The sequence below is a fragment of the Geodermatophilus sp. SYSU D00697 genome (assembly GCF_054050175.1).
Map to the genome: position 1 here is coordinate 56,233 of NZ_JBJGYV010000006.1, position 56,304 is coordinate 112,536.

56 protein-coding genes, 1 tRNA gene, 1 other RNA gene and 1 pseudogene (1 of these 59 only partly in view) are annotated in these 56,304 nt (G+C 74.7%); 30 read left to right on the forward strand and 29 right to left on the reverse strand.

Annotated features, from left to right (window positions below):
- Positions 1-466: 466 nt before the first annotated feature.
- From ACI79C_RS07530 to ACI79C_RS07555, 6 genes are all read left to right on the forward strand, one after another.
- Positions 467-1,546 (forward strand): sigma-70 family RNA polymerase sigma factor, encoded by a 1,080-nt coding sequence (locus ACI79C_RS07530; RefSeq protein WP_456945012.1) that lies wholly within the window; start codon positions 467-469, stop codon positions 1,544-1,546.
- Positions 1,543-2,442, forward strand: a complete 900-nt coding sequence (locus ACI79C_RS07535) for an STAS domain-containing protein (protein WP_456945013.1) — start codon at positions 1,543-1,545, stop codon at positions 2,440-2,442. The genes ACI79C_RS07530 and ACI79C_RS07535 overlap by 4 nt, the downstream gene beginning before the upstream one ends.
- Positions 2,439-2,825, forward strand: coding sequence for an STAS domain-containing protein (locus ACI79C_RS07540; RefSeq protein ID WP_456945014.1), 387 nt, complete (start codon positions 2,439-2,441; stop codon positions 2,823-2,825). Before ACI79C_RS07535 ends, ACI79C_RS07540 begins: the two co-directional genes overlap by 4 nt.
- Complete coding sequence (locus ACI79C_RS07545) at positions 2,822-3,103, forward strand: phosphatase RsbU N-terminal domain-containing protein (protein ID WP_456945015.1); 282 nt, start codon at positions 2,822-2,824, stop codon at positions 3,101-3,103. The genes ACI79C_RS07540 and ACI79C_RS07545 overlap by 4 nt, the downstream gene beginning before the upstream one ends.
- A 236-nt stretch (positions 3,104-3,339) precedes the next feature.
- Entirely contained in the window at positions 3,340-3,540 is a 201-nt protein-coding gene (locus ACI79C_RS07550) for a hypothetical protein (RefSeq protein ID WP_456945016.1), read from the forward strand.
- Positions 3,537-3,665 carry a hypothetical protein gene (locus ACI79C_RS07555; protein ID WP_456945017.1) on the forward strand — a complete coding sequence of 43 codons (129 nt, stop codon included), beginning with the start codon at positions 3,537-3,539 and terminating at the stop codon, positions 3,663-3,665. The genes ACI79C_RS07550 and ACI79C_RS07555 overlap by 4 nt, the downstream gene beginning before the upstream one ends.
- A gap of 7 nt (positions 3,666-3,672) precedes the next feature.
- On the opposite strand, the gene ACI79C_RS07560 is transcribed toward ACI79C_RS07555, so the two are convergent.
- A complete protein-coding gene (locus ACI79C_RS07560; RefSeq protein WP_456945018.1) occupies positions 3,673-4,185 on the reverse strand; it encodes a DinB family protein in 513 nt (170 codons plus the stop codon).
- 80 nt (positions 4,186-4,265) lie between these two features.
- Between ACI79C_RS07560 and ACI79C_RS07565 the strand changes: the two genes are divergently transcribed.
- Positions 4,266-5,234 (forward strand): zinc-binding dehydrogenase, encoded by a 969-nt coding sequence (locus ACI79C_RS07565; protein WP_456945019.1) that lies wholly within the window; start codon positions 4,266-4,268, stop codon positions 5,232-5,234.
- Between the two features lie 45 nt (positions 5,235-5,279).
- A complete protein-coding gene (locus ACI79C_RS07570; RefSeq protein ID WP_456945020.1) occupies positions 5,280-5,498 on the forward strand; it encodes a hypothetical protein in 219 nt (72 codons plus the stop codon).
- Positions 5,499-5,531: 33 nt separating this feature from the next.
- Here the strand turns inward: ACI79C_RS07570 and ACI79C_RS07575 are convergent, their stop codons facing one another.
- Positions 5,532-6,224, reverse strand: a complete 693-nt coding sequence (locus tag ACI79C_RS07575) for a response regulator (protein WP_456945021.1) — start codon at positions 6,222-6,224, stop codon at positions 5,532-5,534.
- A gap of 205 nt (positions 6,225-6,429) precedes the next feature.
- Positions 6,430-7,887: a protein adenylyltransferase SelO gene (locus ACI79C_RS07580; RefSeq protein ID WP_456945022.1), complete on the reverse strand. Its 1,458-nt coding sequence runs from the start codon at positions 7,885-7,887 to the stop codon at positions 6,430-6,432.
- Positions 7,888-8,152: 265 nt separating this feature from the next.
- Between ACI79C_RS07580 and ACI79C_RS07585 the strand changes: the two genes are divergently transcribed.
- Positions 8,153-8,629 carry a DoxX family protein gene (locus ACI79C_RS07585; protein ID WP_456945023.1) on the forward strand — a complete coding sequence of 159 codons (477 nt, stop codon included), beginning with the start codon at positions 8,153-8,155 and terminating at the stop codon, positions 8,627-8,629.
- 9 nt (positions 8,630-8,638) lie between these two features.
- Here the strand turns inward: ACI79C_RS07585 and ACI79C_RS07590 are convergent, their stop codons facing one another.
- Positions 8,639-10,426 (reverse strand): GmrSD restriction endonuclease domain-containing protein, encoded by a 1,788-nt coding sequence (locus tag ACI79C_RS07590; protein ID WP_456945024.1) that lies wholly within the window; start codon positions 10,424-10,426, stop codon positions 8,639-8,641.
- A 384-nt stretch (positions 10,427-10,810) separates the two neighbouring features.
- On the opposite strand from ACI79C_RS07590, the gene ACI79C_RS07595 reads away from it, so the two are divergent.
- The 3 genes from ACI79C_RS07595 to ACI79C_RS07605 all read left to right on the forward strand — a co-directional run bounded on the left by ACI79C_RS07595 (position 10,811) and on the right by ACI79C_RS07605 (position 12,884).
- Positions 10,811-11,221 (forward strand): YciI family protein, encoded by a 411-nt coding sequence (locus tag ACI79C_RS07595; RefSeq protein WP_456945025.1) that lies wholly within the window; start codon positions 10,811-10,813, stop codon positions 11,219-11,221.
- A gap of 6 nt (positions 11,222-11,227) precedes the next feature.
- Positions 11,228-12,451, forward strand: a complete 1,224-nt coding sequence (locus tag ACI79C_RS07600; protein WP_456945026.1) for an RNA polymerase sigma factor — start codon at positions 11,228-11,230, stop codon at positions 12,449-12,451.
- Positions 12,452-12,713: 262 nt separating this feature from the next.
- A complete protein-coding gene (locus tag ACI79C_RS07605) occupies positions 12,714-12,884 on the forward strand; it encodes a VOC family protein (RefSeq protein ID WP_456945155.1) in 171 nt (56 codons plus the stop codon).
- Between the two features lie 117 nt (positions 12,885-13,001).
- On the opposite strand, the gene ACI79C_RS07610 is transcribed toward ACI79C_RS07605, so the two are convergent.
- The gene (locus ACI79C_RS07610) at positions 13,002-13,568 is read right to left on the reverse strand and encodes a dihydrofolate reductase family protein (RefSeq protein ID WP_456945027.1); all 567 of its coding nucleotides are present in this window, start codon (positions 13,566-13,568) and stop codon (positions 13,002-13,004) included.
- 509 nt (positions 13,569-14,077) lie between these two features.
- Between ACI79C_RS07610 and ACI79C_RS07615 the strand changes: the two genes are divergently transcribed.
- The gene (locus ACI79C_RS07615; protein WP_456945028.1) at positions 14,078-14,521 is read left to right on the forward strand and encodes a nuclear transport factor 2 family protein; all 444 of its coding nucleotides are present in this window, start codon (positions 14,078-14,080) and stop codon (positions 14,519-14,521) included.
- A gap of 722 nt (positions 14,522-15,243) precedes the next feature.
- Here ACI79C_RS07615 and ACI79C_RS07620 read toward each other — a convergent pair.
- The 3 genes from ACI79C_RS07620 to ACI79C_RS07630 all read right to left on the reverse strand — a co-directional run bounded on the left by ACI79C_RS07620 (position 15,244) and on the right by ACI79C_RS07630 (position 17,503).
- On the reverse strand, positions 15,244-15,606 hold the full coding sequence (locus ACI79C_RS07620; RefSeq protein WP_456945029.1) for a hypothetical protein: 363 nt from the start codon (positions 15,604-15,606) through the stop codon (positions 15,244-15,246).
- 776 nt (positions 15,607-16,382) lie between these two features.
- Positions 16,383-16,595, reverse strand: a complete 213-nt coding sequence (locus tag ACI79C_RS07625; protein ID WP_456945030.1) for a hypothetical protein — start codon at positions 16,593-16,595, stop codon at positions 16,383-16,385.
- A 506-nt stretch (positions 16,596-17,101) separates the two neighbouring features.
- Positions 17,102-17,503, reverse strand: a complete 402-nt coding sequence (locus tag ACI79C_RS07630) for a RidA family protein (protein ID WP_456945031.1) — start codon at positions 17,501-17,503, stop codon at positions 17,102-17,104.
- Between the two features lie 267 nt (positions 17,504-17,770).
- On the opposite strand from ACI79C_RS07630, the gene ACI79C_RS07635 reads away from it, so the two are divergent.
- Both ACI79C_RS07635 and ACI79C_RS07640 read left to right on the forward strand, forming a co-directional pair.
- On the forward strand, positions 17,771-17,950 hold the full coding sequence (locus tag ACI79C_RS07635; RefSeq protein ID WP_456945032.1) for a hypothetical protein: 180 nt from the start codon (positions 17,771-17,773) through the stop codon (positions 17,948-17,950).
- Positions 17,951-17,972: 22 nt separating this feature from the next.
- The gene (locus ACI79C_RS07640; protein WP_456945033.1) at positions 17,973-18,191 is read left to right on the forward strand and encodes an alpha/beta fold hydrolase; all 219 of its coding nucleotides are present in this window, start codon (positions 17,973-17,975) and stop codon (positions 18,189-18,191) included.
- A 241-nt stretch (positions 18,192-18,432) separates the two neighbouring features.
- Here the strand turns inward: ACI79C_RS07640 and rnpB are convergent.
- From rnpB to ACI79C_RS07660, 4 genes are all read right to left on the reverse strand, one after another.
- An RNA gene (gene rnpB, locus ACI79C_RS07645) (RNase P RNA component class A) lies at positions 18,433-18,833 on the reverse strand.
- 34 nt (positions 18,834-18,867) lie between these two features.
- A complete protein-coding gene (locus ACI79C_RS07650) occupies positions 18,868-19,590 on the reverse strand; it encodes a PIG-L deacetylase family protein (RefSeq protein ID WP_456945034.1) in 723 nt (240 codons plus the stop codon).
- Positions 19,591-19,629: 39 nt separating this feature from the next.
- Positions 19,630-20,190: a dihydrofolate reductase family protein gene (locus ACI79C_RS07655; RefSeq protein WP_456945035.1), complete on the reverse strand. Its 561-nt coding sequence runs from the start codon at positions 20,188-20,190 to the stop codon at positions 19,630-19,632.
- A gap of 30 nt (positions 20,191-20,220) precedes the next feature.
- A complete protein-coding gene (locus tag ACI79C_RS07660; RefSeq protein WP_456945036.1) occupies positions 20,221-20,925 on the reverse strand; it encodes an alpha/beta fold hydrolase in 705 nt (234 codons plus the stop codon).
- Between the two features lie 122 nt (positions 20,926-21,047).
- Here ACI79C_RS07660 and ACI79C_RS07665 point away from each other — a divergent pair, with 122 nt between their 5' ends.
- From ACI79C_RS07665 to ACI79C_RS07675, 3 genes are all read left to right on the forward strand, one after another.
- The gene (locus ACI79C_RS07665; protein WP_456945037.1) at positions 21,048-21,803 is read left to right on the forward strand and encodes a sulfite exporter TauE/SafE family protein; all 756 of its coding nucleotides are present in this window, start codon (positions 21,048-21,050) and stop codon (positions 21,801-21,803) included.
- 62 nt (positions 21,804-21,865) lie between these two features.
- Entirely contained in the window at positions 21,866-22,753 is an 888-nt protein-coding gene (locus tag ACI79C_RS07670) for a diguanylate cyclase domain-containing protein (RefSeq protein WP_456945156.1), read from the forward strand.
- A gap of 157 nt (positions 22,754-22,910) precedes the next feature.
- Positions 22,911-23,129 carry a hypothetical protein gene (locus ACI79C_RS07675; RefSeq protein ID WP_456945038.1) on the forward strand — a complete coding sequence of 73 codons (219 nt, stop codon included), beginning with the start codon at positions 22,911-22,913 and terminating at the stop codon, positions 23,127-23,129.
- Between the two features lie 37 nt (positions 23,130-23,166).
- Here the strand turns inward: ACI79C_RS07675 and nadA are convergent, their stop codons facing one another.
- From nadA to ACI79C_RS07710, 7 genes are all read right to left on the reverse strand, one after another.
- Positions 23,167-24,198, reverse strand: coding sequence for a quinolinate synthase NadA (gene nadA / locus ACI79C_RS07680; RefSeq protein ID WP_456945039.1), 1,032 nt, complete (start codon positions 24,196-24,198; stop codon positions 23,167-23,169).
- A gap of 238 nt (positions 24,199-24,436) precedes the next feature.
- The gene (locus tag ACI79C_RS07685; RefSeq protein WP_456945040.1) at positions 24,437-25,531 is read right to left on the reverse strand and encodes a bifunctional RNase H/acid phosphatase; all 1,095 of its coding nucleotides are present in this window, start codon (positions 25,529-25,531) and stop codon (positions 24,437-24,439) included.
- Positions 25,532-25,610: 79 nt separating this feature from the next.
- Positions 25,611-26,351, reverse strand: a complete 741-nt coding sequence (locus ACI79C_RS07690) for a zinc ribbon domain-containing protein (protein WP_456945041.1) — start codon at positions 26,349-26,351, stop codon at positions 25,611-25,613.
- A gap of 9 nt (positions 26,352-26,360) precedes the next feature.
- Positions 26,361-27,233, reverse strand: coding sequence for a Nif3-like dinuclear metal center hexameric protein (locus ACI79C_RS07695; protein WP_456945042.1), 873 nt, complete (start codon positions 27,231-27,233; stop codon positions 26,361-26,363).
- Positions 27,234-27,280: 47 nt separating this feature from the next.
- The gene (locus ACI79C_RS07700) at positions 27,281-28,666 is read right to left on the reverse strand and encodes an FAD-dependent oxidoreductase (protein WP_456945043.1); all 1,386 of its coding nucleotides are present in this window, start codon (positions 28,664-28,666) and stop codon (positions 27,281-27,283) included.
- Between the two features lie 299 nt (positions 28,667-28,965).
- Positions 28,966-30,351: an NAD(P)/FAD-dependent oxidoreductase gene (locus ACI79C_RS07705; RefSeq protein WP_456945044.1), complete on the reverse strand. Its 1,386-nt coding sequence runs from the start codon at positions 30,349-30,351 to the stop codon at positions 28,966-28,968.
- Between the two features lie 99 nt (positions 30,352-30,450).
- Positions 30,451-32,817, reverse strand: coding sequence for an ATP-binding protein (locus tag ACI79C_RS07710; RefSeq protein WP_456945045.1), 2,367 nt, complete (start codon positions 32,815-32,817; stop codon positions 30,451-30,453).
- A 154-nt stretch (positions 32,818-32,971) separates the two neighbouring features.
- On the opposite strand from ACI79C_RS07710, the gene ACI79C_RS07715 reads away from it, so the two are divergent.
- The 4 genes from ACI79C_RS07715 (at position 32,972) to ACI79C_RS07730 (ending at position 38,418) form a co-directional block, all read left to right on the forward strand.
- A complete protein-coding gene (locus ACI79C_RS07715; protein WP_456945046.1) occupies positions 32,972-34,927 on the forward strand; it encodes an FUSC family protein in 1,956 nt (651 codons plus the stop codon).
- An 18-nt stretch (positions 34,928-34,945) separates the two neighbouring features.
- The gene (locus ACI79C_RS07720; RefSeq protein ID WP_456945047.1) at positions 34,946-35,902 is read left to right on the forward strand and encodes an alpha/beta fold hydrolase; all 957 of its coding nucleotides are present in this window, start codon (positions 34,946-34,948) and stop codon (positions 35,900-35,902) included.
- Positions 35,903-35,976: 74 nt separating this feature from the next.
- A complete protein-coding gene (locus ACI79C_RS07725; RefSeq protein WP_456945048.1) occupies positions 35,977-37,380 on the forward strand; it encodes a WS/DGAT/MGAT family O-acyltransferase in 1,404 nt (467 codons plus the stop codon).
- A gap of 39 nt (positions 37,381-37,419) precedes the next feature.
- Complete coding sequence (locus ACI79C_RS07730) at positions 37,420-38,418, forward strand: NAD-dependent epimerase/dehydratase family protein (protein WP_456945049.1); 999 nt, start codon at positions 37,420-37,422, stop codon at positions 38,416-38,418.
- Between the two features lies 1 nt (position 38,419).
- Here ACI79C_RS07730 and ACI79C_RS07735 read toward each other — a convergent pair whose 3' ends face one another.
- Entirely contained in the window at positions 38,420-39,340 is a 921-nt protein-coding gene (locus tag ACI79C_RS07735; RefSeq protein WP_456945050.1) for an alpha/beta fold hydrolase, read from the reverse strand.
- Positions 39,341-39,570: 230 nt separating this feature from the next.
- On the opposite strand from ACI79C_RS07735, the gene ACI79C_RS07740 reads away from it, so the two are divergent.
- The gene (locus ACI79C_RS07740) at positions 39,571-40,383 is read left to right on the forward strand and encodes an esterase/lipase family protein (RefSeq protein WP_456945051.1); all 813 of its coding nucleotides are present in this window, start codon (positions 39,571-39,573) and stop codon (positions 40,381-40,383) included.
- A 55-nt stretch (positions 40,384-40,438) separates the two neighbouring features.
- On the opposite strand, the gene ACI79C_RS07745 is transcribed toward ACI79C_RS07740, so the two are convergent.
- The 6 genes and pseudogenes from ACI79C_RS07745 to ACI79C_RS07770 form a co-directional block, all read right to left on the reverse strand.
- The gene (locus tag ACI79C_RS07745; protein ID WP_456945052.1) at positions 40,439-41,239 is read right to left on the reverse strand and encodes an alpha/beta fold hydrolase; all 801 of its coding nucleotides are present in this window, start codon (positions 41,237-41,239) and stop codon (positions 40,439-40,441) included.
- Positions 41,240-41,250: 11 nt separating this feature from the next.
- Positions 41,251-42,498: an LLM class flavin-dependent oxidoreductase gene (locus ACI79C_RS07750; protein WP_456945053.1), complete on the reverse strand. Its 1,248-nt coding sequence runs from the start codon at positions 42,496-42,498 to the stop codon at positions 41,251-41,253.
- 161 nt (positions 42,499-42,659) lie between these two features.
- Positions 42,660-43,442, reverse strand: a pseudogene (locus tag ACI79C_RS07755) (bestrophin-like domain).
- A 144-nt stretch (positions 43,443-43,586) separates the two neighbouring features.
- Positions 43,587-43,658 (reverse strand) — tRNA-Val (locus tag ACI79C_RS07760).
- 135 nt (positions 43,659-43,793) lie between these two features.
- Positions 43,794-44,255 (reverse strand): peroxiredoxin, encoded by a 462-nt coding sequence (locus tag ACI79C_RS07765; RefSeq protein WP_456945054.1) that lies wholly within the window; start codon positions 44,253-44,255, stop codon positions 43,794-43,796.
- 95 nt (positions 44,256-44,350) lie between these two features.
- The gene (locus ACI79C_RS07770) at positions 44,351-44,776 is read right to left on the reverse strand and encodes a DUF3052 domain-containing protein (RefSeq protein ID WP_456912902.1); all 426 of its coding nucleotides are present in this window, start codon (positions 44,774-44,776) and stop codon (positions 44,351-44,353) included.
- Positions 44,777-45,130: 354 nt separating this feature from the next.
- On the opposite strand from ACI79C_RS07770, the gene aceE reads away from it, so the two are divergent.
- Together aceE and ACI79C_RS07780 are read left to right on the forward strand one after the other, a co-directional pair.
- Entirely contained in the window at positions 45,131-47,935 is a 2,805-nt protein-coding gene (gene aceE, locus ACI79C_RS07775) for a pyruvate dehydrogenase (acetyl-transferring), homodimeric type (protein WP_456945055.1), read from the forward strand.
- Positions 47,936-47,982: 47 nt separating this feature from the next.
- Positions 47,983-48,912, forward strand: coding sequence for an FAD-dependent oxidoreductase (locus tag ACI79C_RS07780; RefSeq protein WP_456945056.1), 930 nt, complete (start codon positions 47,983-47,985; stop codon positions 48,910-48,912).
- A 33-nt stretch (positions 48,913-48,945) separates the two neighbouring features.
- On the opposite strand, the gene ACI79C_RS07785 is transcribed toward ACI79C_RS07780, so the two are convergent.
- Genes ACI79C_RS07785 through ACI79C_RS07795 form a run of 3 tightly spaced genes read right to left on the reverse strand, consistent with a single transcriptional unit; the run spans position 48,946 to position 51,429 of the window.
- Positions 48,946-50,151, reverse strand: a complete 1,206-nt coding sequence (locus ACI79C_RS07785; RefSeq protein ID WP_456945057.1) for a M20 metallopeptidase family protein — start codon at positions 50,149-50,151, stop codon at positions 48,946-48,948.
- A gap of 46 nt (positions 50,152-50,197) precedes the next feature.
- Entirely contained in the window at positions 50,198-50,743 is a 546-nt protein-coding gene (locus ACI79C_RS07790; protein ID WP_456945058.1) for a pirin family protein, read from the reverse strand.
- Entirely contained in the window at positions 50,740-51,429 is a 690-nt protein-coding gene (locus ACI79C_RS07795) for a phosphatase PAP2 family protein (protein ID WP_456945059.1), read from the reverse strand. The genes ACI79C_RS07790 and ACI79C_RS07795 overlap by 4 nt, the downstream gene beginning before the upstream one ends.
- 81 nt (positions 51,430-51,510) lie before the next feature.
- On the opposite strand from ACI79C_RS07795, the gene ACI79C_RS07800 reads away from it, so the two are divergent.
- The 5 genes from ACI79C_RS07800 to ACI79C_RS07820 all read left to right on the forward strand — a co-directional run.
- Complete coding sequence (locus ACI79C_RS07800) at positions 51,511-52,689, forward strand: PucR family transcriptional regulator (RefSeq protein WP_456945060.1); 1,179 nt, start codon at positions 51,511-51,513, stop codon at positions 52,687-52,689.
- A 141-nt stretch (positions 52,690-52,830) separates the two neighbouring features.
- Positions 52,831-54,042, forward strand: coding sequence for an acyltransferase domain-containing protein (locus ACI79C_RS07805; RefSeq protein WP_456945061.1), 1,212 nt, complete (start codon positions 52,831-52,833; stop codon positions 54,040-54,042).
- A gap of 67 nt (positions 54,043-54,109) precedes the next feature.
- Positions 54,110-55,081 (forward strand): beta-ketoacyl-ACP synthase III, encoded by a 972-nt coding sequence (locus tag ACI79C_RS07810; RefSeq protein ID WP_456945062.1) that lies wholly within the window; start codon positions 54,110-54,112, stop codon positions 55,079-55,081.
- 77 nt (positions 55,082-55,158) lie between these two features.
- Complete coding sequence (locus tag ACI79C_RS07815) at positions 55,159-55,398, forward strand: acyl carrier protein (protein WP_456920199.1); 240 nt, start codon at positions 55,159-55,161, stop codon at positions 55,396-55,398.
- A 52-nt stretch (positions 55,399-55,450) separates the two neighbouring features.
- Positions 55,451-56,304, forward strand: the 5' portion of a protein-coding gene (locus tag ACI79C_RS07820; RefSeq protein WP_456945063.1) for a beta-ketoacyl-[acyl-carrier-protein] synthase family protein. The gene runs 388 nt beyond the window's last position; the window shows 854 of its 1,242 coding nt (coding positions 1-854); the start codon lies at positions 55,451-55,453; its stop codon lies beyond the right edge, outside the window.

Below are 56,304 nucleotides of genomic sequence, written 5' to 3' on the forward strand. Positions count from 1 at the left end.
GCGGGAACGATGGCACGGCGACGGCCCGCACCCCGGGAGCCCGGCCTCACCATGTCGAGGGAGATCCGTGCGCGCATCGGGCAGGGCCGGCCGGCGGACCGGGGTCAGGGGTCCGCCGGCCGGCGATCCTCAGTTCTGCCGCAGCGTGACCGGCCCCTGGTCGGTCGTGCAGACGGTCTCCGTCGCGCCGCTGCGGCGGCGGTGGTGCACGAGATGAGACGGGTCCCGGCCCGCGCCCTGACGCGGGCGGGACGCCCGGGCGTGGCGCGTGCCGCAGCGGCTCCCCACGCTGGTGAGTCCGGGAACCCGGCAGCGGTCAGCTCTGCGGGACGCGGGAGGACGCGGGTCCGGCACGACCGTCATCCACCGTCGTCGGCGGCGTCGGCATCCGGAACGTCCTGGTCCGGGGGCCGCACTGGACCGTTCCGCGCGCCGAGGCGGAGGTGACAGAGGTAGCGTCCGGCGGGTGGCGGCCGTCGAGCCGGTGGGCACCCCCGACGAGGGCAGCGCGTCTCCGGACGTCGCAGCCCTGATCCCGCTCGTCCGCCGCATCGTGGCCTCCCGCGTCCCGGACGCGGCCACCGCCGACGACCTGGTCCAGGAGACGCTGGCCCGCCTGCTCGCCGCGTCCGACCGGATCGAGCCCGGCATGCTCGAGCCCTACGCCATCGTGACCGCGCGCAACGTGGTCGCCTCCCTGTGGCGGGACCAGGACCGGCAGCGGCGCAACCAGCACCGCGTCATCGACCTGCGACCCCCACCGGCCCCCGACGAGGACGTCCTCGCCCAGGAGGACCGGGCGGCGGTCGCGGAGGCGCTCGACCGGCTGTCCGACCGCGAGCGGAGCACGCTGCTCGCCCACGAGGTCGCCGGCCAGGACACCCGCTCGCTGGCCGCCGAGCTCGGCTCCACGGCCGGTGCGGTCGCGGCCCAGCTCAACCGCACCCGGGCCCGGCTCCGGGTGGAGTACCTGCTGGTGTCCGAGCGGGTGGAGCCGCCGACCGAGCGGTGCCGACCGGTGCTGATGGCCCTCTCCAGCGGCGACCGGCGCCGCCAGCGGGAGGTCGACGCGGCCCGTCACCTGCTGGAGTGCGAGGTCTGCGCGCGCCTCGCCGGGCCGCTGCTGGAGCGGGGACGGTCCCGGGACGACGAGGTGCGCGTCCCCGTCCGGACCGACGCCGACGTCGTCGCCGCACGGCAGGCCGCCCGGGAGATCGCCACCCGGCTGGGCTTCTCGCCCACCGACATCACGCTGATCGCCACCGCCGTCTCCGAGGTGGCCCGCAACATCGTGCGCTTCGCCGACACCGGCGAGGTGGTGGTGGCCGAGCTGGCCGAGCCGCGCTGCGGCATCTCGATCGTCGCCCGCGACGCCGGCCCGGGGATCCCCGACGTGGAGCAGGCGCTGCAGGACGGCTACAGCACCTACCAGGGGCTCGGGCTGGGGCTGCCCGGCGCCCGGCGGCTGATGGACGAGTTCGCGGTGGTCTCCGAGACCGGCCGCGGGACGACGGTGACCATGACGAAGTGGCGGGGTGAGGCATGACCCGGAACGAGAACCCGACCGTGACCGCGGCGCCGGCGGACGGCCATCTCGACCAGGACGGCCTGCTCCCGCAGCTGGTCGCGCACCTGCGCGAGCACCGGACGCGGCTGCGGCAGGAGTGGGCCCGGCGCATCCAGGAGGCGCACCTCCTGCAGGCGATGACGTCGCAGGAGATGGCCGCCGAGACCACGCTGGTCTACGACAACTACGTCGAGGTGCTGGAGACCGGCAGCGTGGAGGCGCTGCAGCACTACGCGCGCGACCTGTCCGAGCGGATCATCCCGCGCGGCGTGGAGACCCACGAGGTCGTCGGGATCGTCCTGCTGCTCCGCGACGTCCTGGCCCGGTCGCTGTTCGAGAAGTACCAGCGCGACTTCGCCCTGCTCAACCGGGTGCTCGACGCCTACGAGCCCGCCGCCAACCGGATCGCCAACACCGTCGCGGTGAGCTTCGTCGAGGAGCGGGAACGGGTCATCCGCCAGCAGCAGGACTCCATCCGCGAGCTGTCCACCCCGGTGCTGCCGGTACGGGAGCGGCTGCTCATCCTGCCGATCATCGGGATGCTCGACCGCGAGCGCGCCCGGCAGCTGACCGTGCAACTGCTCAGCGGCATCCGCACGCACCGGGCGAAGGTCGTGGTCGTCGACATCACCGGCGTCCCGGACGTCGACGAGTCCGTCGCCAACCACCTGGTGCGGACCGTGGACGCCTCGCGGCTGATGGGCGCCAGCGTGATCATCACCGGGCTGTCGCCGGAGATCGCCCAGACGCTGGTCACCATCGGCGTCGACCTGTCGAAGATGAACACCATCGGCGATCTGCAGGGCGGCCTGGAAGAGGCCGAGCGGCTGCTGGGCTACGCGGTCAGCCGGGACGACGGGGGCGGTGGGACGTGACCGGCCCGCGGCTGTTCTCGATCCTGCGGCAGGGGCCCTACCTGATCGCCTCGGTGCACACCGCGCTGGACGACTCGCAGCTGGTGCGGTTCCAGCGCGACCTCGTGGACCGGATCGGCGCCGACCGCGCCCGGGGCGTCGTGATCGACGTCGCCGCCCTCGACGTCCTGGACTCCTTCGGCACCCGGACCCTGCGCGGCATCGCCGAGATGGCGCGGCTGCGCGGTGCGGTCACCGTCATCGTCGGCATCCAGCCCGACGTCGCCTACACCATGGTCGAGCTCGGCATGGACACCGGATCGGTGACCACCGCGCTGGACCTGGAGGAGGGGCTCGCCGAGCTCGACCGGCTGCTGGCGACGCGGCCGGTCCCGGGGGCATGAGGGGGCACGCGGACCTGCTGCGGGACTACCGGGCGGCCTTCCTGCGGTACCTGTCCCGGCACGAGGAGACCTCCCTCACCGCCGGCTACCAGCTCGGCCGCACCGCGCTGGCCGCCGGGCGCAGCCTGCTGGAGGTCGTGCAGGTCCACCACGAGGTCCTCACCGAGGTGCTGCGGGACACCGCGGCCGACGAGGTCCCCGTGGTGGCGCGCTCGGCGTCGTCCTTCCTGCTCGAGGTGCTGGCCAGCTACGACATGGCCCGGCGCGGCCCGTCCTGACCCCTCCGCGTCATCCCGCGGCGGCCGGCGCGTCTTCCTCATGACGGTCCGGCGAAGTCGACGAGGGGAATGCCACTGTGACGAGGCGACGCTCCGAGGACGACGGGGACCAGCTGCCGCGGTGCGGTGCGGTGCACTCGAGGACGGCCGCTCCGGCCGGGTGCGGCGACCGCGTCCCGTCGGGTGGCCGTCGGCCGGCCCAGCGACCGGATTCGGGCCCGGGCCTCATTGAGCAGTTGCGGCAGGCGGCGGTCTACGTCGAGACGGCGGCGGTGCTGGAGCGGCGGGCGGGGCGCGCCGACGACCCCGCGCTGGCCGCGCTGCTGCGCGAGCGGGCCGACGTGCGCCGGCGGACCGCGGAGCGGCTGCGGGCCGCGCTGGCCGAGCAGCGGCCACTCCCCCGCGCGCTGCCCGCCGCGGACTGGGAGTGGTCGTGAGCCCGCTGGCCTGGGCCCTGGCGGCGTGGGCCGTCGCCACCGCCGGGACGGCGACCTGGTACGCCCGCGCCTTCGCCCGCACCGCCCGCGGAGCGCCGCCGTCCGGCTCCCGGCACCGGCGCTGACGCCGGCTCAGTAGTAGCCGCGGGCGCCGTCCAGCTGCTCCCGGATCAGGTCCAGGTGCCCGACGTGCCGGGCGACCTCCTCGACGACGTGGATGAGCATCCAGCGCAGGGTGAGGCCGTCGGCGCCGTACTCCGTGTTCTGCCCGAGCGCGTCCAGCGACCACTCGGCGACGATGCCGTCGGAGACGGCGCACTGGCGGGCGTACTCGTCGAGCAGCACCGGCAGCGGGGTGTCCCCGACCTGGAAGTCGGCCTCCGGGACGTCGCCGAACTGCGGGTTGACGCCGGAGGGCCGGTCGAGGAAGAGGACCTCGAACCAGCAGTGCTCGACCCAGCGCAGGTGGGAGACCAGTCCCGCGACGGTCATCACCGGCGACGTGGGCAGCACCGCGCGGTGGGCGTCGTCCTCGGAGAGGCCCTCGCACTTGTAGGGGACCAGCGCGCGCTGCAGGTCCAGCCAGCCGAGCAACTGGGTCCGTTCGTCGGCCATCCCGGGCGGGCGGGTGCGGGGAGGGGTCACCCCCGGAGACCGTAGTGCCGCCGCGGCCGCGGTGCCCCATGCTCGGGGCGGCACCATCGAGCGGCTCGCGGGAGGACGCAGTGCGACGCATCGTGTGCCAGGAGTTCGGCCCGGTCGACCGACTGGAGCTGGTGGAGGAGGCCGATCGGGAACCGGGGCCGGGCGAGGTCGCCGTCGCCGTGGAGGCGGCGGCGGTCAGCTTCGTCGACGGGCTCATCGTGCAGGGGCGCTACCAGGTGCGACCGCCGCTCCCCCACACCCCGGGGACGGCGGTGGCCGGCCGGGTGCGCTCGGTGGGCCCGGACGTGGCCGGCGTCGCCGCCGGGGACCCGGTGGTGGTGCTGTCGATGGCCGGCGGGGGGTTCACGACCGACCTGGTCGCACCGGCCATCGCGGTCGTCCCGCTCCCGGCCGGCCTGGCGCCCGCACGAGCCGTCACCGCGGTCGAGAACTACAGCACGATGAGCTTCGCCCTCGCTTCCCGCGTGCCGGTCCGCGCCGGTGAGTGGGTGCTGGTCCTCGGGGCCGGGGGTGGGATCGGCCTCGCCGCCGTGGACGTCGCCCGTGCGGCCGGCGCGCGGGTCGTGGCGGCGGCGTCGACCGCGGCCAAGCGGGCCGCCGCGGAGGCGGCCGGCGCCGAGGTGACCCTCGACTACAGCGACCTCAAGGCCCGCGTGCGGGAGGTCACCGGCGGCGGGGCGGACGTCGTCGTCGACCCGGTCGGGGGGTCGCTGGCCGAGGAGGCGCTCCGTTCCCTGACCGCCGGCGGCCGGTTCTGCGTGCTCGGGTTCGCCGGCGGCGAGATCCCGCGGCTGCCGGCCAACATCGTGCTGCTGCGCAACCGCAGCGTGGTCGGCGTCGACTGGGGCCACTGGGCGCGGACCGACCCCGGGGCGGCGACCGCCCTCCTGGCCGGCGTGCTGGGCCGTGTCGCGGGTGGCGAACTGCACCCACCGGCGCCCACCTGCCTCCCGCTGGAGCAGGCGGCGGACGCCCTCGCCCGCCTCGCCCGCCGGGAGGTCGTCGGCAAGCTCGCGCTCGTCCCCTGACGACGCCGGTGCATCCACCGCGGCCCCGCGGGCCGAAGTGGGGGCGTGGAGTTCCAGGCGCCCCACCCGGACTGGGTCCTCCAGCCCCTGCTCGACGCCGGACTCGCGGCCGAGCGGATCCGCACCCTGGTCGACCGGCTCGGCTTCGAGGTCATCGCCCGGGAGGGCTCCCCCTCGGAGGCCGACCTCAGGACGGTGGTGGCCGATCAGCCGCCGGCCGTCCGGTCGGCCTGGGTGGAGGTCCTCAGCCGGTTGATCGTCTGAGCCCTCCGGCGCGGCCGTCCCGGCAGCTGGCGGTCACTCCGGAGCGGGGGACAGCAGGCCGAGCTGCTGGGCCTTGACGACGGCCTCCAGCTGCGACCGGACGCCGAGCTTGACGTGCAGCGACTTCACGTAGCCCCGGCACGTCTCCAGGGTGATCCCGAGGACCCGGGCGATGGCCTTCACCTGCATGCCCTGGCCCAGGCAGTCGAGGACCTCCTGCTCACGGCGGGTCAGGGTCGGCCGCGGCTCGTTGACCGGCACGGGCCGCCTCCCGGGGGTCGGCCCGGCGGAGAAGGTGGACGGTGCGACGAGCATCTGGCCGCCCCGCACGCGGGTGAGGACGTCGATCATCTCGGCCAGCGAGCCGTCCTTGGGGATGAACGCGGACGCCCCGGCCTGCGTGGCGCGCACCACCCACTCCGGGTCGCGGTGCGCGGTGACCACCGCGACGACGGCGTCCGGGGCGACCTCGCGCAGCCGACGGGTCGCGGACAGCCCGTCCTGGCGCGGCATCTCGATGTCCATCACGACGATGTCGGGCTGCAGGTCGCCGGCCATCGCGACGGCCTGCGCGGCGGAGTGCGCCGTCCCCAGGACGTCCATCCCGGCCGCCTCCAGGGCGCCGGAGAGCAGTTCGGCGAAGGTGCGGTGGTCGTCGACGACGAGCACCCGCGGCGGGGGCGGGAAGGCGGAGCGGTCGTACGGGTGGTGCTGGGCGAGCGGCACGGTTCCCCCGTGGATCAGGCACCCCGGTGGTGGAGCGCGCCAGCATGGAACCCCGGAGTTCCGTTGGTGGGAAGGGGTCGCGCCGAACTGGTGACCCAGGTCCCTGCCCGTCGATCGCGGTCGGCTGCGCGTCGGGACGATCCGTATCGGATCAGGCGCGTTCCGGTACTGCGCCCGGATGCCACCGGACAGGGTCGCTGCCGGCTCACGTCCCGCAGTACGTCACGTAGCGGCCGGAGTCGGGGGCGGGCGCCGCGTAGCGCTCGAGGCCGGGGCGCTCGTCGAAGGGGCGGGCCAGCACCTCCAGCAACCGCTCCAGCGGGTCCAGGTCGCCGGTGGTCGCGGCGGCGAGCGCCTCCTCCACCAGGTGGTTGCGCGGGATGTAGACCGGATTGGTCCGGTCCATCAGGTCGGCGTCGGGCTCCAGGGACCGCCACCGCTCGATCCAGGCGTCGAACCCCGCGAGGTCGAGGACGAGGCGGCGCACGGGCTCGGCGTCCCCGCGCGCGGCGGTGCCGAGGAGCCGGAAGGCCGACGTGAGGTCGACGCGGTTGCGCTCCAGCAGGGTCAGCAGGTCGTCGACCAGGGGCGTGGTCACCGCGTCGTCCGGACCGTCGCGCAGGCCGAGCTTGGCGCGCATGCCGGCCGACCACGCGGCGCCGTAGTGCGAGCGGAACGCGCCGAGCGACTCGACCGCGAGGGCGACCGCCTGCTCCTGGTCGTCGGACAGCAGCGGGAGGAGGGCCTCGGCGAACCGGGCCAGGTTCCACTCGGTCACGACCGGCTGGTTGCCGTAGGCATAGCGCCCGCTCTCGTCGATGGAGCTGAACACCGTGGCGGGGTCGTACGCGTCGAGGAAGGCGCAGGGCCCGTAGTCGATGGTCTCGCCGGAGATCGTCACGTTGTCGGTGTTCATGACCCCGTGCACGAACCCGACGAGCATCCAGCGGGCCACCAGTGCCGCCTGGGCGGCGACCACCGCCTCGAACAGCGCGAGGTGGCGGTTCTCGGCCTCCGCCGCACCGGGGTGGTGCCGGGCGATCGCGTGGTCGGCCAGGCGCCGCAGCAGGTCGACGTCGTCCGTGGCGCGGGCGTACTGGAAGCTGCCGACGCGCAGGTGGCTGCTCGCGACCCGGGCGAGCACCGCGCCCGGCAGCATCGTCTCGCGGCGCACGGGACGGCCGGTCGCCACGACCGCGAGCGAGCGGGTCGTCGGGATGCCGAGGGCGTGCATCGCCTCGCTGACGACGTACTCGCGCAGCATCGGACCGACCACGGCCAGCCCGTCGCCCCCGCGGGAGAACGGCGTGCGGCCCGCACCCTTGAGGTGCAGGTCGCGCGGGCCGTCGGGGCCGTCCAGCTCACCGAGCAGCAGCGCGCGGCCGTCCCCGAGCCGCGGGGAGTACCAGCCGAACTGGTGGCCGGCGTAGGCCTGCGCCACGGGGTGGGCGTCGGCGGGCAGGGAGGTGCCCACCAGCAGGCCGATGCCCTCCGGGGTCCGCAGCGCGACCGGGTCGAGGCCGAGCTCGGTGACCAGGGACTCGTTGAGGACGAGCAGCCGCGGGTCCGGCGCCTCCGCGGCCCGCCACGGGATCGCCAGCTCCGGCAGCTCACGGGCGAAGGAGTCGTGCAGGACGACGGTCGATGCCGGGGCGAGGCTCACCCCCACCACGGTACGTACGCGGCCGCGGACCGGCTCCGCGGCGCCTTCTCCCCGCCTCTGGCCCGAGGCTTCGGCGAGGTCGTTCCAGCGCCCGTTGACCTCGAGCGCGCTTCAACTCCTACGGTCGCTCCCGCACCGACCGGCTCGATCCCGCCGATGACTTCGCGTCCGCGACGAGGTCGAAACGGAGACCGTTCGTTCGTCGTCCTGGTGAGGCTCCGCGGGCGACCGCCCGGGAGGCCGACACCCCGGAGGGACTCCGATCATGACCATCACCGACCGCACTCCGCAGACCCGGGACACCGGCCTGACCCAGACCGCCCGCGACGTCGTCCTGCTCCTCGCCCGGATCGGCCTGGGCGTGATCATGGTGGCGCACGCGAAGCTCGAGTACGACTTCGGCGGCAGCCTGAGCGGGGTCGGGCGGCTGTTCGAGCAGTCGGGCGTCCCGCTCGGCAGCGTGACCGGCCCGGCCAACGTGCTCTTCGAGCTCGTCGGCGGGATCGCGATGATCGTCGGCGCCGCGGTCCCGGTCGTCGGCGTCCTCATGGCGCTGAACATGGTCGGGGCCTGGGTCTTCGTGCACACCAGCGGCCTGTTCGCCATGGACCACAACGGCCCCGAGCTCGTCATCACGCTCGGGCTGCTGAGCCTCGTGCTCGCGGTGACCGGCTCGGGCCGCCTCGGGGTCGACCACCTGGTCGCCCGGCGCCTCCGCCGCCGGTCACACCGGGCAGCCTGACCAGCCGGCTCACTCGCAGCCGACGCCGTCCTCGTCCCGGTCGAACTTCGGCTGCCAGCCGGGGTCCCCGGGGTGGATGGGGGCAGCGCCGGCGGCCCGCACCGCATCGCAGTTCCGGTAGTGGACGTCGGGCGCAGGTGCAGGTGCAGGTGCAGGTGCCGGAGCAGGGGCCGGGGCCGGAACGGGAGCCGGGGCCGGTCGCGGTGCGGGGGCGGGGGCCGGTCGCGGTGCCGGCACCGGGACGACGTCGGTGCCGGGCTCCTCGGCGGGGACCGGCACCGGGACGACCTGGGGAGCCGGGGAGCTCTCCGGCGCGGGCTTGGGCAGCGTGGCGACCACGCCGCCGGGCAGCGGCTCGTCCGGGCAGGCGGTGAGCACGGTCGCGATGGCGTTCTCCTCCGCCTGGGTCATCCACAGCCCGTAGCTGACCTTCACCGCGACCTGCCGGGCGACGTAGGCGCACCGGTAGGCGGTGTTCGGCGGCAGCCAGGTGGCCGCGTCGCCGTCGCCCTTCTGCATGTTGAGCGGGCCGTCGACGGCGAGCAGGTTGAGCGGGTCGTTGGCGAAGGCGGTGCGCCGGGCGGTGTCCCAGCCCTGGGCGCCCTTCTGCCAGGCGTCCGACAGCGCGACGACGTGGTCGATCTGCACGTCGTCGCTGGTGTCCTGCCCGCGCTGGAAGGAGATGGTCGTGGCGGAGTAGGGGTCGGCCAGGGTGCCCATCAGGACGACGCAGTCCCGGGTGCCCGGCTTGACCGTCTCCCCCGTCAGGTCGCGGGCGAGGACGTCGTTGCGGGTGTCGCACCCGTTGCGGTCGGTGTCCACCCACCCGCTGCCGAACAGGTCCCGGTCGTACCCGGTCCGCGGCGCCCGGCCCTTGACCTCGACGGCGGCCAGCGCGGCCAGTGCCGAGGTCCGCGCCGCCTCCTGCACGGCGGTCTGCGTGGCGCCGTCGGACAGCAGCCCGGTCGTCCGGTCGACCCCGGCGACGGCCCGCTCGTCGGTCTCCGCCTCCACGAGCGCGGCCTCGGCGGCGGCGATGTCCGCCTCCGAGGTCGACGGGCTCGCCGGCGCGGGGGCGGGGGCCGACGGCAGCGGCTCGCTCCTGGCCGTGGCGGCGGTCGGGGTCGGCAGGAGCGTGCCGCCGGCGACCACCAGCGCCAGGCCACCGGCCGCGACGGCCCCGCTCACACCGCGCGTGGCGATGCGGACCCAGGGAGCCCGGCCGCGGACGAGGGCGATCCCGCCCACGGCGGCGACGGCGAGCCCGCCGAGGACGAGGGCGCCGCCGGCCCCGCCGGTCAGCGCGCCGAGCAGGACCAGGACCGCCACGACGGCGGCGGCGACGGCCGGCCGGCGCGGACCCGCTGCGGGCCCTCCCCCGGCCCGGAGGGGCGCGTGCCCGGGTGCCGCGGGGCCGGCCGGCGGCGCCACAGCGATCGGTCGAGCCTCGCCGGGGCGCACCGCGCGGGCGTGGGCCCAGGTGGCGACGGCCTCGAGCACCTGCCGCTCGACCGTGCCCAGCGGGAACTGCACGCCGCGTGGTGTCGGCACGGCTCCGGGCAGCGAGGCGGCGAAGTCGCGCACCTGCGTGCCGTTGGCGACGAGCCGATTGCCCTCCAGGTACAGCGTCACCGGGACGCTGGCCCACCGGGCGTCGAGCACCAGCCGGATGTACCTCGCCTGGCCGCTGCCTCGCGGGGGAACGGGCTCGTAGCCCAGCGCCACGGCCTGCTCGGCGGCCCGCCGCATGAGCGTGTTGCCGGACCTGCCCTCGTGGTGGGCCAGGATCGCACCCACAGCCGGATCGAACACGCGTGCCCCCGCTCCCCCGTGGCTCGTCGTCCCCACCCCGTCGGGGACCGGTTCCGAGCCCGGCGGAGTGTCACCCACGCGGGCGGCTCGCCGGAAGCACGGCTCGAGGCGCACCTCCCCCCGCGCGCCCCAGGGACCCCAGCCGTCACCTGCGTCGTCGTGCCCCCAGCCGCCTCGGGAGCAGCGGCCCGGGACCCCCAGGTCTGGGGGGCCGGCACCGGTTCCGCCGTTCGCCGTCCGCCCGGTCCGGACCGCCCGCGCTGAGGATCCCCGCGCCGGACGGGTGGTTGCATGTCGAGGACCCCGAACCGGCTCCGCTCACCAGGTGAGGGCCACGACAGGCGCGGCCCACGAGACCCGGAGGCCACCATGCCGAAGTACCTGCTCCTCAAGCACTACCGCGGCGGCCCGGAGCCGCACCGCCCCTTCCCCCCGATGGACCAGTGGGCCCCCGAGGACGTCGAGGCGCACATGGCCTTCCTGAAGCACGTCAACCAGTTGCTCGAGGAGAACGGCGAGCTCGTCGACGTGCAGGCGCTCACGCCGGTCCAGACGTGGGTGCGCTACGGCGGTCCGGACGCCGCGCCGGTCACCACCGACGGGCCGCTGCCCGAGACCAGTGACCTCGTGGCGGGCTGGTACATGGTCGACGTCGAGTCGCGCGAGCGCGCGCTCGAGATCGCGGCCCACATCTCTTCCGAGCCCGGCCCGGGCGGAGGGCCGCTGTACGAGTGGATCGACGTCCGGGAGGTCATGTCCGGGACGCCGGCGGACGGCTGATCGGGCGTGGTCGACGAGCCGACGCGACCGGGGGACGAGGGCGCGCTGCGCGCTCTCGTCCCCCGGGTGCTCGCGGGCCTGGTCCGGCGGGGCGAGGACTTCGACGCCGCCGAGGACGCGCTGCAGGAGGCGTTGCTGGAGGCGCTGCGGGTGTGGCCCGAGCACCCCCCGCGCGATGCGCGCGCGTGGCTGACGACGGTCGCCACCCGGCGGCTCGTCGACGCCCGCCGCAGCGAGGCCGCCCGGGCCCGGCGCGAGGAGGTGACGTACGCCGAGCCGCCACCCGGCGCGACCGAGGAGGGTGACGACACCCTCTTCCTGCTCTTCTGCTGCTGCTCCCCCGACCTCGCACCCGCCTCCCAGGTGGCGCTGACCCTGCGCGCCGTCGGCGGCCTCACCACCCGGGAGATCGCGGACGCCTTCTACGTCCCGGAGGCGACCATGGCGCAGCGGATCAGCCGGGCCAAGCGGGCCCTGCAGGGGCGCCGGCTGGACTCCCCCGGCGACCTCGCCGTCGTGTTGCGCGTGCTCTACCTCGTCTACACGGCCGGCCACGCGGGCCGGGTGGACCTGGCCGCCGAGGCGATCCGGCTCGCCCGCCAGCTCACCCTCGCCACCGAGGAGCCGGAGGCCCGGGGGCTGCTCGCGCTGATGCTCCTCAACCACGCCCGCCTCCCGGCGCGACGGGACGCGGAGGGGCGCCTGGTCCCGCTCGACCGCCAGGACCGCGGCCTGTGGGACACCCGTCAGATCGCCGAGGGGGTGCGCGTCCTGCAGTCGGCGCTGGCGCTCCAGCGTCCCGGCCGCTACCAGGTCGAGGCCGCCATCGCCGCGCTGCACGACGACGCCGCGAGCGCCGAGGAGACCGACTGGCCGCAGATCCTCGCCTGGTACGACGACCTCGTCGCACTCAGCGACGACCCGGTGCGCCAGGACCCCGCCGCGGTCCTCGGGCGCGCGGTCGCCGTCGGCCACGTCCTCGGCCCCGCCGCCGGGCTGCGCGAGACCGACCGGCTGCGCGAGGTGCTCGGCGAGCGGCACCGGTGGCACGCCGTCCGCGGCCACCTGCACGAGCTCGCCGGCGACCTGCCCGCCGCCGGCGCGGCGTACGCGGAGGCCGCCGGTCGCGCCACGGACGTCGCCGAGCGCGACCACCTGGTCCGCCAGGCCGCCCGCGCGCGGGCCAGGACCACGGAGGGGACCTCGTCCGGAGGAGGGAGACCCGCATGACGATCCGACGCCTGGAGGACGTGGGCATCGTGGTCGACGACCTCTCGGCCGCGACCGACTTCTTCGTCCAGCTCGGGCTCGGGCTCCTGGGGAGGGGTCCGGTCGAGGGCGACTGGGTCGACCGCGTCGTGGCGCTCGAGGGCGTCCGCGTGGAGGTCGCGATGCTCCAGACCGCGGACGGTCACGGCCGGCTCGAGCTGATGCGTTCCACTCCCCGCCTGCGCGGGCCGGTGACCAGGACGCGCCGCCGAACACCCTGGGCATCCGCCGGGTCGCCTTCGCCGTCGACGACATCGACGCCGCCGTGGCCGGGCTGCGCGCCCGCGGCACGGAGCTCGTGGGCGAGGTGGTGCGCTACGAGGACAGCTACCGGCTCTGCTACGTCCGCGGCCCCGAGGGGATCATCGTCATGCTCGCGGAGCAGCTCGGCTGAGGGCCCGCCCGCTGGAACGCAGGCACCGGACGAGCCGGAGGGCGTGCCCTGAGGCGGGGTCCCACCGCGTGGGACCCGCCTCAGGGCACAGCGTTCCGCTGTGCCAGGCGCCGACCTCTAGGGACGTCGGACGGCGTAGCGCAGCAGGACGACACCGTTGCCGAACCGCCGGTTCTCCACCAGCTCCAGGTCGGTCGGGTGGTCGGCGGTCTCGAAGAGCCGTCGACCGCGGCCGAGGACGACCGGGTTGACGTAGAGCCGGTACTCGTCGACCAGGTCCAGTCGGCGGAAGGTCTCGGCCAGGTCGACCCCGCCGACCGTCATGTCCCCGCCGGGCTGCTGCTTCAGTGCGCGGATCTCGTCGGGGTCCACCTCTCTCCGCAGCGAGGCGTTGGGGCCGACCTCCTGCAGCGTGCGGGAGAACACGATCTTCGGCACCGCCCGCCAGATGCCGGCGAACGCGCGCACGGTAGGCGAGAGGTCCGGGTCCTGGTCGGCGGTCGGCCAGAACGCCTCCATGCCCTCGTAGGTGACCCGGCCCTCGATGAAGGCGCCGTGGGTCGCGAGGTGCTCGTTGAAGTGTGCGTGCAGCTCCTCGTCGACCCGGTGCCAGCTCAGGTCGTGGTCCGGCCCCTCGAAGTAGCCGTCCAGCGACAGCCCCATGTGCACGACGATCTTCCGCATGCGTCCTCCTGGTCGCGACTCGGACTGGGAACTCGGACCGGCGGACGCCGACGATCTCATCGGTCCCGCCGTCGTGTGGAAGGGATCGAAGACGCCCACCTCTGCGCTCTCCTGCAGGCAGAGCGGGCGACGGAGGAGTTGGCCTGTACGCCGGGGACCGTGACGGTCCATCTCACCATCGTCGGGCGCCGTTCAGTACGGCAGTTGCGCAACGGTTGTGCCGTTGGCGGCACGCGGCCGCGGCTGGATGTTTGCGGCCCACTTGCGGACTCTGTGCGGACTGAGAGCCGCTGTAAGGCGAGTGAGCGCTGCCCACCGCGTGTCCCTGAAGGCGGCCTCAGGGACAGGCCGCCACCCCGGAGGCGACGCAACCGAACAGGCAGCTCACGGCTGGGCAGACCGGGTTGCCCTCACCAGTACACGTTTGGGGCCAGGGCGGCTGGTCGCGAGCTGCTCGGAAGGCCACCATGGCCGAGTCCTGACAACGAGGGCTTGTCAAGGAGGACGACATGACCACCACGGCGCCCGTGCCCGGAGCTCAGATGTCTCAGGAGCGCATGGACGCACTCGTCGACGGCCACTACCGAGCGGAGGAAACCGGCGATCTGGCCGCGCTCGTTGCGGGCTTTCAGCCCGATGCCGAGCACGACGTCGTCGGGCGCCCCGGCCCGACGCTGCACGGTACGTCAGAGATCGAGCAGTTCTACCGCGCGCTGTTCGCTGACTTGCGGATCGATCGCTTCGAACCCGTCCGCCGTCGGTACGGCGCCGACCACGTAGTTGACGAGTCGGTCCTGCACGCCACCGCGGTGGGGCGCCCATTCGGTATGGACGGGCAGGGCCGACCGGTGCACACCCGCTTCTTGCACATCTTCGACTTCCGCGATGGCCTGATCAGCCGAGAGAGCGCCTGGATCGATCTTGCCGCGATCCAACAGCAGTTGAGCCCCTAGCTGGTGATGCGGCCGGCACGTGTCGTCCTGCCGAGTAGGCGCAGGGCGAGGATCCCGCCGTGTCCGGTGGGCGCAGTGCCAGGGGAGCCTGCAGGTCCCTGCCGTGTCCCTGAGTGGGCCGCTTGGGGACACTTCCCCCTCGGACGGGCGAGCGCAGGACGGGTAGCCGCCCGATAGGTTGCGCGACTGGCACCCTGGCGGCGTGACCTCGGTGGGCCCCACCCGGTGCGACTCCGCCGCTTCCGACACCTCGAGCAGTGTGGCCACTCCGGGAAGCGCGGCCGTCGACAGCTACAGCCGCCGGCTGGCCAGGCGTTGCAGCGGCCGCGATGACGGTCCTCGTGGCTGGCGCTGTCCGTCTCGTCAGCGAGTCGCCGGTCGCGACCTGGCTGTGCGTGCCGTCGGCGGTCATCGTGACGGCGTTGCTCGTCGGGGCGAGGCGACTCCTGAGTCGGCGCGGTCGGACGCTGCTGATTGCAGGTGCTGCCGGAGCGCTCGTCATCGTGAGCGTCGGAGCCTTCCTGGATCCGGAGCTTCGTGCTGAGGGCATGGCCGGTGTCTTGGTCTGGGTGGCTCTCGCGAGCCTGGTGCCCCTCGCTGCTGGAGTCTTGACGGCATCGCCCCGTGTCAGGGGATGGCTGGCCAAGCGCTAGAGAGCGGGTTCGAGGTGTCCTCAAGTGGGCCGCTCTGGGACACCCGGTCGGCTCGCCGGAAGCACGGCTTCAGGGCTGTTGCCTGCGCTCAAGAGCGACGGTGCCGGCACTCGCTGCCAGGCCGGCGACAGCGGCGACCAACATGCCGATCTTGACCCCGTCCGCCACACCATCGTCGGGGGCGACGAGCCAGAAGACAGCCAGGAGGGCGATGCAGACAGCGCCCCCCGCACGCGCCGACGTTGACCGGGTGCCGACGACAAGGACGACCGCCGCCGCGATCGAAAGGGCGATGCCGAGCATTCCCAGGAGACCCGCGCCGATGTTCGCGCCGTCCTCGGGAGCTGTAGAGACAACCGCGATCGCGAAGACGATCCATGTACCGATCGCCACGGCAGCGACGGCGACACCCCACTTCTGGATCGCAGTCACGGCGCAATCCCGACCAGGCGTGCGCGCGCCATCATGACGACCATGATGCGCAGAGTGTCCCCAACTGGGCCGCTCAGAGACACGAGGGCCGCTGACCCCGGGTGGCACCAGCGGGGATGTCGGAGCGGCGATCCGCGCCTTGCCCGGGCTTCTCCCGCGCAGATGGACCTCGAGCGTGAGCACACCCGGGGACCGGCGCCCGAGGCCGAAGTACTGGTTCGTCTTCGGAACCATCTGGGCGGTACTTGCCACGGGTCAGTGGCTCACAAGGTCCGACACGTTCCTGAGAGTCAGTCTCACGGTCCTGGCGGCCGGCTGGCTGGGTATGGGCGCCTTCGCGATCGCATCACGCAAGCGGCGAAGTGAGCGAGGTTGGCAGGCGCCACCCGGTGTCCGCCAGTCGACCAGCCGTTGGGGACCTGGTCGACCGGGCGAACGCTGGCACTGGAGGTCCGAGGTCGGTCACTCGCCTCGAGTGGGCCGCTTTCGGACACGGGCGGCCAATACCCCGCGCGGTCCGCCTGTCACACGAGGCCAAGCGCCCCGGATCGCTCCTTCAGACGAGGCGCCCGCCGACCGGCCGGCCGGGTTGTCCGCGAGTGCGAGGCCGGCAACGGTCTGACGGTGGTCAAAGGGGCGCAACAGATGGTCCAGGAAGTCCCACGGCCCACAGATGCGACGAGGACTACGTGACCAACGACTGGCAGGCGGGCGCCTGGGTGTTCGAGGCGACGATCGCCGGCGTCCAGGGCGGCTGAAGGCGCACCGAGCTCTCCTCAGCAGCCGCCGGCGCCGCCGCTCCACCCGCTGCCGCCCCAGGCGCTGTTGGCCGCGGTCGATGACGACGGCGGGGCGAACCGGGTGTCGTACTCGTTGCGGTCGACGGAGTCGGCGCCGCATTGGCGGCGGTCCAACTCGGGCAACCGCGCCCACACGACAAGGGCAAGCAGCAGTACAACCGCGACGACGATGGCAATGACGACGCCCATGGTGGACCTCCCAGTCAGGAGGATTGCACCACGACGAGGTGCCCGATCCCGCCGTGGCGAGCCCAAGACTCCTCTCGATCTGCGGAAACGCCCGCAGCACCCTGGGGCCAGTCCCGGTGCTACGGCCGGTGGGGCAACGTCGTGCGAGCCCTGCACCACGACGCAGTGGCAGGCCTGGGCCATCGTCATGGCGCTGCGCCCTCGGTGTCGAGCAGGCGAGTCGGGCACTAGCCCGCCCGGGCTGTCCCATGGTGGGCCGCTCAGGGGCAGTGGGGAGTAACGGACTCCTCCAGGGCAATCAAGAACGTGGCCCGTGGTGCCCCCAGCAGTCAGCGCTGACGACGCGCCCTTCGCTGACGTTGACCACAGCGACGGCGAGCAGCGGGGACGCGACCGTTCAGGCAACCTCACCTGGCGCCGCGGTCAGCCCCGGGTGAGTACGGGTGATGAGGGTGATCGGATGTGTCCAGTTCAGCGCTCGGCGCAGAGGCGACGGAGGTCGCGGGTCAGTCCACGGCGGTGGCCTCGATCTCCACCATCATCTCGGGAAAGGCGAGGCGGGTCACGCCGACCAGCGTGCTCGTCGGCCGAACTCCGGCCGCCTGGAAGCGCTTGGTCAGGTCGCCCCAGACGCCCAGCATCGCGTCGACGTCGGTCGTGAACACGCTGATGCGGACGACGTTGCCGAGCGTCATCCCGGCTCCGTCGAGCACGGTCTCGATGTTGTCGAGCGACAGAGACACCTGGGCCGGGAGGTCGCCGGCGTGCTGGGTCGTACCGTCGGCCGCCGCGGGGCCCTGCCCGGAGAGCACGAGTACCCGGCTCACGCCTTCCACGAGTTCCGCCTGGCTGAACCCGTAGGCGAGCGACCACGACCACGGGTTCACGGGTGTGCGGGTAGCGGTCATCGCAGCTCCCTCCCTCAGAGGTCGGCCCGATGGCGTCGACCTGGGTGTCCATGGTGGCTTGGACGGGCGGCATCCGAGCCATGCGAGCTGCGTGGACCCCGACACGGTGCCCAAGCCGACGCTTTGTGTCTCCTGTGGTGCTGCCGGTCAGCGAGCCGGCTGTGCAGCCCGGCAGGTGCACGACCGGCGCTCACCTGAGTTGCCGAGTGGCACGCTGACGCCATGGCCGAGGAGTGGCGAGGTCACCCCGACCGGAGGGGATCCGTCATGGCGTCGATCTCCGAGCGGGAGAAGCGCGAGATCGCGGCGGCCACCGCCTCCGGCAACACCCCGATGGTCCTCATCCACGGCCTCTGGCTGCTGCCGAGCAGCTGGGCCAACTGGGCCGACTTCTTCGAGCAGGCCGGTCACGCGCCGCTGACGCCCCGACGATCCCGAGACGGTTGACCAGGCCCGCGCAGACCCCGACGTGTTCGCGAGGAAGACCCTGAAGCAGATCGCCGATCACACTGCCGAGGTCATCGATGCCCTGGACGAGAAGCCAGCGGTCATGGGGCACTCGACCGGAGGCTTGCTGGCGCAGATGATCACGGGCCAAGGGGCCACGCGCTCACGATCGACCACGGCTGGCGTGAGCTGGCGTGAGGTCGCGCAGACGGCGCTCGACTTCAACAAGGGGTTCGCCTGAGCGGTCCCTGCGCGGCGACGACGTGGGCGCGCCGGTGTCCCACAGGCCGCCCTCAAGGACACCTCTCCTCGAAGCACGACGAGCTCGCGGGACGACCTTCGCTCGACACCCACAGCCACCTCTGGCCCGACTCGGACGACCGGACCAGGGCCGCCGTCGACTCCGTGCTCGGCCGGGTCGCGGACTCCGTGCGGCCTGTCGCCCCCCGCTGACCGCATGAGTGCTGGCCACCGGCGGGCGACGGACGAGTCGGCCTGTACGCCGGGTTCTGTCCACGGGGGCCTCGCGGCCTCCCGATGGGCGGTCATCCATCTGGGCCTGCCGTTGCCGGCAGGCTCGAGCGGTCCACCCGCAGGCATCGGGCGGGCAGCCCTCGAACGCCTGCGCAGGACGACGTCTCCGCCGTCCCTCTCGACCTTGCTCCGGGTGGGGTTTACCGAGCCACACCGGTCACCCGGTGTGCGGTGGTCTCTTACACCGCCGTTTCACCCTTACCAGCGGCGAACCGCTGGCGGTCTGTTCTCTGTGGCACTGTCCCGCGGGTCACCCCGGGTCGCTGTTAACGACCACCCTGCCCTGTGGAGCCCGGACGTTCCTCGGCGACGGGGTCTCCCCCGCCGACGCGACCGCCCGGCCGACTCGTCCGTCGTCCGCCCAGTCTAGGCAGTCTCGGACCTCAACCCCAGTAGAGCCGGAAGCCGACCCGCCGCTCCCCGTCCTCGGTGAGGGTCGCCATGTCGATCTGCTGGCGTGCCTGCTCCTCGACCGGCTGGTCCGACAACACCTCCAGGTACCGGCGGTGCTCGGAGAGCGAGGCCACCGCCTTCTCCACCCCGGAGCTGACGTCGACCACGTGCGGGGGCTCCTCGCCGACGCTCTGCACGGCGATGTGCTGGACGCCGGTCCACCGCGGCTCGGCCAGGTCGGGGAAGATCCACTCGTTGGCGGCGTCGGCGACCGCGTCCAGCACGCTGCGGGACAGCGCCCGGTGGTCCGGGGAGTTCAGGGCCCCCGGCGTGATGCCCGGTGGGGTCCAGGTGTCCCCGCCGTGCATGGTCACCACGAGCTCCGGCCGGTGCCGCCGGATCGCGGCGGCCAGGTCGCGGCGCAGCGGCAGCCCCGCCTCCAGGACGCCGTCCCGGTGCCCGAGGAACTCCACCTCGGAGACCCCGACGACGGCGGCCGACCGGCGCTCCTCCTCCTCGCGCAGCGGGCCGGCCTCGTCCGGCGTCATCCCGGCGATCCCGGCCTCGCCGCGGGTGGCCAGCAGGTAGTGCACCTCCTTGCCGGCCGCGGTCCACACGGCGACCGCGGCCGCCACGCCGTACTCGATGTCGTCGGGGTGGGCGGCCACGACGAGGGCGCGCTGCCAGTCGTCGGGCATGGGCAGGGACGGCATGGCGGGCAGTCTGCTCCGGCGGACGGCGTCCGGCGAGGGTCAGCCGTGCACCGGCCGGTGGACGAGCAGGGTGATCCCCGAACGGAACTCCCGCACGGACACCCGCTGCAGCCGCACGTCCACACCGTCGGGGAACAGCCGGCGGCCGCGGCCGAGCGCCCGCGGGAAGACGAACAGCCGGTACTCGTCGACGAGGTCCGCGGCGATCAGCGCGTGGCACAGCGTGATGCTGCCGGTCACGCCGATCTCCCCCTCCGCCGAGGACCGCAGCGCGCGCACCTCCTCGACGGGGTCCCCCGACAGGACGCGCGTGTTCGCCCACCCCGGTTCGCCCAGCGTGCGGGAGACGACGTACTTGTCCACCTCCTCCAGGTGCCGGGTGATGCCGGTCGGGTCGTCGCTCTGCGCCGGCCAGAAGCCGCGCATGTCCTCGAACGTCTGCCGCCCGACGAGGAAGCCCGACTGCCCTGCCATGTGCTCCTGCACGACCGCCAGGACGTCGGAGGTGTCCTCCTCACCCCCCTGCGGGTCGAACCACCCGTCGAGGGCCTCGACGACGCCGTCCAGCGTGGTGTTCTGCGTGATGACGATCCCTGCCATGCCAGGACGGACCTGCCCGGGACCGGGAACTCATCGCCCGGCGACGTCCAGCAGCACCGCGGCCAGCTCGTCGGGAGCGCTCACCATCGGGTCGTGCCCGGTGGCCAGCGCGACCACCTCCCAGCCGGGCTGCGTGCGCGCCCGCTCCCGCGACGGCTCGATGCTGGGCAGCGCCGGGACGCTGCAGTCGACGTAGGTGCGCGGACGGGCCGCCCAGCGCTCGCCGTCGAAGTGCAGCGGCTCGTCGTAGACGCCACCGGGCTGCGGCGTCTGCTGCCGCTGCACCCACGCGGCGTCGACGCCGGTCAGCCCGTACGCCGACGGGTCCGGTGGCGGGATCACCCCGGTCTCCCGGATGACCGCCCGCCGCTCCTCGCGCACGCCGGGCGGGTTGGGCGTCGACCAGCACTCCCCCGGGGTCGGGACGACGCCGTCGACGTAGACCAGCCGGCCGACCTCGTCCCCCAGCCGGTCGGCCGCGCCGGTGATGACCATCCCGCCGTAGCTGTGCCCGACCAGCACCGCGTCCCGGCACTCCTCGGCCCGCACGGCGGTGACCACGTCCTCGATGTGCGTGGAGAGGGTGATCGAGGGCGAGAGCTGGTGCGCCCGCTCCCCGAGCCCGGACAGCGTCACCGGGACGACGCGGTGCCCGGCGGCCCACAGCGACGGCAGCACCCGCCGCCAGCACCACGCGCCGTGCCAGGCCCCGTGGACCAGGACGAGATCGGTCATCCGGTCATCGTGCCGGGGCCGCGGCCCGCTCCGCCTCCGGGGCCGGCCGACGGGGAGCGCCGGGCCCAGGGGCCCTCGCAGTCCACAACGCGACCAACCGGGTCGCCGTAGGCTCGCCGTCCGTGTCCGCCGTCGACCTGGCCATCGCCGCGGGGGTCGCCCTCGCGGCCGGCGTCATCAACTCGATCGCGGGCGGCGGTTCGCTGATCCTCTTCCCCACCCTCGTCGCGCTGGGGCTGGGGACGGTGGCTGCCAACGTCACCAACTCCATCGCCCAGTGGCCGGGCTACCTCGGCGGCGTGCTCGGCTTCCGCCGCGAGTACGCCGGTCAGCGCGGCCGGCTGCTGCGGTTCGGCGTCGTGGCCCTGCTCGGTGGTACCGCCGGGAGCGTCCTGCTGCTCACCACGCCGTCGGAGGCCTTCGACGTCGTCGTCCCGGTGCTGGTGCTCCTGGCCAGCCTGCTGCTGGCCGTCCAGCCCCTGCTGACCCGCCGGCTGCGCAAGGCCGAGGAGGAGGGCCCGCGACGGGACCCGGTGTGGCTGCACGCCGCGCTGTTCCTGGCCACCGTCTACGGCGGCTACTTCGGCGGTGCGCTCGGGGTGATCCTCGTCGGCGTCCTCGGCGTCGGGCTGCACCGGCTGAAGCTGGCCAACGCCCTGAAGTCGGCGCTGTCGGCGGTCACCGCCACGGTCACCCTCGTGGTGTTCGGCATCTGGGGTCCGGTCGAGTGGCTGGTGGTCGCCGTGGCCGCACCGGCGAGCCTGCTCGGCGGCTTCCTGGGAGCCCGCATCGCCACCCGGATCCCCACGACCCCGCTGCGCGTGTTCATCGTGGTGTTCGGCGTCGCGGTGTCGGCCTACCTGTTCACCCGGATCTAGCTGGGCCCGCCCGGAGGGGTGAACCGGCCGCCGCGCCGTTCACCTGCAGCGCTCGCGGGCCGATCGAGGGCCAATTCAAGGAGGTCAACGACGGCCTCGGGCGCTCCGCCGACGACGGGCTGATGCGCCTCGTCGCCGCCCGGCTCGAGCCGCTGCTGCGCACCGGGGACCTGCTCGGCCGGCTCGGCGGCGACGAGTTCGCGGTCGTCGCCCTGGTGGAGCACGGGGTCGCTCCGGAGGACGCCGCGGCCGCGCTCGGCGCGCGGCTGTCCGCCGAGCTGGGCGAGCCGTTCCGCATCGGGGGCATGTCCGTGCACGTGGCCGCCAGCGTCGGCCTGGCCTGCTGGCGCGGACCCACCCCGAGCAGCGCCGGCAGCGGGACCACCGGGGTGCTCCTGCAGCGGGCGGACGCCGCGATGTACGACGCCAAGCGCAGCGGCGCGGGCGTCGCCGTCTACGACCCCGCGCGGCACGGCGTGAGCAGTTCGAACCTCTCGCTGGTCGAGGAGCTGCGCGCCGGCCTCGGCACCGGCCAGCTGGTGCTGCACCACCAGCCGCAGATCGACGTCGCGACCGGCACGACCCTCGGGGTCGGGGCCCTGGTGCGCTGGGCGCACCCGGTGCGCGGCCTGCTCGGCCCGGCCGAGTTCCTGCCCCTGGCGGAGGTCCACGGCCTCATGCGGCCGCTCACCGACGAGGTGCTGCAGCCGGCGATACCAGGCGGCGGCGTGGCAGCGCAGCGGGCGGGAGCCGCGGGTGTCGGTCAACCTGTCGGCCAGCAACCTGCTCGACACCGACCTGCCACAGCGGGTCGACGACCTGCTCGACGGCGCCGACCTGCGGCCCGCTCAGCTCGCCTCGAGGTCACCGAGACCGTGCTGCTCACCGACCCGGATCGCAGCCTGGCCGTCGTGGCCCGGCTCGCCGACCGCTGCTGGCCGCCGACCTGAAGCTGGCCGGACCGGACCGGGACCCCCTTGCGGGTGGCCGTGCTGCAGGTCTGACCGCAGTCGCCTCCCGCGACGGGTGTGACGGACGGGTCCACCTGACCGCGGACACGCGCCCGCGGTGCCCGGCCGGGTGGGCCGGGCTGCCTACCGTCGGCCCATGCGCGAGAACCGACTCCCCCCGGTCCCGAACGCCCCCGAGAGCCCCGCCGCCCGGGCCCAGCGGCTGCACCTGGTCGCCGCCGCCCGCGTCGCCGCCGTGCGGCCCACCTCCCAGCAGCAGGTGTCCGACATCGTCCGCGTCACCGTGGACGACGAGGTCGACACCCGCACCTTCAAGGCCATCGTCGCCGACCTGTCCACCGCCGTCCGCAGCTGAGGCGGCAGCCCCGTCGGCGCGACCCCGCCCGGGGCCGCTACTCCCCGCCGCGGCCCGGCTCGCCGATCGAGATCATCGCCTCGACCGCGCGGCGGGCGCGGGCGGCGGTCCCCGGGTCGACGTCGACGGCTCCCTCGCCGGTGCGCAGCGTGTGCAGCAGCTTCGCGGGCGTGATCATCTTCATGTAGCGGCAGGCGGCCCGGTCGTTCATCGGGATGAACCGCGTGCCCTCGTTGAGCGCCCGCAGCTGGTGCAGGATGCCGACCTCGGTCGCGACCAGCACCTCGCGCGACTGCGTCCGGGCCGCCTCCTCGACCATCCCGCCGGTGGACAGCACCCGGGTGCGGTCGGCGGGCAGGTCACCGTGGCTGACCAGGTCCAGCACCGAGGTCGTGCACCCGCACTCGGGGTGCACGAGGATCTCCGCGTCCGGGTGGGCAGCGACCTGCGCGCGGACGTCGGACGGGCTGATCCCCGCGTGCACGTGGCACTCCCCGGCCCAGATGGAGATGTTCTCCCGCCCGGTGACCCGCTTGACGTGCGCGCCGAGGAACTGGTCAGGGCAGAACAGGATCTCCCGGTCGGCCGGGATGGACCGGACGACGTCGGCGGCGTTGGACGACGTGCAGCAGATGTCGGTCTCGGCCTTCACCGCGGCGGTGGTGTTGACGTAGCTGACGACGACGGCGCCGGGGTGCTGTGCCTTCCAGTCGCGCAGCTGCTCGGCGGTGATCGAGTCGGCGAGCGAGCAGCCGGCGGCGTGGTCGGGCAGCAGCACCGTCTTGTCCGGCGAGAGGATCTTCGCCGTCTCGGCCATGAAGTGGACGCCGCAGAAGACGATCTCTCGGGCGTCGGTCTGCGCCGCGACCCGGGAGAGGTACAGCGAGTCGCCGGTGAAGTGGGCGACGTCCTGGATCTCGGGCACCTGGTAGTTGTGCGCCAGGACCACCGCGCCGCGCTCCTCCGCCAACCGGCGGACCTCGGCCGCCCAGCTCTCGTACTCCGCGGCCGAGAGCGTGCGCTCGTCACCGACGACGGCGGAGGTGGCGGGGGCGATGGTCGCGGTCACGGGACTCCTCGGGTCGGGGCGTGCGGGCCCCATGATCTCCCGGACCGCCGCTCGGCCGGGTGTGGCGTGGGGCACCTCCGACAACGCCCGGCGCCGGTCGCCGCTTCCCGGGGTCAGCGGCGCACGTCGTGGAGCAGGTGCGTGACCCGGGATCACGGCCGGCCGGAGCCCAGGACCGCGGGCACCAGGTCGAGCACCAACTGGTCGACCAGCCCGTGCCCGCCTCATCGGTTGAGGACTAGCGCAGGTGGCTCGTGTCATTCACCAGCCGGACCGACGAGCGCCCGTCGGAGCTCCACGCGACGGTGCAGAACGAGGCGGCCTCCAGGAACACGCGGTGGACGACGCCGTCGGGCACGTCGAGGCCGGCGGCCAGCAGCAGCTTGATCGGCGTCACGTGGCTGACGACGAGCACCGTCCTCCCGGCGTGCTCGCGGAGGATGCGCGCCCGGGCGCGGGCGACCCGGCGGCTGACGTCGGCGACCGACTCCCCGCCGGGAGCGGCGACGGTGACGCCCTCGGCGAAGCGGCGGGTGACCAGCGGGTGCTCGCGACGCGCCTCCTCGGCGGTCAGCCCCTCGAGCCGGCCGAAGTCGAGCTCGACCAGGTCGTCGTCGACCTGCACCGGCAGCCCCAGGACACCGGCGACGATCTCGGCGGTCTCCCGCGCGCGGCACAGCGGCGAGGCGACCACGACCTCGATGCCCAGCTCTGCTGCCCGCTTGGCGGCGGCCTCGGCCTCGGCCCGGCCGGTCGCCGACAGCGGCAGGTCGTTACGGCCGCTGTACCGACGTTCCGGCGTGTGCTCGGTGCGGCCGTGGCGCAGCAGGTGGGTCACCGTGGTGGTCACCGGCGCCGGCTCGGCGACCGGCTGGACGTCGTCCTCGGTGGTGGCGGGCTCGGCGGCGAGGTCGCGCCGCACCGGCCGGCCGTCCATGGCGCTGTTGGCCAGTGCGTCGGCCGCGGCGTTCTGCGCCCTCGGCACCCAGGTGTAGCGGACCCCGCCCAACTGGCGGGCGATCTGCCGGGCCTGCAGCGCGAGCTTCTGCATGTCGGGGTGCTTGACCTTCCAGCGACCCGACATCTGCTCGACGACGAGCTTGGAGTCCATGCGGACCTCCACCTGCGCGCTCGGGTCCAGGTCGAGGGCCGCCTGCAGCCCGGCGACCAGGCCGCCGTACTCGGCGACGTTGTTGGTGGCCCGCCCGACCGACTCGGCCCGTTCGGCGAGCACCCGGCCGGTCGCGGCGTCGCGGACGAGGGCGCCGTAGCCGGCCGGACCGGGGTTGCCCCGCGACCCGCCGTCGGCCTCGACGATGAACTGCCGGCTCACAGCGCTCCCCGTTCGACTCCGCGCTCGATCCGCTCCTGGGTCGCTGACGCTCCCCGCGATGCTCCCTCGCGCGTCGCCCTCACAGGCCGCTCTCCGCCGTCCGCACCAGGATCCGGCCGCAGTTGTCGCACCGCACGACCTCGTGCGGGTCGGCGTTGCGGACGGCGGCCAGCTCCTTGCCGAACAGCTCGATGCGGCAGCCCTGGCACTGGCGGGCCTTGAGCATGGCCGCGCCCGTTCCGCCGGTCTGCGTGCGGATCCGCTCGTAGAGCGCCAGCAGGTCGGCCGGGATGCCGGCGGCGGCCTCCTGTCGGGCCTTCTCGTGCCGGGTGGTGCCGTCGGCGATGTCGGCGAGGGCGTCGTCGCGCAGCTGCTCGGCCCGCTCCCGCTCCGCCTGGGCCTCCGCCTGACCCGCCTGGGCCTCGCGCAGCGCGGCCTCGGCGGTCTCCAGCTGCTCCATGAGCTCGAGCTCGGTGTCCTCGAGGTCGGACTGCCGGCGGGCCAGTGACTGCAGCTCGTGCTGGAGGTCGGTCATCTGCTTGGCCGAGACCGAGCCGGAGTCGAGCAGCTTCTGGTCCTTGGCCGCGCGGTTGCGCACGGTCTCGACGTCGTTCTCCAGCCGCTTGACCTCGCGCTGCAGGTCGCGCGCCTCGGTCTCGGCGCGCACCACCGCCTCGGCGAACCCGCGTTCGGACTCCACCGCGGACTCCACCGCGGCGAGCTCGGGCAGCGTGCGCCTGCGGTGGGCCAGCTGGGACAGCGCGACGTCCTCGGCAGCCAGGGCCAGCAGCTTCTGCTGGTCGAAGTGGTCGGCCTTCACCCGCTCAACCTACCTGCGCGCGGGCCGCTCCCCCGGTCTGCCCGGGGCTCGGTCGGCCGGGCCTCCGTCCCCCGCGGCGTGCCACGTCCAGGGGTCGGTGCGGCGCCGGGAGACGGCGACCTCCACCCGTCCGGACAGGTCCCGGTGGAGCACGTCGGCCGCGACCGGCAGCCAGGGCCACTCGGAGGCGAAGTGCGCCACGTCGCACAGGGCCGGGCCGCTGGCCTCGAGCGCCTCGGAGACCGGGTGGTGCCGCAGGTCGCTGGTCAGGAGGACGTCGGCACCGGCGGCCGCCGCAGCGGGCAGCAGCGAGCCCCCGCTGCCCCCGCAGACCGCGACGGTCTCGATCCGCCGGTCGGGGTCGCCGGCCGCGCGGACGCCCCCGGCCGTGTCCGGGAGGGCCGCCGCGACGCGGGCGGCGAACTGCCGCAGCGTCATCGGCTCGGGCAGCCGGCCGACGCGGCCGAGTCCGGCGCGGGGGTCGGTCGCGGTCGGCTGCAGGGGAACGGTCCCGGTGAGCCCGACGGCCGCCGCGAGCGCGTCGTTCACCCCGTGGTCAGGGGCCCGGTCGGCGTTGGTGTGCGCGGCGAACAAGCCGGCGCGCGCCCGGATCAGCCGGTGCACGAGACGGCCCTTGGGGTCGTCGGCCGGGACCCCGTGGACGGCGCCGAGGAACAGCGGGTGGTGGGTGACGAGCAGCTGGGCGCCGATCTCCTCCACCTCGTCCACCACGGCCGCGACCGGGTCGACGGCGAACAGCACTCTCTCGACCGGCTCGTCGGGGTCGCCGCACACCAGCCCGACGGCGTCCCAGTCCTCGGCGAGCGCGGGGTCGTAGCGGGCCTCGAGCGCGGCGACGACCTCGCCCAGCGTCACGGTCACCCGCGGACTGTAGGTCAGGCGCCGGCGCCGCCCCGCCGACGTCCTCCTCAGGCCTCCGCGAGGGCTCGGGGGCGAGACACCACCACCGGCCGGCGACGCGACGCCCGCGCGACGCGGGCCAGGACCGACGGAGACATCAGGCTGGGCGGAGACGCCTCGAGGTTGGCCACCCGCAGGAACGCCGTCCCGACCGCGGGGTCGACGGCGGCCGCGCGCTGCACCCGTGCCACGTAGCCGTTGAGCAGCCGCGTCCGCCGGTCCACCGGCCCCGGGACGCCGGGGAACCGCCGGTCGCCACCGGCAGCCATCTGCCACGGGACGTCCACGATCGGCGCGCAGGCCCGCCAGAACTCCTGGGCCAGCGAAGGCCGGTCCAGCCCCCGACGGAGGACGTCGCGCAGTGCGAGCGCCTCCAGCGACGCCACAGTCATCCCCTGGCCGTAGACCGGGTTGAAACTGCAGACCGCGTCGCCGGTGACGAGCAGCCCCTGCGGCGACCGCGCCAGCCGCTCGTACCGCCGGCGCACCGACGCGGGGAAGCGGAAGCGCCGAGGCGCATCGAGGGGCTCGGCGGAACGGATGACCTCGTGGAGCAGGGACGATGGCAGGCTCGCGGCGTAGTCCTCGAAGCCCTGGGGGTCGAGCGGCGGCCGGTCACCGAGGATCCCGCCGAGCCCGCAGATCCAGCGATCCCCCTCCTGGGCGAGCAGGACGCCGCCCCGCGGGTTGTCCGGCGTGCCCGGCATGGCGAGTCCGAGAGCGCCGTCGAGGTGGGCGGCCTCGCGGCGGTACTGCCGCGTGGCGTAGGCGACGTCGACCTCCACCCGCTCCTCCTCCGGCGGCTCGAGACCGAGCGCGGCCAGCCACTCCGGTGCGCAGGACTGCCTACCGGAGGCATCGACGACGAGGGTGGCCTCCCAGTGCCGGATCCCCGGCCCGGCGACGTCCCGGTCCAGCCCGGCGACGCCGAGCACCCGGCCCGACGAGTCGTGCAGCAGGGACCGGACGTCCACCCGTTCCCGGATGGTGATCCGAGGGTCGGCCAGGGTGCGGCGGCGCACCTCCCGCTCGAGCAGCGGCCGGCTCACCATGAGGCCACGCAGCCCCGAACGGCCGCGGGCCATCGGCACGCCCTGGTTGACCCAGCGGAAGTCGTCCTGCATGTCGCCCGACACGGCTCCCCGCGCGAGCAGGTCCTCGGTCAGCCCGGGGAACAGGTCCTCCAACGCGCGCCGGCCCCGCGCGAGCAACCCGTGGGGGTGGGCGGTCTGCGGGGCGCCACCCCGGGGGACGGCATCATCGGGCAGGGCGTCGCGGTCCAGCACCACGACGCGGTCGGCGTGCTCGGCGAGGACGCGGGCCGCCAGCAGCCCGGCGATGCTCGCCCCGATGACGACGGCGGTGCCGTCCCGGCCTGCGGTGCCAACGGTCATCACTACCTCCAGGTCCTGCCACCCCGACCGCGGCGGCTCCTGGATGACCTGATGCGGGACCTCCCGCGCCTGATACGCCCCCCGACCGAGTCCGGGGACAGGTCGGAGACGCCGCGCGACCGGACCAGCTCGTCGACGGCGGCCTCCACGGCGGGCAGCTCGGCGGACCGGTCCGTGCCGGACGCGCGCCCCGGTCAGGGCGCCGTCAGGGGTCAGAGCGTGGCGCCGGCCGGCCGAAGAGCGACGAGTCGCCGGGTCGACACGTCGACCTCCCGACATGCCGACCCGGCGACTCGCTCTCACGCGGGGACCCGGAACTCCTCCAGGCCCACCGGGACACGCCGGGCTCCGCGCAGCACGTGCGCCATCACCCCCGGCGACATCAGGCTCGCCGGAGGCGCCTCGAGCTGGGCCACCCGCATGAACGCCGTCCCGACCCCCGGGTCGAACGACGCCGCACGGTGCACCTTGGCCAGGTAGGCGTTGACCATGCGGGTCCGCCGGTCGACCGCGCCGCGGTAGCCGGGCAGCCGCATGTCGCCGCCCACCGCGATCTGCCACGGGTTGTCGACGACCGTGGCGGCCGCCTGCCAGAACTCCGCCGCGAGGCCGGGACGGTCCAGTCCGCGGGCCAGCGCCTCCCGCAGCGCGAGCGCCTCGAGCGCGGCCACGGTCATCCCCTGGCCGTAGACGGGGTCAAAGCTGCAGATCGCGTCACCGACGACCACGAGCCCCGTCGGCGCGCTCGACAGCCGCTCGTAGCGCCGGCGCACCGAGGCGGGGAACCGGAAGCGCCGCGGCTCGTCGAGCGGGACGGCGGAGCCGACGACCTCGGCGACCAGCGGCGACAGCAGCGTCCCCGCGTAGGCCTCGAACCCGTCGGGGTCGACCGGCGGCCGGTCGCCGAAGAAGCCGGTGAGCGTGCAGATCCACCGGTCGCCCTCCTGGGCGAGCAGCACACCGCCCCGCGGGCAGTCCGGCGAGGCCGAGACGATCGCCCCCACCGCGCCGTCCAGGTGACCGGGCTCGCGACGGTACTGCCGGGTCGAGTACGCGACGTCGACCTCCACCCGTTCCTCCTGGGGCGGCGCGAAGCCGAGCGCGGCCAGCCACTCCGGTGCCCGCGACGTCCGTCCCGTGGCGTCCACGACCAGCTCGGCGTCCCAGTGCCGGATCCCCCCGCCGGAGGCGCCGTCCCGCTCGACCCCCGCAACCCCGAGCACCCGCCCGCCTGCGTCGTGCAGCAGGGTCCGGACGTCCACCCGCTGGTGCAGGCGGACGCGCGGGTCGGCGAGGGTCCGCCGGCGCACCTCCCGCTCCAGCAGGGGCCGGCTGACCGCCAGCCCGGTCAGCCCGGACCGGCCGAACGCCATCGTGTAGCCGTCGTTGACCCACCGGACGTCGGCCTGCGGGTCCCCGGCGAGAGCGCCCCGCGCCGCCAGCTCGGCGGTCAGGCCGGGGTACAGCTCCTCGAGGACGGCCCGTCCGCGGGACAGCAGCGCGTGCGCGTGCGCGGACTGCGGCGCCCCACCACGCGGGACGGCGTCCTCGGGCAGCGTGTCGTGGTCGAGGACGACGACCCGGTCGACGTGCTCGGTCAGCACCCGCGCCGCCAGCAGTCCCGCCATGCCGGCCCCGATGACGACGGCGGTGCCGCGCCGGCCGGTGCGAGGAAGGGTGGACATGACGACCTCCCGTCGGCGGCCTCCTCCGGACGGGCGGCCGCTGCCCGTCCAGGGTCGGTACGGGACGGGTCGGGGGAATGCGTAGGACTACCCGACCGACTACCCGTCCGCGTGCAGCCCCAGCTCGGCGAGCCGCCGGACGGCGGCCGTCCGCGATCGCACGCCGAGCTTGCGGTAGGCCGAGCCGAGGTGGCCGCCGACGGTGCGCACGCTGAGGAACAGCGCCCGCGCCACCTCCGCGTCGCTGCTCCCCCGCGCGACCAGCCGCAGGACCTCGAGCTCACGGGCGGACAGCGGCTCGGGCAGCGGGTCCGGCGACGGGGGCGGCGCGGCGAGCTCGGCGACCTGGTCGGCCAGCCGGGCGCCGCCGGTCCCCGAGCGCGCCGCGGCCGCGTCGGCCGCCGCGCGCAGCTGGGTGGCCTCGGCCGCACGCCCCTGCGCGTCCAGGGCCTGCGCACAGACCCGCGCGACCTCGACGATGCGCAGGCCGTCACCCAGCTCGGCGAAGCCGGCGGCCGACCGCGCGCACGCCCGGGCCGCCTCGCGCGGGTCGCCGTCCCGGAGGTGCCACTCCGCGTCGTGCACGGCCCAGCGCGCCGAACCCCAGCGGTCGCGGACCTCGGCGCTGGTCCGCTCCGCCTCGCGCTGCACCGAGGCGGCGTCCCGGAGGCGCCCCGCCCGGGTCAGGGCGAGCGCGGACATGCCCGTCGTCCGCGCGACGGCCCAGCGGTCCCCGGCGACCACGAACGCCCCGCGCGCCTCCGCGAGCAGCCCGACGGCGGCGTCGGCGTCGCCCTCGGCGAGCGCGAACAGCCCGTGCCAGTACGTCGCCGCGCCCCGCGCCCAGACGTCACCCGCGGCCCGGGCGCGGGCCTCGCTGGCCTCGACCAGCGCCCGTCCCTCGGCCAGCGCCTGCGGTCCCACCACCACCGCCTCATCGAGCCGCAGCGCGGCCAGCCGGTGCAGCACGAAGGAGGCGCCGGTGTGGTCGCCCAGCTCGTCGTAGAGCCGCAGCGCCTCGGTCAGCGCCGTCCGGGCCACCTCGGGTGCGTCCTGGTGGCGGGCCAGCCAGCCCAGCCCGTGCAGCAGCTCGGCGCGCTCGGCCACGGTGCCGGCGCCGGTGGCCAGCGCCGCCCGCAGCCACGTCAGGCCCTCGGCGAACCGGCCCAGCCGCCACCAGACCCACCACTGCGGTACGACCAGGTCGACGAGCAGCTCGGCCTGCCCAGGGGTGTCCCGCGCCCACGTCAGGGCGGCCCGCAGGTCGGGGCTGCGCGAGTCGAAGTGGTCGAGGACCTGCTGCTGCACCCCGGCGCCGCTGGGCCCGGGCAACGCCGCGGACAGCCGCCGGACGAGGACCAGGTGGTGGCGGGCGTGCCGCCAGGCCACCTCCTCGGCCTCGCCACTCTCGGCCAGCCGGGCGGCGGCGAACTGGCGGACCGGCTCGAGCAGCCGGTGGCTGCGCCGTCCCGCCTCGGGCAGGACGTGGACCAGGTGCCGGCGCACGAGCCGCGCCAGCACCACCGGCACGGGGTCGTCCGGGCCCAGGTCACCGGCGACCTCGGTGGCCGCGTCCCGGTCGAACGGGCCGGCGAAGAGCGCCAGCCGGCGGAACAGCGTGCGCGCGGCCGGGTCGAGCAGGTCGTGGCTCCAGGCGAGGGTGGCGTGCAGGGTCCGCTGCCGCGGGGGGACGCCGAGGCGGTCGTCGACGAGCAGGCGGAACGCGTCGTCGAGCTGCTCGTCGAGCTCAGCAGGTGCCATGACCGCTGTCCGGGCCGCGGCCAGCTCCACCGCCAGCGGCATCCCGTCCAGGCGGCAGACCAGGCGGCCGACGACCGGGACGTCCTCGGCCGACAGCGCCGCGCCCGCCGCCGCCGCCCGCTCGAGGAACAGCTGCACGGCGGGGGCGTCGCGGACGGCGTCCCGGTCGCCGGTCGCGGGCAGGCCCAGCGGCGGGACCTCCCACACGTGCTCGCCGGCGACCTCCAGCGCCTGGCGGCTGGTCGCCAGCACCCGCATCCCGGGGCACGCCGGCAGCAGGGCCACCACCAGGTCGGCGACCACGCCGGCCAGGTGCTCGCAGTTGTCGGCCACCACCAGGACCTCCCGGTCGCCGAGGGCACCGGCCAGCGCGGCGGCGTCGGCCCGGCTGTGCGCCAGGCCCAGGGCCGTGGCCAGGGACGGCGCCACGAGTGCCGGCTCGCGCAGCGTGTCCAGCGGCCACCAGGCGACCGACGTCCCGCGCACCTCCGCCCGGCCCGCGACCGCCACCGCCAGGCGGGTCTTGCCGCAGCCGCCGGCCCCCACCAGGGTGACCAGCCGGGCCCGCCGGAGCAGCCCGGCCACGGTCTCCAGGTCCGCGGACCGGCCGACCATTGAGGTCAGCGGAACCGGCAGCGCGGCGGTGCCGCCCGACTGCGCGGCCCTCCCCCGCGCCGCCACGGTGGCCGGCGCCTCCCCAGGCACATCCCCAGCCTGCTCCGGTCGGCGGGCGCGGCCAAGCCGTTGCGGAACGCCGCGGTCGGCCGGACGCGCCCGGAGCGGCCCGGGGAACGACGACGACGGCGGCCAGAGTGCCGGTCTGCGCGGGTGACCTGGCGGGATGGGAAGCTCGGGAGCCGTGGCGGAGAGGGGGCTGCGGGCGCCGGCCTGGCTCGAGGAGCTGGTCCGGACGACGCCCCCGGCGGTCCCCTGGCGCGACGTCGTCCGCTTCGCCGTCACGATCCCCGCCCCGCTGGCCGTGGCCGTCGTCGTGGCGGGCGGGATCGTGCCGGGATCGGCCCTCGGGGCGGGCGTGTTCGCCACCACCGGCGCCCTCGCGGGCAGCCTCGCCCCGCAACCGGGCCCGCTGCGCGACCGGCTCCGCCGCACCGCCGCCGCCACCGTCTTCGGCGGCGTGGGGCTGGTGGTCGGGCAGTACGCCTCCGGCGGCGGGTGGCTGCCCGTCGTCGTCATCGCCGTCATGTCCGCCCTCGCCGCGCTGATCAGCGCGGTCAACTCGGCGCTGTCCCTCGGCTCCCTGCAGCTGCTGGTCTACGCGGCCCTGGGCTCGGGGCTGACCACGCCGCTGCCGGCCACGGCGGAGGTCGGCTTCTTCGTCGCCGGCGCGGCCTGGGCCACGCTCACCACGCTGGTCCAGTACGCCACCGAGACCTCCGACCCCGACCGGACGGCGGTCGCGGCCGTCTTCACCCGGATCGGCGAGCTGCTCTCCGCGGTCGGGACGACGGGCACCGAAGAGGCCCGGCGCCGGCTGACCACCGCGCTCAACGACGCCTACGACCGGGTGATCCGCAGCCGCAGCCGCACCGCGGGGCGGAGCAAGGAGCTCTCCGAGCTGGCCGGGGTGCTCAACGCGGCCGCGCCCCTGGTGGAGGGGACCGTCGCCGCCGTCCGCGCCGGGGTGCCGGCCGACCCGCACGACATCACCGCCGTCCACGCTCTCGCCGCAGCGGTGGGCGGCGGACGGGAGCTCCCCGCGGAGCGCCCCGAGCCCCTGGAGACCGGCGAGGCCACCCGGCGCGCGGTGCGCCACGGGGTCCGGCTGGCGTGGAACGTGGTCGGCGACCCGGAGGAGCGGGCCGGTGCCGCGGTGCCGCAACCGCGGCCGGACTGGCGCACGCGGCTGCGGGACCTCCTCGACCGCACCGTCGGCAGCCCCGACACCCGCGCGTTCGCCGTCCGCCTGGCCCTGTGCATGACCATCGCCGAGATCGCCCGCCAGTACCTGCCCATCGAGCGGCCCTACTGGGTGCTGCTCACCGTCGCGATCGTGCTCAAGCCCGACTTCGGGTCGGTCTTCACGCGGGCCGTGCAGCGCGGTGCCGGCACCCTGCTCGGCGTCCTCATCGGCTCGCTGCTGCTGTCCGTGCTTCCCCGCGACGCGTGGGTGCTCGTGGCGATGGCCGTCGCGGCGGGGCTGCTGCCGTGGGCGCGCAGCGCCAACTTCGGCCTGTTCTCGGTCTTCCAGACGCCGGTGATCATCCTGCTGCTCGACCTCGCCCTGCCCAGCGGGCCGGGAGTGGTCGGCGCCCGCCTGCTCGACACCCTGATCGGCTGCGCGATCGTGCTGGTCTTCGGCTACCTGCTGTGGCCGCAGACCTGGCGGGCGCCGCTGGACGAGGCGCTGCGCGACGCCGCCCTGGCCCTCGACGCCTTCGTGGAGGCCGCCTTCACCGGCAGCCCCACCGAGCGGCGGCGGGCCCGGCGCCGGAGCTACCGGGCGCTCACCGAGCTGCACACCCAGCTGCAGCGCCGGCTCGCCGAGCCCCCGCCGGTCAGCACCCGCGCGGCGGCGTTCTGGCCGGTCATCGTGCAGCTCGAGCGGACGTCGGACGCGGTCACCGAGGCGGTCATCGCCACCCGCCACGGGGAGCCCGCCCCTGACCTCGCGCAGGTCGCCGTCCTGCGCCGGGCGATCCGGGAGCTGGAGGCCGACATCCGCGCCCACCGGCTCCCGGACGACGCCGAGATCCACGCCGACGGGGTGCTCGCCCCGGTCGCCCGCGAGGTGGACGCCGCCCGCCGGCTGGTCCGCGACGCCGCCCCCGGCCGTCCGCGGGCCGGCGAGGACTGACCGGGCGACGATGGGCCGGTGACCGCCCTCCCCACCCCGCCCGGACCACCCGCACCCGGGTCGCGCACCGTCCGCACCGACGACGGCGTCGACCTGCACGTCGAGGTCGACGGCAACGCGTCGGCACCGCTGACCGTCGTCCTCAGCCACGGGTTCACCGCCCGGCTCGGCGAGTGGGACCTGCAGCGGGAGGCCCTGCGCTCCCGCGCCCGCCTGGTGCTGTGGGACCAGCGCGGCCACGGCCGCTCGGGCTGGACGCCGCTGACCCGGGCCACGATCGACCGCACCGGCCGCGACCTCGGCCTGGTGCTCGACGCCGTCGTCCCGGCCGGGCCGGTGGTGCTGGCCGGGCACTCGATGGGCGGGATGAGCGTCATGGCCCTCGCCCGGCAGCGTCCGGAGCTGTTCGGCGCCCGCGTGGTCGGGGTCCTCCTGCTCGCGACCTCCGCGGGCGGGCTGGTGCGCACCGGGCTGGTCGGGCTGTGGGTCCGGGTCATGCGCCGATTGGGGCTGCTGCCGCTGTACCTGCGCCTGCTCCAGGCCCTCGCGCCGCTGCTGGAGCGCCTCCGACGGCGCGGCACGGTGGCCGGCCGGTGGTTCACCCGCCGCTACCTGTTCGGCCGGGACGACGCCGACCCCGACCAGGTGCGCATGGTGCAGGACCTGCTCGAGGAGACGTCGCTGCCGGTCACGATGGCCTTCTACGCGACCTTCCTCGAGCACGACGAGTCCGCGGCCCTGGCCGTGCTCGGCCGGGTGCCGGTCACCGTCGTCGCGGCCACCCACGACCGGCTCACCCCGGTCGGCCACGGGCACCGGCTGGCCGCGGGCATCGGCGACTCGGCCGAGGTGGTGGTCGTCCCGGGGGCGGGCCACAGCGTGAACCTCACCCGCCGCGAGGTCGTGGACGCGGCCTTCCTGCGGCTGCTGGACCGGGCCGAGGCGCACCTCGACGGCGCGCGGCAGGCGGGGTGAGCGCTCCGGTGGACGTGATCGCCACCACGTGATCGGCTGGTGCCCGCGTCAACGACGACGGTGAGGAGCTGACCGTGGACCGCTTGAGCCCGACCGACGCCGGTTTCTACTTCGCCGAGAGCGAGAACACCCCGCTGCACGTGGGGTCGGTCGCGGTCTTCGAGGGCCCGGCCCCCTCCTACGGCGACGTGGTCCGGCTGCTGCTGGCCAAGCTGCCGATGGTCCCCCGCTACCGCCAGCGGGTGCGCACCGTGCCGATGAACCTGGGCCGCCCGCTGTGGGTCGACGACCCGCACTTCCAGATCCTCTACCACGTCCGGCACACCGCCGTGCCGCAGCCGGGCGGGGACGAGCAGCTGCGCAACCTGGCCGGCCGGGTGCTCGGCCAGCGGCTCGACCTCGCCAAGCCGCTGTGGGAGCTCTACCTGGTCGAGGGGCTGGCCGACGGCCGCTGGGCCCTGATCTCCAAGGTCCACCACTGCATGGTCGACGGCATCGCCGGGTCCGACCTGATGCAGCTGATCTTCGACCTGACCCCCGACGCCACCCACCCCGAGCCGCAGGACTGGACGCCGCAGCGCAGCCCGTCGACCGTCGAGGTGGTGGCCGGCGCGGTCCAGGACGCCGTCACCCACCCGCTGCGGGAGCTGGCCCGGCTGCCGCGGCTGGGCGGGGTCCGGGAGGCGTCCAGGGAGGCGCTCAGGACCGGCCGCTCGCTGGCCGCCAACGCCCCCGCCGTCGCCCGCCAGGTCACCACCCGCACCGCGCGCTCGCTCAACGGCCCGATCGGGCCGCATCGCCGCTGGGCCTGGACCGACGCGCAGTTCGACGAGCTCAAGGGGGTGCGGACGGCGCTGGGCGGCACGGTCAACGACGTCGTCCTGGCCGCGATCACCCGCGGCTTCCGGGACCTGCTGGAGCGGCGCGGCTCCCTCTCCGAGGGGCTGGTCGTCCGGTCGATGGTGCCGGTGTCGGTCCGCAAGGCCGGCGAGCGCAACACCCTGGACAACCGGATCGCCGCCGTCTTCGTCGACCTGCCCGTCGCCGAGCCCGACCCGGTGGAGCGGCTGACCTCGATCCGCCGGCAGATGGACGAGCACAAGCGGCTGCTGCAGGCCGTCGACGCCCGCTCGATCATCGCGATGGGCGACTTCGTGGCGCCCACCCTCCTGGCCCTCGGGGTGCGGGCCGCCGTCGCGGCGTCCTCGACGTGGTACCAGGCGGTGACCACCAACGTGCCCGGGCCGCGGGTCCCGCTGTACGTCCTGGGCCGGCGCATGTGCTCGGCGCACGCCTACGTGCCCATCGCCGGCGGCACCCGGGTCTCGATCGGGATCTTCAGCTACCTGAAGACGATGACCTTCGGGATCAACGTCGACTTCGACGCCTTCCCCGACGTCGACGTCCTCTCCGGTGGCATCCGGCGCGGGGTCGAGGAGCTCGTCGCCGCCGCCGCGAAGGGCGCCGCGGCCGGCTGAACCGGGTTGGCCCGCAGACCGGTCGGGTAGCCGGGCGGCGTGGCTGCTCCCGAATCCGACCTGACCGTCGCCGTCACCGGACCGACCGGCACGTTCGGCGCCGGCCTGGTGCCCCTGCTGGAGGCCGACGAGCGGGTGCGGCAGGTCGTGGGCATCGCCCGCCGTCCGTTCGACCCCGCCGAGCGGGGCTGGACGAAGATGACCCACCGGCGCGGCGACGTCCGCGACCCCGGCGCCCTGCGGGAGGCCTTCGAGGGCGCCGACGTCGTCGTCCACCTGGCGTTCCTCATCACCGGCAACGCCCCGCGGCAGACCACCCGGGCGATCAACGTCGACGGCACGCTCAACGCCTTCCGCGCCGCGGCCGCCGTCGGCGCCCGCCGGTTCGTCTACGCCTCGTCGGTCGCCGCCTACGGCTGGCACCGCGACAACCCGGAGCGGATCCCGGAGGACTGGCCGGTGCGACCCGCCGCCCGGCTGTTCTACGCCCGCGAGAAGGCCGAGCTCGAGCACCTGCTCGCGGCCGAGGCCGAGGCGACGCCGGACCTGGCGCTGTACCTGCTGCGCCCGCCGGTCGTGCTCGGCCCGAACGCCATCGGGGGCAAGGACGTGCTCCCCGGCCCGCTCGCGCCGCTCGGGCGCCGGCTGTTCGGCCGGCCGCGGCGGCTGCCGGTCCCCGTGCCGCTGCTGGCCCCCGAGTTCCCCGTCCAGTTCGTCCACGAGGACGACGTCGGCAGCGCGCTGCAGCGGTGCGTCGTGGCGGCCGGGCCGCCCGGGGCCTACAACGTCGCGGGGGACGGCGTGCTGACCGCCGCCGACGTCGTCCGGGAGTTAGGCGGGCTGCCGATCGCGGTGCCGGCCGGGCCGGCGCAGCTGGCCGCCCGCGCGGTGGCCCGGCTGCCGTTCCTGCCCCCGGCCGCCGAGTGGGTGGAGGCGCTCAGCCGCCCGGCGATCATGGACACCTCCCGCGCCAAGGAGCGGCTGGGCTGGCGGCCCCGCTACACCGGTCTGGAGGCACTGCGCGCCACGCTGGCCTGACTCACGCGCCGCCGGTCACGGCCGGCAGCCAGTCGAGGACGTGCTTGGCCAGCTGCTCCGGGCACTGCAGCTGCGGCACGTGGCCCACCCCGGCCATCTCGACGTACTCCCACGTCGGGTGCCGCCGGGCGACGTCGCGCGCCGCGCTCACCGGGACCAGCCGGTCGCGGTCCCCGTGCACGAGCAGCACCGGCACGTCGATGCCGGCCATGGCCCGCCGGATCAACCGCGGGTCGGCCAGGAGCAGGAGCAGCGACCGGGCCGCGGTGAGGAAGGCGCGGTCCATGCCGGCGACGTCCTGGCGCTGGTCGATCAGCTCCACCGAGCGCTCGATGAGCTCCGGCGGCACCGTGGCCGGGTCGACGCCGCACAGCTCGAGCATGTCCAGGACCGACGCCCGCGCCCCGCGCTCCCGGCGCTGGGCCGCCAGGTACCGCTCCCCCACGCCGGGCAGCGCGTAGACCAGGAAGTTGCGGGCGACCCGCGCGTCGGGCCGGCCCCGCGGCCCGGGCACCGCCGGGTCGACCAGCACCAGCCCGCGGACCTTCGCCGGGGAGTGCGCGGCCTCGAGGATGGAGATCATCCCGCCCATCGAGTTGCCGACGAGCACCACCGGTGAGCCCACGACCTCGCGCACGAACCGGTCGAGGACGGCGACGTTGGCCCGCACCGAGGCTGCCCGGTGCCCCGGCTCGCTGCGGCCGAAGCCGGGCAGGTCGAGGGCGTGCACCCGGGCGTGCGGCGTGAGCAGGGGGGCGAACAGGTCCCAGTTGAGGTGGGACCCGCCGAGGCCGTGCACCAGGACGACGGCGGGGCGGGCAGGGTCGTCGACGCCGTCCCCGCCGTAGTCGACGCAGTGGACCGACCCGTCGAGGTCCACGGTGCGGCTGCGCCCGCGCAGCCCGTCGTCCTCGGTTCCCACGACACCCCTCCCGTCGGCGGTCCCCGTCCACGCTGCCCCGAGGAGGCCCGGGCCGCCACGCGACCCGCGGGGCGGCCCGCCACTGCGGGTGGGGCCCGTGCGGCGCGCGTGACGGGCGCCACGGTCCGGAGTCGCCCGTGCCGCGCGTCGCGACAGTCAGGTGTGACCGTCGTCGCAGAGTGGTACCCACCAGACGGGCCCGGTCGGGCCGCGACGGCGAGGAGGACGACGTGTCAGGACCGCTGGGAGACCGCTTCCGGGGTGACGGCCCGGCCCTGCCGCTGTACCTCAGCGAGCCGGCCCGCGGCGCTGCCGACTTCGGGCTCTTCCTCGCCGCCCGGCCGCTGATGCAGCGCCTGCCGCGGGGGGACGGGCACCCGGTGCTGGTGCTGCCGGGCCTGCTGGCCGACGACAGCTCCACCCGGGCCCTGCGCGGGGTCCTGCGCCGCCTCGGCTACCGCGTGCACGGGTGGCGGCTCGGTCGCAACATCGGCCCCACCGCGGCCTGCGTGGGCGGGATGCGCGACCGGCTCGACGACCTCAGCGACCGCTACGGCCGCCCGGTCAGCCTGGTCGGCTGGAGCCTGGGCGGCATCTTCGCCCGCGACCTGGCCCGCCGGACGCCGGACTCGGTCCGGCAGGTGGTCACCCTGGGCACCCCCTTCCGGCTGGCCCGGCACAGCCAGAGCCGGGCGTCGAGGGCCTTCGACCGGTACTCCCACCTGCACGTCGAGCACCGGACCCTGCCGTTGGAGGACGACTGCAGCCCGCTGCCGGTGCCTGCCACGTCGATCTACTCGCACTTCGACGGGATCGTGCACTGGCAGACCTGCCTGGACACCCCCGGCGAGCGCTGCGAGAACATCGCCGTCCTGGCCAGCCACCTGGGCCTGGGCCACCACCCGGCGGCGATCTGGGCGATCGCCGACCGGCTCGCCCAGCGGGAGGGCGCGTGGACGCCGTTCCGGCCGCCGCTGTTCCTGCGCCCGGCGTTCCCGCGCCCCGACGTCCCCCCGACCACTCGGCAGGCCGCAGCGGCCTGAACGCCGGACGTCCTCCCGCCGCCGCCCTCGGACGGCGGCGGGAGGACGTCGCCGTTCAGGCCTCCGCGCGATCGAGGAAGCCCAGGACGAGGTCCCGGACTGCCTCGGGCTGCTCCAACTGCGGCAGGTGACCCGCGCCGTCGACGACCTCGAGGCGCGAGTCGCGCAGCCGCGAGGTGAACTCCTCGGCGTAGACGGGGTCGACCAGCTCGTCCTGCGCGCCCCAGATCAGCAGGGTCGGCGCGGTCACCCGGTGGATGCGCCTGTGAAGCCCCTTGTCGGGCAGCGGCCAGATGAAGTGCAGGATGCTGGCCATCCGCATCGCCGCCTCGAACAGCGCCTGCGGGTCGTCGGCCGGCGGTGTGAGCATGCTCGCCAGAGGACTGGCCGGGTCGGCGAGGAGCAGGCCCGGCAGCGTCTCCGGTGGGATGCCGGCGATGTCCGGGATGGGCGCGTCCTCTCGCCAGAAGCCGATCGGCGCGAGGAGGGCCAGCCGGGAGACCCGCCGCGGGTTGTTGGCCGCCACCTCCGCGGCCACCATCCCCCCGAACGAGTGGCCGACCAGCTGTACCCGGTCGAGGCCGAGGGCGTCGAAGAGCGAGTCGTAGAAGAGCACGAGCTCCCACATCCCCGGCAGGTGCCTGGCCAGCGCCTCGGTGTCGTTGGCGCCGGGGTGCTCGACCGCGTGGACGGTGTGCCCCGCCGCCAGCGCCTCCAGTAGCGGATCCCACGTCAGGCCGCCGACGCCGTGGAGGAAGACGACCGGGTCACCGGTGCCGGCGACGAGGACGCGGGCCTGCATCGGGCCGACCTCGACGATCCGCTCGTCGACCTGCGCGGGTGCGGTGGTGGTCATCGGTTCCTCCCTCAGGCCTGCGCGCCGGCGGGCTCGGTGACGGCTCGGACGGCGGCCCCCGACGGCCACCACTCGTGGGTCCAGCCCTCGGCGTCCCAGACGGAGCGGATACGGGGCATGACCTCCTGGGCGAAGAGGGTGATGTTCTTCTTCGTCAGCTCGTGCGGCATGGAGCCGATCTGCAGCAGCGCGTGGAGGTTGCCCACGCGCAGGGTCTTGGCGACCTCGATCAGCCGGTCGGCGACCGTGGTCGGGCTGCCGGCGATGATGAAGCCCTCCTCGTTGAGGGTCTTCCAGTTCTTCTCCAGTGCGGCCGCTGCGGCGATGGCCCCCGGCTGGTTGGTCTTGATGGCGAACTCGGTGCTCTTGCGGGTGCGGTATCCCGGCGCCTCGAAGAAGTACGGCGGGATGTGCAGGCACTTGTTGAAGAAGTACGAGACGTGCTCGAGGTACTCCTTCTCCGCCCGCTCATCGGTCTCCGAGACGCAGATCTGCTGCGCGAAGCCGGCGCGGTAGGGGTTCCGGTCGACCCCCATCTCGTCCATCTTGGCCCAGAAGCCATCCATGAGCTTCTTGCCGAACTTGGCGCCGAAGAACGACAGGTAGCTGTACGTGTAGTCCTTGTTGGCCGCCAGCTCCCAGGTCTCGACCGATCCGCCGCCGGCCAGCCACACCGGCGGGTGCGGCTTCTGCAGCGGCTGCGGCCACGGGTTGACGTAGCGCAGCTGGTTGTACTGACCGTTGAAGGCGAACGGGCCCTGCCTCGTCCAGGCCTGGATGATCAGCTCCTCGGCCTCTCGGAACCGCGGCCGCGTCTGGGTCGGCGGGACCCCGTAGCAGAAGTTCACGTCCATCGAGGTGCCGACCGGGAAGCCCGCCGCGAGGCGTCCGTTCGACAGGACGTCGAGCATCGCCATCTCCTCGGCGACGCGGGTGGCCGGGGAGTACAGGGCCAGCGTGTTGCCCAGCACCATGATCGCGCTGTTGTTCGGCGTCCGCCGGGCCAGTGCGGCGGCCATGATGTTCGGCGAGGCCATGAAGCCGTAGCCGTTCTGGTGGTGCTCGTTGACCCCCACGCCGTCGAAGCCGAGCCGGTCGGCCAGTTCCAGCTCGTCGAGGTTCCACTGGTAGTACTGCGCGACCTGCCGCGGGTCGCACAGCTCGGTGTTCGGTGGGGTGATCCAGATGCTCTCGTACCGCTGCTCGAAGTCGGCAGGGAGGTCCCGATAGGGCATCAGGTGGAAGAAGATCGACTTCATGGCCATCCCTTGATCAGGCCGCGTCTCGGCGCTGGGGTTGGAGGGGATACGAGCCTGACGTGACCCACGTCACATCGGTGCGGAGCCCAGCACTCGCCCTCGACCGTGTCAACGGGCCCGGTCGCGGCACGACGGGGGCCCGCCGTCCGGGCAATGACAGGTCAGGGGCCGAAGTCCGCGAGCACCCGGTGGAACGGCTCGGGCTCGACGGCGACGTCGCCGGCGAACGGGTAGTTGATCATCAGCGTCACGGAGAAGAGGACGCCGACGAGCGCCGCCAGGCTGCCCACCATGAGCGAGTGCAGCACGGCCCGTTGCAGGCCGAAGAGCAGGGCGAAGCCGACCGTCACGACACCGCCCACGACCAGGGCGGTCCAGAGCACCCCGGGGATGCCCCGGTCGGCGGAGTCCAGGCGCTGGCTGCGCAACGCCACCAGCTCGCTGAGCCGCTGGGCCTCGGCACCCACGAACTCCTGCTGGGCCGGCGTCGTCACGGGGACCGAGGAGATGGCCAGGGCCATCTCGTCGAGGACGTCGCCGACGCGGGGGTCCCCCGGCTCGGCCGCGGCCATCCCGGGCCACTCGGCCTCGACGACCTCTCCCGCGTACTGCCGCACCAGGTCGTGCACCTGCTCCCGCTACTCCGGCGGGAAGGCGGCGCTCTCCCGGTACATGCTGCGCAGGGTGCTGGCCTCCTGGCCGACGATCGACTCGGCCTCGTTGAAGGCCTCCCACGTCACGATGACGACGAACCCCAGCAGGACGGCGTAGATCACGCCGACGACGGCGATGATGAAGCCGACCACGTCGTCGTGCTGGCCCTCTGCCATGGCCGGCCACCGGCGGCGGATCCCCCACTGGACGAGCAGCACCAGCGCCGGCAGGACCACCACGAGCAGGACGTCGATCAGCCAGCCCGGCAGGGACAGGATGCCGTGGGCCACGGGGACCTCCCCGATCGGTGGGCCACTGACCGGTCACCCGTCCTCGGACGGCAGCAACCGCGTGCGCCTGGCGACACCAGGGAGTTCCCGAACGCGAGCCCAGGGACCATCGACCCTCGGTCCTCGACCCGGGCCGGAGAGGGGTGGGCGCGGCAGGGATCGAACCTGCGACCGCTCGCTTGTAAGGCGAGAGCTCTCCCGCTGAGCTACGCGCCCCGCCCGCCAGGGTAGAGGAAGGACCCCCTGCCCCCGCCGCTCACCAGCTCGCGGCGGGCCCCTGCAGGGGGGCCGTACCCGGGCGGGGGGACGGGGCGGAGTGGCCGGCGCGTCCGGCCACCCCACCCCGAGGGGTCATGCCGCCAGCTCCGCCACGGCGTCCTTCCAGCCGGACTGCTCGCGGGCGTCGCCGGGCTGGTTGACCTCGGTGAAGGCGATCCGGCCCTCGGCGTCCACGAGGAACGTGCCGCGCACGGCCATGCCGGCCTTGTCGTTGAAGACGCCGTAGGCCTGCGCGACGGCACCGTGCGGCCAGAAGTCGCTCAGCAGCGGGAAGTCGAAGCCCTCCTGGGCCTTGAACGCCTTGAGGCTGAACATCGGGTCGGTGCTGATGGCCAGCACCCGGACGCCGGCGTCGGTGTAGGTGGCCAGCTCGTCGCGCAGCTGGCACAGCTCGCCGGTGCAGATGCCGGAGAAGGCGAAGGGGTAGAAGACCAGCAGCACGGGGGTGCCCCGCAGGTCGGCCAGGGAGACGACCTGCTTGTCCTGGTCGGGGAGGCTGAACTCGGGCGCGACGTCACCGACGGAGAGGCTCATGGCCCCGATCGTGCCCCACGGGGGGAACGGGCTGGGACGGCCCCCTCGCAGGGCCCGCCGCGGTGCGGCCCCGACGGGGGGAGGTGGTCGGTCCGTCAGCGGCGGGAGCGGGCCGTCTTCGGGGTGACCAGGCGGATCCCCGACCAGTCCTTGGCCGCGGAGACGCTGCTGGTCTGCGTCAGGCCGGCGGTCGGCGCGACCTCGGTGACGTCGCTGGGCTCGACGTGGCCGGGCCGCCCGGACTTGGGGACCAGCAGCCACACCACACCGTCGTCGGCGAGGGAGGCCAGCGCGTCGGTGAGGGCGTCGAACAGGTCGCCGTCGTCCTCACGCCACCAGAGCAGGACGACGTCGGCCACCTCGTCGGTGTCCTCGTCGACCATCTCACCGCCGGACACCTCGACGATGGAGTCCCGCAGGTCCTCGTCGGCGTCCTCGTCCCAGCCGAGCTCCTGCACGACCATGCCCGGCTTGATGCCCAGCCGGGCCGCCATGCTGGCGCTGCCCGAGTCGACGCTCATCCCTGCTGTTCCTCCATCGGTTCCGGTGCGGGGAGCCGGTGCGCACGATCGTGCACGGTCCGGCGGTGGGGTGCTGTCGAAGACCTGGAGCGCGCGGGGAGACGACGGGCGGCGGACACGACCGGCGGGAGTGGTCCCCGCAGCCTGGTCATGTCACCCCTTCCGTCCGTTCCGGTCTCCGTGCCCCTGGTGTTGGGGCGCTCGTCCGCCCGGTGACACCGGTCGGCGTTGGCGGAAGCGTAGGGCATGCCTGGTCAGGTGCAAGCGCTCGAAGGACGGCGCCGTTCCGACCCGTCGTCCCGACATGTGGGCGCTGGCGTGACGTGGAGGGAACGAAGGGGAGACGATGTGCACATGAGCGCACCGCAGCAGTCGGACGGCGACCCCGCCCGCGATGCAGGCAAGGCCCGCGCGGTCATCACGAACGGGCTCCCCAGCCAGCTGGTCGACATCGACCCCGACGAGACCCAGGAGTGGCTGGAGTCGCTGGACGCCGTGGTCGACCACGCCGGCCGCGGCCGGGCCCGCTACCTCATGCTCCGGATGCTGGAACGCAGCCGTGAGCAGCAGGTGGGCGTCCCTTCCCTGCGCAGCACCGACTACATCAACACCATCCCGCCCGAGCGCGAGCCGTGGTTCCCCGGCGACGAGCACGTCGAACGGCGCATCCGCGCCTACATCCGATGGAACGCCGCGATCATGGTCCACCGGGCGCAGCGGCCGGGCATCGCCGTCGGTGGCCACATCTCGTCCTACGCCTCGTCGGCGTCCCTGTACGAGGTCGGGTTCAACCACTTCTTCCGCGGCAAGGACCACCCCGGCGGCGGCGACCAGATCTGGTTCCAGGGGCACGCCTCCCCCGGCATCTACGCCCGCGCCTTCCTCGAGGGCCGGCTGACCGAGCAGCAGATGGACGGCTTCCGCCAGGAGGTCAGCCACCCCGGCGGCGGGCTGTCGAGCTACCCGCACCCGCGGCTCATGTCGGACTTCTGGGAGTTCCCGACCGTCTCCATGGGCCTGGGCCCGATCAACGCGATCTACCAGGCGCGGTTCAACCGCTACCTGCACTCGCGGGGCGTCAAGGACACCTCCGACCAGCACGTGTGGGCCTTCCTCGGCGACGGCGAGATGGACGAGCCCGAGTCGCTCGGCGCCATCGGCCTGGCGGCCCGCGAGGAGCTGGACAACCTCACCTTCGTCATCAACTGCAACCTGCAGCGGCTCGACGGCCCGGTCCGCGGGAACGGCAAGGTCATCCAGGAGCTGGAGTCGTTCTTCCGCGGCGCCGGCTGGAACGTCATCAAGGTGATCTGGGGCCGGGAGTGGGACCCGCTGCTGGCCGCCGACCGCGACGGCGCGCTGGTCAACCTGATGAACGTCACCCCCGACGGGGACTACCAGACGTACAAGGCCGAGGACGGCGCCTTCGTGCGCGAGCACTTCTTCGGTCGCGACCCGCGCACCCGCAAGCTCGTCGAGAACATGAGCGACAAGGAGATCTGGGCGCTCTCCCGCGGCGGGCACGACTACCGCAAGCTCTACGCCGCCTACAAGGCCGCCGTGGAGCACAAGGGCCAGCCGACGGTCATCCTCGCCAAGACCATCAAGGGCTGGACGCTGGGCAGCCACTTCGAGGGCCGCAACTCGACCCACCAGATGAAGAAGCTGACCGCCGAGGACCTCGCGAACTTCCGCGACCGGCTCTACCTGCCGATCCCCGACGAGCAGCTGGACAAGACGCTGCCGCCCTACTACAAGCCCGACCCGAACTCCGACGAGATGCAGTACATGCTCGAGCGGCGCCGGGCCCTGGGCGGGGCGGTCCCCCGGCGGCGGGCGGAGTTCAAGACCCTCAAGGCGCCGGAGGACAAGGCGCTCGACATCCTGCGCCGCGGCTCGGGCAAGCAGGAGGTGGCGACGACGATGGCGTTCGTCCGCCTGCTCAAGGAGCTGCTCAAGGACTCCGAGCTCGGTCCGCGGTTCGTGCCGGTCATCCCCGACGAGGCCCGCACCTTCGGCATGGACTCGCTGTTCCCGACGCAGAAGATCTACTCGCCGCACGGGCAGCGCTACACCTCGGTCGACCGCGAGCTGATGCTGGCCTACAAGGAGTCCCAGCAGGGCCAGATCCTGCACGAGGGCATCAACGAGGCCGGCTCCGCCGCGTCGTTCACCGCCGTCGGCACGTCGTACTCCACGCACGGCGAGCCGATGATCCCGATCTACATCTTCTACTCGATGTTCGGGTTCCAGCGGACCGGCGACGCCTTCTGGGCCGCGGCCGACCAGATGACCCGCGGCTTCCTCCTCGGCGCCACCGCGGGCCGGACCACGCTCAACGGCGAGGGCCTGCAGCACGAGGACGGGCACTCGCTGCTGCTCGCCCACACCAACCCCGGGGTGGTGTCGTACGACCCGGCGTTCTCCTACGAGGTCGCCCACATCACGCGCGACGCCCTGGTGCGCATGTACGGGGACGACCCGGGCTCGCCGCTGGGCGGGCACCGTTCACCCGACGTCATGTACTACCTGACGGTCTACAACGAGCCGTACAACCAGCCGGCCGAGCCGGAGGGGCTGGACATGCAGGGCCTGCTGGCCGGCATGTACCTGTACGCACCCGGGCAGCAGGGTGACGGGCCCAAGGCGCAGGTGCTCGCCTCCGGCGTCGCGGTGCCGTGGGCACTGCGGGCGCAGGAGCTGCTGGCGAACGACTGGGGCGTCTCGGCCGACGTGTGGTCGGTGACCTCGTGGACGGAGCTGCGCCGGCAGGCCGACGAGGCCGACGAGCACAACCTGCTCCACCCCGAGGAGGAGCCGCAGGTCCCGTACGTCACGCAGCGGCTCCAGGACACCCCCGGCCCGGTCGTGGCGGTGTCGGACTGGATGCGGGCGGTCCCCGACCTGATCGCGCCGTACGTGCCCGGCGGGATGGCGACCCTGGGCACCGACGGGTTCGGCCTGTCCGACACCCGCCCCGCGCTCCGGCGGCACTTCCACGTCGACGCGGAGTCGATCGTCGTCCGCACCCTCGGCGAGCTGGCCAAGCGCGGCGAGGTGGACCGCGACGTCGTCCGGCAGGCGGTGGAGAAGTACCAGGTCCGCGACGTGCAGGCCGCGCCGGAGGAGGAGCGGTCGGACCCGAGCCCGGCCACCTGAGCGGCTCCCCGCCCCGCACTCCGCCCGCCGGCGGCGGCCACCGGGAGGTGGCCGTCGTCGGCGGCGGGGTGGTGGGCCTGACCTGTGCCCTCGAGCTGGCCCGGGCCGGCTGCCGCGTGCGGGTGCACACCGCCGACCCACCCGCCGCGACCACCTCGGCGGTCGCGGCCGCGCTGTGGTTCCCCTACCGGGCGGCGCCGGCCGACGCCGTGCTGCGCTGGGGCGCGGGGTCGCTGGCGGCCTTCACGCGGCTCGCCGACGACCCGGCGACCGGTGTCGCGCTGCGCCCCGGGACGGTCGTGCACCGCACGCCGGAGCCGGACCTCTGGTGGGCGCCGGGCGTGCCCGGGCACCGGCCGGCCGCTCCCGACGAGCTCCCGTCCGGGACGCCGGGCGGCACCCGGTGCACCCTGCCGGTGGCCGACATGGGCCGCTACCTGCCGTGGCTGGCCGGCGCCTGCCGCGCGGCGGGGGTGGACGTCGTCCCCGGCCGGGTGGAGCGGCTGGCCGACGTCCCCGGCGAGGCGGTCGTCCTGGCCGCCGGCCTGGCGTCGGGACCGCTGGTGGGCGATCCCACCCCGACGCCGGTGCAGGGGCAGGTCGTCCGGCTGGCCGACCCGGGGCTGTCCGGCTGGGTGCTCGACGAGGAGAACCCGGCCGGCCTCACCTACGTGGTCCCGCGCGGCTCGGACGTCGTCTGCGGCGGCACCGCCGTCGACGGCGCGACAGGCACCGAGCCGGACCCCGACGTCGAGGCCGCGATCCTGGCCCGGGCGCGGGCGCTGGTCCCCGCGCTCGCCGACGCCCCGGTGCTCTCCCGGGCCGTGGGGCTGCGGCCGGGCCGGCCCACCGTCCGGTTGGAGCGCATCGAGGTCGGGGGCCGGCCGGTGGTGACCTGCTACGGCCACGGCGGCGCCGGGGTCACGCTCTCCTGGGGCTGCGCCGCCGACGTGGTCGCCCTGGTCAGGGCGGAGTAGAACGGGCGGGTCCTCCGCACCGTGGTCCTCCACTCAGGCGGCGAGGGCCTCCAGGGCCATCGCGGCGTAGAGCGCGGCGCCGTCGGGCAGCACGTCCTCGTCGAAGACGACGAGGTTGGAGTGGTTGCCGGCCGCCATGGCCGGGTCCTGCCCCGGCGGGCAGGCGCCGAGGAAGGCCATCGCGCCGGGCACCCGCTCCAGCACGTAGGAGAAGTCCTCCGCGCCCATCAGGGGCTCCCGTGCGGCCACGCTGCGCTCGCCGCCGAGCAGCGTCGCCGCCGTCGTCCGCACCCGGTCGGCCACAGCGGCGTCGTTGACCGTCACCGGGTACCCCCGCCGGTGCTCGAACTCCACGGTCATCTCGTGCGCCGCGGCCACGTGCTCGGCCACCCGGCGCACCGACGCCACCATGTCGGCCCGGCGCTCGTCCGAGAGCGTGCGGATCGTCCCCTCCAGGAACGCGGTGTCGGGGATGACGTTGTCGGTCGACCCGGCCGACAGGTGCGCGACGGTCAGCACCGCCGGGTCGAAGACGGGCGCCCGCCGGGTCACCGTCGCCTGCAGCGCCAGCACGATCTCGGCCGCGACCGGCACCGGGTCGGCCGCCGCGTGCGGCATGGACGCGTGACCCCCGCGACCGCAGACGGTCACCAGCCAGTGGTCGGCGGCGGCCATCATCGGCCCCGGCCGCACGCTGACCACGCCGCTGGGCTGGGTGGCGAACACGTGCATCGCGAACGCGCCGGAGACCGGGGCCTCGGGGACGACGTCCAGCAGCCCCTCGTCGAGCATGTACCGGGCGCCGTGGAAGCCCTCCTCCCCCGGCTGGAGCATCAGCACGACCTGGCCGGCCAGCTCGTCGCGCCGCTCGGCCAGCAGCCGGGCGGCACCCATCAGCATCGCGACGTGCAGGTCGTGGCCGCAGGCGTGCATCGCCCCGGGCACCTCGGAGGCGAAGGGCAGGCCGGTGTCCTCGTGGACGGGGAGGGCGTCCATGTCGGCCCGCAGCAGGTACGACGGCCCCGGGCGGGCCCCGCGCAGGACGGCGACCGCCGAGGTCGTCGACGTCCCGACCGTCACCTCCACGGGCAGGTCCGCGAGCTCCTCGAGGACGGTCGCCTGCGTGTGCGGCAGGTGCAGGCCGATCTCGGGCCGGCGGTGCAGCCGGCGGCGCAGGTCGACGGTGCGGTCGGCGTCGGCACGGGCCGCGGCCAACAGGTCGGGTGCGGAGGTCGGCATGCCCCCCACTCTGTCCCACGGGGCGCCGGTGCCGCGCCCCGGCGCCTCAGTCCCGAGCCCAGGCCGGGCGGGACGTGTCCAGTTCCCACACCAGCGCGGTCACCGGGCCGGCCACCGGCCCGCCGTCCTGCCGCTCGACCCGGGTGCCGTCCGGGCCGGCCAGGACGAGCAGGCCGGGCGGCACGGTCGTCGAGGTCCCGGCGTCCACCGCCTCGACCCAGAGCCGGACGTCGGGGCGACGGAGGTCCACCCAGCCGTCGGCGTTGCGGTGGACCTCGTGGGTGGCGCCGAGCCCCGGGGCGGCGCTGCGCAGGTGGGTCTGCAGCACCCGCGCCCCGGCGTCCCCCGCGACCTCGTCGTGCTCCAGCCCGGTGCCGGCCCGCAGCACCGCCACGTCGCCGGCCGCCATCCGCGCACCGTCCCCCCAGCCGTGGCGCAGGGAGCCCTCGAGCACCACGGCCACGACGTCGACCGCCCGGTGCGGGTGCCGGCCGTAGCCCGTTCCGGGAGCCAGCCGGTCGTGCGCCATCCGCAGCAGCGGACCCAGCGAGCCGTCGTCCGGCTCCAGCAGGACCTGGGACTCCAGGCTCATGTCGTCTCCCGGGCGGGTAGGGCGGCGCGGCCGCCGGGGAGCGCGCCGAAGGCCACCGCGAGTCCGAGGACCCACGCCGCCCCCAGCGACCAGCCGCCGACGACGTCGGAGAGGAAGTGCACCCCGAGCCACATGCGGGTCAGCCCCACCAGGACGGCGAGGGCGACCCCGCCGGCCACCGCCCACCGGCGGGCGTGGGGCGACAGCCGCGGCCAGGCCAGCACGAGGGCCACCGTCACCAGCGTGGCGATGCCCGAGGAGTGCCCGCTGGGGAAGCTCAGCCCGCCGTAGTGGAGCCCGCCGTCCTCGAAGGCCGGGCGCACCCGGCCGACCAGCTCCTTGAGCAGCACGGTGACCGGGCTGACGGTCACGTTGGCGGCGACCACGAACGCCGCCGTCCACCAGGCCCGGCGGGTCCCCAGCCAGAACAGCACGGGGAGGGACGCCAGCACGCGGAACCAGACCACGCCGGGCGTGGTGAGCACCTCGAGCAGCAGGTCCGTGGCGGCCGAGCGGTCGTCGCCGGCGTACAGGGCGGAGCTGACCGCCGCGTCCAGCCGGACCTGCGGCGCGAAGCCCACGAGCACCCCGGCACCGAGCGCCCCGAGCACGCCGAGACAGCCGCCCACCGCGGTCAGCGCCCGACGGCGGGCGGTCCGCGCCCTGTCCGCACTCAGCACCGACACGACCCCACTGTCCCCGACCGGCGGGCACGGGGACCATCCGGGCTCGGCCGGGGTGTCGGCGATCCGTGACAAGGTGGGGTGGTGCCCGACCGGGGAGACCACCGCCCGCCCTCCGCAGCGACGCTGCGGCGGCTGGAGCGCGCCTCCGGCTCGCTGGCCACCCGCGCGGTCGCCCGGATGGACGAGGACCTCTCGTGGTTCCGGACCATGCCGGCCGACCAGCGCTCCTGGGTGATGCTCGTGGCCCAGGCCGGCATCGCCTCGCTCGTCGAGTGGTGCCGGAACCCGACCCGACCGCCCCGGCTGACCGGCGAGGTGTTCGGCGCCGCGCCCCGCGAGCTGGCCCGCGTCGTCCCGCTCAAGCACACGGTGGACCTGATCAAGGTGACCGTGGAGGTGATGGACGACTTCGTGGAGTCCGTGGCCGAGCCGGGGGACGGCGACGCGCTGCGCCTGGCCGTGCTGCAGTTCAGCCGTGAGGTGGCCTTCGCGACGGCGCACGTCTACGCGACCTTCGCCGAGAGCCGCGGCGCCTGGGACGCACGGCTCGAGGCGCTCGTCGTCGACGCGCTGGTCCGCGGCGAGCGCACCGAGGAGCTCTCCGGGCGCGCCTCGGCCCTGGGCTGGGCGGCGATGAGCCCGGTCACCGTGGTGGTCGGTGCCGCGCCTCCCGACGGCGACGCGCACACCGCCGCGCGCCGGGCCGCACGGCAGATGCGCAGCGAGGTCCTCGTCGGGGTGCACGCCGACCAGCTGGTCGTCGTCCTCGGCGGGTCCGAGGACCTGGAGGCGGTCGCCGACCGGGTCAGTGACGAGTTCGGCCCCGGCCCGGTGGTCAGCGGCCCGGTCGTCGACTCCCTCAGCCACGCCGGTGATTCCGCCGCCGCCGCCCTCGCCGGCCTGCGGGCCGCCCGCGCCTGGCCCGGCGCCCCCCGCCCGGTGCCGGCCGACGCGCTGCTGCCCGAACGCGCCCTGGACGGCGACCCGACCGCACGGGCCACCCTGCGGGAGCGGGTCGCGCTCCCGCTGCAGACCGCCGGCGGCGAGGTGCTGGAGACGGTCCGGGCGGTGCTGGCCAGCGGGGGCAACCTGGAGGCCAGCGCCCGTGCCCTGTTCGTCCACCCGAACACGGTGCGCTACCGGCTCAGGCGGGCCACCGAGCTCACCGGGATGTCGGCCACCGACCCCCGCGGGGGCTGGACTCTGCAGGTCGCGCTCGCCCTCGCCGCGCTGGACGAGGACCGTTCCCTCTGGCACTGAGCCGTCCGGTTCAGTGTGGTTCCCACCACCGACTCTCGTAGAACGCGCCCGGGATCCCGCTTCTGTTGTAGCAACCCTCCAAAGAGCAGCCCTGTGGTTTCGTGCCGTTCACCACCGCGTCACCCCGCGTCGTCTGCAACGGTGAGGGACGTGCTGGCCGTCCTCGCCCCCGGACAGGGGGCGCAGAAGCCCGGGATGCTCACCGACTGGCTGGAGCTCCCCGGCGCCGAGTCCTTCTTCCGCTGGGCCGGCGCCATCGCCGACGCCGACCTCCTCTCGCTGGGCACGACCGGCGACGCGGAGGCGATCAAGGACACCGCGGTGACCCAGCCGCTCGTGGTGGCGATGAGCCTGTTCATCGCCCGCGAGCTGGGCGGCCTGCCCGGGCCGGTCGCCCACACGCCGCAGGCCGGCCGGGACGTCGTCATCACCGGCCACAGCGTCGGCGAGCTGACCGCCGCGGCGCTGGCCGGGGTGCTCAGCGTCGAGGCGGCGATCGCGCTGACCGCCGTCCGCGGCCGCGCGATGGCCGCTGCCTGCGCGCAGACGCCCACGGGGATGTCCGCCGTCCTGGGCGGGGACCCGGACGAGCTCGCCGCGGCGCTGGAGCAGCACGGACTGGTGCCGGCCAACGTGAACGGCGGCGGACAGGTCGTCGCGGCCGGCCCGCTCGACGGGCTGGCCGCGCTCAAGGCGAACCCGCCGGCCAAGGCGCGGGTCGTGCCGCTGTCGGTCGCCGGCGCCTTCCACACCCGGTACATGGCCCCGGCCCGCGCGGAGCTCGAGGGCCTGGTCGGCGGGCTGCAGCCGGCCGACCCCAGCCGGCTGCTGCTGTCCAACGCCGACGGCGCCGCGGTGACCTCGGGGGCCGAGGCGCTGTCCCGGCTGGTCAGCCAGGTCACCAGCCCGGTGCGGTTCGACGCCTGCCTGGCCACGCTGCGGGACCTCGGCGTGACCGCCGCGATCGAGCTGCCGCCGGCCGGCGCGCTCGCGGGACTGGCCAAGCGGGAGTGGAAGGGCTCGGACATCGAGGTCCTCGCCATCGGCGGCCCGGCCGACCTCGACCGCGCGCGCGAGCTCATCGACGCCGAGCGGGGCCGGGCCGAGGCCGTGCACCAGCCCGACTGGCGGGTCGTCGTCTCCCCGGTGCGGGGCACGGTGAGCCCGGCCGACGTCGCGGAGGGCACGCGACTGCCCGCCGGCACCCCGCTGGGCCGGATCCACAGCCGCCGCGAGGACGTCAACGTCTCAGCCGGGTACGACGGGGTACTCGCCGAGTGGCTCGTGCAGGACGGCGACCTGGTCGATGCAGGGGACCCGATCGCCCGGCTCTACCCGGAGGTGTCGCAGTGACCGAGCTCGCGAGGGGAAGCAGAGCACCGTCGGTCACGACGCCGACGAGCGTCAGCGAGGAGGTTCCGTGACCACCACGATCAAGCTGCGGGAGGGCGCGCCCGGCGCGCGGCTGCTGGGCCTGGGCGCCTACCGGCCGCGCCGGCGGGTGACCAACGACGAGCTCGCGGGGGTGATGGAGACCAACGACGAGTGGATCCGGACCCGCGTCGGCATCGCCGAGCGACGCTGGGCGTCCGAGGACGAGACGCTCGTCGAGATGGCCATCGCGGCCGGCGGCAAGGCACTGGCCGCCAGCGGCCTGTCCCCCGACGAGGTCGACCTGGTGATCGTCGCCAGCGCGAGCCTCCGGGCGCCGATCCCGGGCATCGGCCCGCAGGTCGCCTACCGGCTGGGCATCCCGCGGCCGGGCTCGTTCGACCTCAACGCCGGGTGTGCCGGCTTCTGCTACGCCCTCGGCGTGGCCGCCGACTCCATCCGCACCGGGTCGGCGCGGCACGCGCTGGTCATCGGGGCGGAGCGGCTGACCGACGTCACCGACCTCACCGACCGCTCGACCGCGGTGATCTTCGCCGACGGCGCCGGCGCCGCGGTGGTCGGCCCCTCCGACGAGCCGGCGATCGGCCCGGTCGTCTGGGGCAGCGACGGCGACCAGCACAACGCCATCGAGATCGCCGCGGGCAGCTCCACGATGACCATGGCGGGGCAGGCCGTCTACCGGTGGGCCACCACCCGTCTCACCGAGACGCTGGTCGAGGCGATGGAGACCGCCGGCGTGGGGGCCAAGGACATCGACGTCTTCGCCCCCCACCAGGCCAACCTGCGCATCGTCGAGTCGATGACCAAGCGGCTCGGGTTCGGCGAGCGCACCGTCGTCGCCCGGGACATCGTCCAGTCCGGCAACACCTCCGCGGCCTCCATCCCCCTGGCGCTGACCGCGCTGCTGGAGTCGGGCGAGGCGAAGAGCGGCGACCTGGCCCTGGTGCTCGGCTACGGCGCCGGGCTCACCTTCGCCGGTCAGGTGTTCCGCCTGCCCTGACGGGCACCCACAGACCCTCGGGCCACAGGGGCCCGACGGCGGGACACCCCGCCCCACCCGAGAGAGAGGACCTTCGCGTGAGCGAGGACATCCAGACCGGTCTGGCCGAGATCCTGGAGGAGGTCGCCGGGGTCGCGCCGGCCGACGCCACCCCGGAGAAGTCGTTCACGGAGGACCTCGACGTCGACTCCCTGTCGATGGTCGAGATCGCCACCGCGGTCGAGGACAAGTTCGGCGTCGCCATCCCCGACGACGAGCTCGGCAACATCAAGACCGTCGGCGACGCGATGAGCTACATCCAGAAGAACCGGGGCTGACGCCCACCCGGCACCCCCGGCCCCCGGCCGCACGTCCCAGGAGGAACCCGTCATGAGCACGTCTGTCGGCGACGTCGTCGTCACCGGTCTCGGCGCCACCACGCCGCTCGGAGGCGACGTCGCCAGCACGTGGGACGCACTGCTGGCCGGGCGGTCGGGGGTCCGCCGTCTCGAGGACGACTGGGTCAAGCAGTTCCCGGCACAGCTGGCCGCCACCCTGGCCAGGGATCCCGCCGAGCAGATCGACCGGGTGCGCGCCCGCCGGCTGGACCGCAGCCAGCAGGTCGCGGTGGTCGCCGCCGAGGAGGCCTGGCGCGAGTCCGGCGCCGCCGAGGCCGGCGTCGCCCCGGAGCGGGTCGCGGTCGTGTTCGGCACCGGCATCGGCGGAGCGCTGACCCTGCTCGGCCAGGACGACGTCCTGGAGGAGAAGGGCCCCAAGCGGGTCTCCCCCTTCACCATCCCGATGCTCATGCCCAACGGCCCGGCGGCGGCAGTCGGCCTGGCCGTGGGCGCCAAGGGCGGCGTGCACGCACCGGTCAGCGCCTGCGCGTCCGGCGCCGAGGCGATCCGCTGGGGGCTGGACCTCCTGCGGTTCGACCGCGCCGACGTCGTCCTGGTCGGCGGCGCCGAGGCCGTCGTCCACCCGCTGCCCATGGCGGGGTTCGCGGCCATGCGGGCGATGAGCACCCGCAACGACGAGCCCGAGCGCGCCTCCCGGCCGTTCGACAAGGCCCGGGACGGGTTCGTCCTCGGTGAGGGCGCCGCGGCCCTGGTGCTGGAGCGCGCCGACGCCGCTCGGGCCCGCGGTGCGCGCGTCCACGCCCGGCTCGCCGGTGCGGGGGCGACGGCCGACGGCTACGACCTGGTCGCCCCGCACCCCGAGGGCGAGGGCGCCGGCCGGGCGAT

Coding starts and splice junctions, on each gene's coding strand:
- aceE (WP_456945055.1), top strand. CDS start 45,131: ATGAGCGCACCGCAGCAGTCGGACGGCGACCCCGCCCGCGATGCAGGC.
- ACI79C_RS07765 (WP_456945054.1), bottom strand. CDS start 44,255: ATGAGCCTCTCCGTCGGTGACGTCGCGCCCGAGTTCAGCCTCCCCGAC.
- ACI79C_RS07595 (WP_456945025.1), top strand. CDS start 10,811: ATGCCGAAGTACCTGCTCCTCAAGCACTACCGCGGCGGCCCGGAGCCG.
- ACI79C_RS07790 (WP_456945058.1), bottom strand. CDS start 50,743: ATGAGCCTGGAGTCCCAGGTCCTGCTGGAGCCGGACGACGGCTCGCTG.
- ACI79C_RS07630 (WP_456945031.1), bottom strand. CDS start 17,503: ATGACCGCTACCCGCACACCCGTGAACCCGTGGTCGTGGTCGCTCGCC.
- ACI79C_RS07545 (WP_456945015.1), top strand. CDS start 2,822: ATGAGGGGGCACGCGGACCTGCTGCGGGACTACCGGGCGGCCTTCCTG.
- ACI79C_RS07615 (WP_456945028.1), top strand. CDS start 14,078: ATGACCACCACGGCGCCCGTGCCCGGAGCTCAGATGTCTCAGGAGCGC.
- ACI79C_RS07655 (WP_456945035.1), bottom strand. CDS start 20,190: ATGGCAGGGATCGTCATCACGCAGAACACCACGCTGGACGGCGTCGTC.
- ACI79C_RS07785 (WP_456945057.1), bottom strand. CDS start 50,151: ATGCCGACCTCCGCACCCGACCTGTTGGCCGCGGCCCGTGCCGACGCC.
- ACI79C_RS07585 (WP_456945023.1), top strand. CDS start 8,153: ATGACCATCACCGACCGCACTCCGCAGACCCGGGACACCGGCCTGACC.
- ACI79C_RS07705 (WP_456945044.1), bottom strand. CDS start 30,351: ATGTCCACCCTTCCTCGCACCGGCCGGCGCGGCACCGCCGTCGTCATC.
- ACI79C_RS07675 (WP_456945038.1), top strand. CDS start 22,911: ATGCGCGAGAACCGACTCCCCCCGGTCCCGAACGCCCCCGAGAGCCCC.
- ACI79C_RS07635 (WP_456945032.1), top strand. CDS start 17,771: ATGGCGTCGATCTCCGAGCGGGAGAAGCGCGAGATCGCGGCGGCCACC.
- ACI79C_RS07650 (WP_456945034.1), bottom strand. CDS start 19,590: ATGCCGTCCCTGCCCATGCCCGACGACTGGCAGCGCGCCCTCGTCGTG.
- ACI79C_RS07625 (WP_456945030.1), bottom strand. CDS start 16,595: ATGGGCGTCGTCATTGCCATCGTCGTCGCGGTTGTACTGCTGCTTGCC.
- ACI79C_RS07700 (WP_456945043.1), bottom strand. CDS start 28,666: ATGACCGTTGGCACCGCAGGCCGGGACGGCACCGCCGTCGTCATCGGG.
- ACI79C_RS07745 (WP_456945052.1), bottom strand. CDS start 41,239: ATGACCACCACCGCACCCGCGCAGGTCGACGAGCGGATCGTCGAGGTC.
- ACI79C_RS07770 (WP_456912902.1), bottom strand. CDS start 44,776: ATGAGCGTCGACTCGGGCAGCGCCAGCATGGCGGCCCGGCTGGGCATC.
- ACI79C_RS07750 (WP_456945053.1), bottom strand. CDS start 42,498: ATGAAGTCGATCTTCTTCCACCTGATGCCCTATCGGGACCTCCCTGCC.
- ACI79C_RS07610 (WP_456945027.1), bottom strand. CDS start 13,568: ATGCGGAAGATCGTCGTGCACATGGGGCTGTCGCTGGACGGCTACTTC.
- ACI79C_RS07660 (WP_456945036.1), bottom strand. CDS start 20,925: ATGACCGATCTCGTCCTGGTCCACGGGGCCTGGCACGGCGCGTGGTGC.
- ACI79C_RS07535 (WP_456945013.1), top strand. CDS start 1,543: ATGACCCGGAACGAGAACCCGACCGTGACCGCGGCGCCGGCGGACGGC.